46 protein-coding genes and 1 pseudogene (2 of these 47 running past the window's edge) are annotated in these 57,671 nt (G+C 68.9%); 24 read left to right on the top strand and 23 right to left on the bottom strand.

Annotated elements, in window-relative coordinates:
• The 5 genes from ilvD to HWX62_RS12450 form a co-directional block, all read right to left on the bottom strand.
• Nucleotides 1–661, bottom strand: the 5' end (the start) of a protein-coding gene (gene ilvD / locus HWX62_RS12470; RefSeq protein WP_175928281.1) for a dihydroxy-acid dehydratase. It extends 1,199 nt beyond the left edge of the window; the window shows 661 of its 1,860 coding nt (coding positions 1–661); it begins with the start codon at nucleotides 659–661; its stop codon lies off the left edge, out of view.
• Nucleotides 662–945: 284 nt separating this feature from the next.
• A complete protein-coding gene (locus tag HWX62_RS12465) occupies nucleotides 946–1,968 on the bottom strand; it encodes an Ldh family oxidoreductase (RefSeq protein ID WP_175928282.1) in 1,023 nt (340 codons plus the stop codon).
• A complete protein-coding gene (locus HWX62_RS12460) occupies nucleotides 1,961–3,553 on the bottom strand; it encodes an aldehyde dehydrogenase (NADP(+)) (protein ID WP_175928283.1) in 1,593 nt (530 codons plus the stop codon). Before HWX62_RS12460 ends, HWX62_RS12465 begins: the two co-directional genes overlap by 8 nt.
• Nucleotides 3,554–3,635: 82 nt before the next feature.
• Nucleotides 3,636–5,261: an APC family permease gene (locus HWX62_RS12455; protein WP_175928284.1), complete on the bottom strand. Its 1,626-nt coding sequence runs from the start codon at nucleotides 5,259–5,261 to the stop codon at nucleotides 3,636–3,638.
• 226 nt (nucleotides 5,262–5,487) lie between these two features.
• On the bottom strand, nucleotides 5,488–6,408 hold the full coding sequence (locus HWX62_RS12450; RefSeq protein WP_174434635.1) for a dihydrodipicolinate synthase family protein: 921 nt from the start codon (nucleotides 6,406–6,408) through the stop codon (nucleotides 5,488–5,490).
• 251 nt (nucleotides 6,409–6,659) lie between these two features.
• Here HWX62_RS12450 and HWX62_RS12445 point away from each other — a divergent pair, with 251 nt between their 5' ends.
• The 5 genes and pseudogenes from HWX62_RS12445 to HWX62_RS33075 all read left to right on the top strand — a co-directional run.
• Complete coding sequence (locus HWX62_RS12445; RefSeq protein WP_175928736.1) at nucleotides 6,660–7,592, top strand: 4-hydroxyproline epimerase; 933 nt, start codon at nucleotides 6,660–6,662, stop codon at nucleotides 7,590–7,592.
• Entirely contained in the window at nucleotides 7,589–8,716 is a 1,128-nt protein-coding gene (locus HWX62_RS12440) for an FAD-dependent oxidoreductase (RefSeq protein WP_175928285.1), read from the top strand. The genes HWX62_RS12445 and HWX62_RS12440 overlap by 4 nt, the downstream gene beginning before the upstream one ends.
• A 127-nt stretch (nucleotides 8,717–8,843) precedes the next feature.
• Nucleotides 8,844–9,077, top strand: coding sequence for a 2Fe-2S iron-sulfur cluster-binding protein (locus HWX62_RS12435; protein ID WP_012338331.1), 234 nt, complete (start codon nucleotides 8,844–8,846; stop codon nucleotides 9,075–9,077).
• Nucleotides 9,074–10,342 carry an FAD/NAD(P)-binding oxidoreductase gene (locus HWX62_RS12430; RefSeq protein ID WP_175928286.1) on the top strand — a complete coding sequence of 423 codons (1,269 nt, stop codon included), beginning with the start codon at nucleotides 9,074–9,076 and terminating at the stop codon, nucleotides 10,340–10,342. Before HWX62_RS12435 ends, HWX62_RS12430 begins: the two co-directional genes overlap by 4 nt.
• Nucleotides 10,343–10,441: 99 nt before the next feature.
• Nucleotides 10,442–10,603: pseudogene (locus tag HWX62_RS33075) on the top strand (PLP-dependent aminotransferase family protein); the annotation flags it as partial.
• Nucleotides 10,604–10,690: 87 nt separating this feature from the next.
• Here HWX62_RS33075 and HWX62_RS12425 read toward each other — a convergent pair.
• From HWX62_RS12425 to HWX62_RS12415, 3 genes are all read right to left on the bottom strand, one after another.
• Nucleotides 10,691–10,969: a hypothetical protein gene (locus HWX62_RS12425; RefSeq protein WP_175928287.1), complete on the bottom strand. Its 279-nt coding sequence runs from the start codon at nucleotides 10,967–10,969 to the stop codon at nucleotides 10,691–10,693.
• A gap of 96 nt (nucleotides 10,970–11,065) precedes the next feature.
• The gene (locus tag HWX62_RS12420) at nucleotides 11,066–12,451 is read right to left on the bottom strand and encodes a cytochrome c peroxidase (RefSeq protein WP_175928288.1); all 1,386 of its coding nucleotides are present in this window, start codon (nucleotides 12,449–12,451) and stop codon (nucleotides 11,066–11,068) included.
• Nucleotides 12,448–13,911 carry a metallophosphoesterase gene (locus HWX62_RS12415; protein ID WP_175928289.1) on the bottom strand — a complete coding sequence of 488 codons (1,464 nt, stop codon included), beginning with the start codon at nucleotides 13,909–13,911 and terminating at the stop codon, nucleotides 12,448–12,450. The genes HWX62_RS12420 and HWX62_RS12415 overlap by 4 nt, the downstream gene beginning before the upstream one ends.
• A 162-nt stretch (nucleotides 13,912–14,073) precedes the next feature.
• Here HWX62_RS12415 and HWX62_RS12410 point away from each other — a divergent pair, with 162 nt between their 5' ends.
• Nucleotides 14,074–14,922: a class I SAM-dependent methyltransferase gene (locus HWX62_RS12410; RefSeq protein ID WP_175928290.1), complete on the top strand. Its 849-nt coding sequence runs from the start codon at nucleotides 14,074–14,076 to the stop codon at nucleotides 14,920–14,922.
• Nucleotides 14,923–15,039: 117 nt separating this feature from the next.
• On the opposite strand, the gene HWX62_RS12405 is transcribed toward HWX62_RS12410, so the two are convergent.
• The 5 genes from HWX62_RS12405 to HWX62_RS12385 form a co-directional block, all read right to left on the bottom strand.
• Entirely contained in the window at nucleotides 15,040–15,351 is a 312-nt protein-coding gene (locus HWX62_RS12405) for a hypothetical protein (RefSeq protein WP_175928291.1), read from the bottom strand.
• Nucleotides 15,348–17,369: a BCCT family transporter gene (locus HWX62_RS12400; RefSeq protein ID WP_175985145.1), complete on the bottom strand. Its 2,022-nt coding sequence runs from the start codon at nucleotides 17,367–17,369 to the stop codon at nucleotides 15,348–15,350. The genes HWX62_RS12405 and HWX62_RS12400 overlap by 4 nt, the downstream gene beginning before the upstream one ends.
• A 310-nt stretch (nucleotides 17,370–17,679) precedes the next feature.
• Nucleotides 17,680–18,867, bottom strand: a complete 1,188-nt coding sequence (locus tag HWX62_RS12395) for a porin (RefSeq protein ID WP_175928293.1) — start codon at nucleotides 18,865–18,867, stop codon at nucleotides 17,680–17,682.
• Between the two features lie 118 nt (nucleotides 18,868–18,985).
• Nucleotides 18,986–21,406 (bottom strand): glycoside hydrolase family 31 protein, encoded by a 2,421-nt coding sequence (locus tag HWX62_RS12390; protein ID WP_175928294.1) that lies wholly within the window; start codon nucleotides 21,404–21,406, stop codon nucleotides 18,986–18,988.
• 27 nt (nucleotides 21,407–21,433) lie between these two features.
• Nucleotides 21,434–22,705, bottom strand: a complete 1,272-nt coding sequence (locus tag HWX62_RS12385) for an MFS transporter (RefSeq protein ID WP_175928295.1) — start codon at nucleotides 22,703–22,705, stop codon at nucleotides 21,434–21,436.
• Nucleotides 22,706–23,176: 471 nt separating this feature from the next.
• On the opposite strand from HWX62_RS12385, the gene HWX62_RS12380 reads away from it, so the two are divergent.
• The 9 genes from HWX62_RS12380 (at nucleotide 23,177) to HWX62_RS12340 (ending at nucleotide 33,693) form a co-directional block, all read left to right on the top strand.
• Nucleotides 23,177–24,121 carry a MurR/RpiR family transcriptional regulator gene (locus HWX62_RS12380; protein WP_175928296.1) on the top strand — a complete coding sequence of 315 codons (945 nt, stop codon included), beginning with the start codon at nucleotides 23,177–23,179 and terminating at the stop codon, nucleotides 24,119–24,121.
• On the top strand, nucleotides 24,118–25,116 hold the full coding sequence (locus HWX62_RS12375) for an isoaspartyl peptidase/L-asparaginase (protein WP_175928297.1): 999 nt from the start codon (nucleotides 24,118–24,120) through the stop codon (nucleotides 25,114–25,116). The genes HWX62_RS12380 and HWX62_RS12375 overlap by 4 nt, the downstream gene beginning before the upstream one ends.
• 26 nt (nucleotides 25,117–25,142) lie before the next feature.
• A complete protein-coding gene (locus HWX62_RS12370) occupies nucleotides 25,143–27,044 on the top strand; it encodes a dipeptide ABC transporter ATP-binding protein (RefSeq protein WP_175928298.1) in 1,902 nt (633 codons plus the stop codon).
• 103 nt (nucleotides 27,045–27,147) lie between these two features.
• Nucleotides 27,148–28,710 (top strand): glutathione ABC transporter substrate-binding protein GsiB, encoded by a 1,563-nt coding sequence (gene gsiB / locus HWX62_RS12365; protein ID WP_175928299.1) that lies wholly within the window; start codon nucleotides 27,148–27,150, stop codon nucleotides 28,708–28,710.
• 67 nt (nucleotides 28,711–28,777) lie between these two features.
• A complete protein-coding gene (gene gsiC / locus HWX62_RS12360; RefSeq protein WP_175928300.1) occupies nucleotides 28,778–29,698 on the top strand; it encodes a glutathione ABC transporter permease GsiC in 921 nt (306 codons plus the stop codon).
• Nucleotides 29,699–29,705: 7 nt separating this feature from the next.
• On the top strand, nucleotides 29,706–30,599 hold the full coding sequence (gene gsiD, locus HWX62_RS12355; protein ID WP_175928301.1) for a glutathione ABC transporter permease GsiD: 894 nt from the start codon (nucleotides 29,706–29,708) through the stop codon (nucleotides 30,597–30,599).
• Entirely contained in the window at nucleotides 30,599–31,681 is a 1,083-nt protein-coding gene (locus tag HWX62_RS12350; protein WP_175928302.1) for a P1 family peptidase, read from the top strand. The genes gsiD and HWX62_RS12350 overlap by 1 nt, the downstream gene beginning before the upstream one ends.
• On the top strand, nucleotides 31,678–32,505 hold the full coding sequence (locus HWX62_RS12345; protein ID WP_175928303.1) for a M55 family metallopeptidase: 828 nt from the start codon (nucleotides 31,678–31,680) through the stop codon (nucleotides 32,503–32,505). Before HWX62_RS12350 ends, HWX62_RS12345 begins: the two co-directional genes overlap by 4 nt.
• A 408-nt stretch (nucleotides 32,506–32,913) precedes the next feature.
• Nucleotides 32,914–33,693 carry a helix-turn-helix transcriptional regulator gene (locus HWX62_RS12340; RefSeq protein ID WP_175928304.1) on the top strand — a complete coding sequence of 260 codons (780 nt, stop codon included), beginning with the start codon at nucleotides 32,914–32,916 and terminating at the stop codon, nucleotides 33,691–33,693.
• Between the two features lie 466 nt (nucleotides 33,694–34,159).
• On the opposite strand, the gene pcaG is transcribed toward HWX62_RS12340, so the two are convergent.
• The 3 genes from pcaG to HWX62_RS12325 all read right to left on the bottom strand — a co-directional run bounded on the left by pcaG (nucleotide 34,160) and on the right by HWX62_RS12325 (nucleotide 36,310).
• The gene (gene pcaG, locus HWX62_RS12335) at nucleotides 34,160–34,753 is read right to left on the bottom strand and encodes a protocatechuate 3,4-dioxygenase subunit alpha (RefSeq protein ID WP_175928305.1); all 594 of its coding nucleotides are present in this window, start codon (nucleotides 34,751–34,753) and stop codon (nucleotides 34,160–34,162) included.
• Between the two features lie 3 nt (nucleotides 34,754–34,756).
• Nucleotides 34,757–35,464: a protocatechuate 3,4-dioxygenase subunit beta gene (gene pcaH, locus HWX62_RS12330; RefSeq protein WP_175928306.1), complete on the bottom strand. Its 708-nt coding sequence runs from the start codon at nucleotides 35,462–35,464 to the stop codon at nucleotides 34,757–34,759.
• Nucleotides 35,465–35,740: 276 nt separating this feature from the next.
• Nucleotides 35,741–36,310, bottom strand: a complete 570-nt coding sequence (locus tag HWX62_RS12325; RefSeq protein WP_175928307.1) for a YiiX/YebB-like N1pC/P60 family cysteine hydrolase — start codon at nucleotides 36,308–36,310, stop codon at nucleotides 35,741–35,743.
• 120 nt (nucleotides 36,311–36,430) lie between these two features.
• Between HWX62_RS12325 and HWX62_RS12320 the strand changes: the two genes are divergently transcribed.
• The 4 genes from HWX62_RS12320 to HWX62_RS12305 all read left to right on the top strand — a co-directional run bounded on the left by HWX62_RS12320 (nucleotide 36,431) and on the right by HWX62_RS12305 (nucleotide 39,094).
• Nucleotides 36,431–37,168, top strand: coding sequence for a helix-turn-helix transcriptional regulator (locus HWX62_RS12320; RefSeq protein ID WP_175928308.1), 738 nt, complete (start codon nucleotides 36,431–36,433; stop codon nucleotides 37,166–37,168).
• Nucleotides 37,169–37,249: 81 nt separating this feature from the next.
• Nucleotides 37,250–38,236, top strand: coding sequence for a pca operon transcription factor PcaQ (pcaQ, locus tag HWX62_RS12315; protein ID WP_175928309.1), 987 nt, complete (start codon nucleotides 37,250–37,252; stop codon nucleotides 38,234–38,236).
• A 128-nt stretch (nucleotides 38,237–38,364) separates the two neighbouring features.
• Nucleotides 38,365–38,724 carry a type II toxin-antitoxin system RelE/ParE family toxin gene (locus HWX62_RS12310; protein WP_175928310.1) on the top strand — a complete coding sequence of 120 codons (360 nt, stop codon included), beginning with the start codon at nucleotides 38,365–38,367 and terminating at the stop codon, nucleotides 38,722–38,724.
• Nucleotides 38,725–38,797: 73 nt separating this feature from the next.
• The gene (locus tag HWX62_RS12305; protein ID WP_012338300.1) at nucleotides 38,798–39,094 is read left to right on the top strand and encodes an XRE family transcriptional regulator; all 297 of its coding nucleotides are present in this window, start codon (nucleotides 38,798–38,800) and stop codon (nucleotides 39,092–39,094) included.
• A gap of 96 nt (nucleotides 39,095–39,190) precedes the next feature.
• On the opposite strand, the gene HWX62_RS12300 is transcribed toward HWX62_RS12305, so the two are convergent.
• The 3 genes from HWX62_RS12300 to HWX62_RS12290 form a co-directional block, all read right to left on the bottom strand.
• The gene (locus HWX62_RS12300; RefSeq protein WP_175928311.1) at nucleotides 39,191–40,465 is read right to left on the bottom strand and encodes an amino acid permease; all 1,275 of its coding nucleotides are present in this window, start codon (nucleotides 40,463–40,465) and stop codon (nucleotides 39,191–39,193) included.
• A 141-nt stretch (nucleotides 40,466–40,606) separates the two neighbouring features.
• The gene (locus tag HWX62_RS12295; protein WP_175928737.1) at nucleotides 40,607–45,115 is read right to left on the bottom strand and encodes a DEAD/DEAH box helicase; all 4,509 of its coding nucleotides are present in this window, start codon (nucleotides 45,113–45,115) and stop codon (nucleotides 40,607–40,609) included.
• Nucleotides 45,116–45,316: 201 nt separating this feature from the next.
• Nucleotides 45,317–45,841: a metal-dependent hydrolase gene (locus tag HWX62_RS12290; protein ID WP_175928312.1), complete on the bottom strand. Its 525-nt coding sequence runs from the start codon at nucleotides 45,839–45,841 to the stop codon at nucleotides 45,317–45,319.
• A gap of 400 nt (nucleotides 45,842–46,241) precedes the next feature.
• Here HWX62_RS12290 and ggt point away from each other — a divergent pair, with 400 nt between their 5' ends.
• Nucleotides 46,242–47,963: a gamma-glutamyltransferase gene (gene ggt / locus HWX62_RS12285; protein WP_175928313.1), complete on the top strand. Its 1,722-nt coding sequence runs from the start codon at nucleotides 46,242–46,244 to the stop codon at nucleotides 47,961–47,963.
• Nucleotides 47,964–48,243: 280 nt separating this feature from the next.
• On the top strand, nucleotides 48,244–49,194 hold the full coding sequence (ppk2, locus tag HWX62_RS12280) for a polyphosphate kinase 2 (RefSeq protein ID WP_175928314.1): 951 nt from the start codon (nucleotides 48,244–48,246) through the stop codon (nucleotides 49,192–49,194).
• A gap of 135 nt (nucleotides 49,195–49,329) precedes the next feature.
• On the opposite strand, the gene HWX62_RS12275 is transcribed toward ppk2, so the two are convergent.
• Both HWX62_RS12275 and HWX62_RS12270 read right to left on the bottom strand, forming a co-directional pair.
• Nucleotides 49,330–49,917 (bottom strand): YigZ family protein, encoded by a 588-nt coding sequence (locus HWX62_RS12275; protein ID WP_175928315.1) that lies wholly within the window; start codon nucleotides 49,915–49,917, stop codon nucleotides 49,330–49,332.
• Nucleotides 49,918–50,184: 267 nt separating this feature from the next.
• Nucleotides 50,185–51,042: a LysR family transcriptional regulator gene (locus HWX62_RS12270; RefSeq protein ID WP_175928316.1), complete on the bottom strand. Its 858-nt coding sequence runs from the start codon at nucleotides 51,040–51,042 to the stop codon at nucleotides 50,185–50,187.
• A gap of 130 nt (nucleotides 51,043–51,172) precedes the next feature.
• Between HWX62_RS12270 and HWX62_RS12265 the strand changes: the two genes are divergently transcribed.
• Entirely contained in the window at nucleotides 51,173–51,751 is a 579-nt protein-coding gene (locus HWX62_RS12265) for a DUF4865 family protein (protein ID WP_175928317.1), read from the top strand.
• Nucleotides 51,751–51,873 carry a hypothetical protein gene (locus tag HWX62_RS33205; RefSeq protein WP_279610463.1) on the top strand — a complete coding sequence of 41 codons (123 nt, stop codon included), beginning with the start codon at nucleotides 51,751–51,753 and terminating at the stop codon, nucleotides 51,871–51,873. Before HWX62_RS12265 ends, HWX62_RS33205 begins: the two co-directional genes overlap by 1 nt.
• A gap of 81 nt (nucleotides 51,874–51,954) precedes the next feature.
• Here HWX62_RS33205 and HWX62_RS12260 read toward each other — a convergent pair whose 3' ends face one another.
• Nucleotides 51,955–54,156: a glycoside hydrolase family 3 C-terminal domain-containing protein gene (locus tag HWX62_RS12260; protein WP_175928318.1), complete on the bottom strand. Its 2,202-nt coding sequence runs from the start codon at nucleotides 54,154–54,156 to the stop codon at nucleotides 51,955–51,957.
• A 503-nt stretch (nucleotides 54,157–54,659) separates the two neighbouring features.
• Complete coding sequence (locus HWX62_RS12255) at nucleotides 54,660–55,919, bottom strand: oligosaccharide flippase family protein (RefSeq protein WP_175928319.1); 1,260 nt, start codon at nucleotides 55,917–55,919, stop codon at nucleotides 54,660–54,662.
• Between the two features lie 570 nt (nucleotides 55,920–56,489).
• On the opposite strand from HWX62_RS12255, the gene HWX62_RS12250 reads away from it, so the two are divergent.
• Nucleotides 56,490–57,671: the 5' portion of an alpha/beta hydrolase gene (locus tag HWX62_RS12250; RefSeq protein ID WP_175928320.1), read on the top strand. The gene runs 675 nt beyond the window's last position; the window shows 1,182 of its 1,857 coding nt (coding positions 1–1,182); the start codon lies at nucleotides 56,490–56,492; its stop codon lies off the right edge, out of view.

Below are 57,671 nucleotides of genomic sequence, written 5' to 3'. Positions count from 1 at the left end.
GCGACAGGCCGAGCGCTTCGGTCAGGCAGTTCATCGAGTTCGCGGTGAACATGCCCGAGCACGAGCCGCAGGTCGGGCAGGCCGAGCGTTCGACTTCGGCGACGTCCGCATCCGAATACGACTGGTCGGCCGCGATCACCATCGCGTCGACGAGGTCGAGCTTCTTCAGTTCGACGGTCTTGGTGACCGGGTTCGCGAGGCGTGTCTTGCCGGCTTCCATCGGGCCGCCCGACACGAAGATCACCGGGATGTTCAGGCGCATCGCGGCCATCAGCATCCCCGGCGTGATCTTGTCGCAGTTCGAGATGCACACCATCGCGTCCGCGCAGTGCGCGTTCACCATGTATTCGACCGAGTCGGCGATGATGTCGCGGCTCGGCAGCGAGTACAGCATGCCGTCGTGGCCCATCGCGATGCCGTCGTCGACCGCGATCGTGTTGAATTCCTTCGCGACGCCGCCGGCGGCTTCGATCTCGCGCGCGACGAGCTGGCCGAGATCCTTCAGGTGCACGTGCCCGGGCACGAACTGGGTGAACGAGTTGACGACCGCGATGATCGGTTTCGAGAAATCGTCGTCTTTCATGCCGGTGGCGCGCCACAGCGAGCGCGCACCTGCCATGTTGCGGCCGGCGGTAGAGGTTTTGGAACGGTAAGTGGGCATGGTGAAGGCTGAAGAAATATCGCGGGAAAAGGGTGGAGGCACGGGAATAAAGGCCTCTCTCGCGCCCGTGCGAACAACCTCTTGAGCTGCGCCCTGGGCAAACTTCGCGATTATCCCACAGCCGCCGTGGGTGTGGCGCCCGCGGCGCCGGACACGGGCGGCGGGCCCGGCGCGCAACGCGGGGCAGTCAGGGCAGTCGCGGCACGTTTGTCCGGACGGGCCGGGGGGCGACGGAATCGCCTCCCGGCCCATGACGAAGGCGTGCCGACCGCCGTACTCCGGCGTCAGTCGAGCAGCGTCAGGATTTCGTCGTACAGCGGCTTCGGAATCCGCACGCCGTTCGCGATGCTGCGCGCGCGGGCGTCGAAGCGCCGTTGCGATGGCAGCCGCGCGCCCTGCGCGACGATCGATTCGAACAGCCGCTCGCCGCGCGCGAGCCCCGCGTCGAGATCGTCGCCGAGAAACACCTTCGGGTCGAATGCGATCACGAGCTCGCCGTGGCACGGCGTCGCGCCGACGCCTTCGTCGAAGTCCATCGATTCCCGGCTCGTCATGTCGCCGATCAGCGCGCCGCCGAGCAGTTCGACCATCGCCGCGAGCGCCGAGCCCTTGTGGCCGCCGAACGTGCGCATCGCGCCTTGCAGCGCGGCCTTCGGGTCGGTGGTCGGCTGGCCGTCGGCGTCGATCGCCCAGTGCGGCGGAATCGCCTTGCCCTGTTTCGCGTGCAGCTCGATGTCGCCGCGCGCGATCGCGCTCGTCGCGAAATCGAACACGAACGGCTCGCCGCCCGGGCGCGGCCACGCGAACGCGATCGGGTTCGTGCCGAACACCGGTTCGCGGCCGCCTTCCGGTGCGACCCAGCTATGGCTCGGGTTCATCGCGATGCCGACCAGCCCTTCGGCGGCGATCGCCTCGACCTCGGGCCACAGCGCGGAGAAGTGATAGCAGTGGTTGATCGCCATCGCGGCGATGCCGTGCTGCTTCGCCATCTCGACCAGCACGGGCAGGCCGGTTTCGAAGCTCAGCAGCGAGAAGCCGCGATGCGCGTCGACCGCGACGATCGACGACGACAGCCGGCGCAGCGTCGGTACGGCTTGCGGATCGACCTTGCCTTTCTTCAGCGACCGCACGCAGACGAGCAGCCGGTACACGCCGTGCGAATGGCATTCGTCGCGCTGGCCCTGCGCGATCACGTTCGCGATGGCGCGCGCATGCGCGTCGGACATTCCGTGGTGCGTCAGCACGCGCAGCGCGAGCGCGTGGACTTCGTCGAGCGACAGGACGACGTCGGCGGTGCGCTCAGCCATGGTTTACCTCGCGCGGGGCGGGCACGCCGTCGATGCGTTGCGGCACGTGCAGCGGATTGCTGTCGCGGATCGCGTCCGGCAGCAGCGCGTCCGGCACGTCCTGGTACGACACGGGGCGCAGGAAGCGCTCGATCGCGCGCGCACCGACCGATGTCGTGCGCGTGTCGGACGTCGCCGGGAACGGGCCGCCATGCACCATCGCGTGGCCGACCTCGACGCCGGTGCCGAAACCGTTGACGAGAATGCGGCCGGCCTTGCGTTCGAGCGTCGGGCGCAGCGCGGCGAACAGCGCCGCGTCGCCGTCGGCGAGGTGCGCGGCGATCGTCAACTGGCCTTCGAGCGATTTCAGCACGCGATGCAGCGTGTCGGCGTCCGGGCAGCGCACGATCAGCGACGCGGGGCCGAATACTTCGTCGCGCAGCTCGGGGCGCGCGACGAACGCGTCGGCGGACGTCGCGAACAGTGCCGCGCGGGCCTGGTGACGGCCGCCTTCCGCACCATCGGCCAGCAGCTCGACCGCCTCGTGATTGCGCAGCGCCGCGACGCCTTGCGCATAGCTCGCGTGGATGGACGGCGTCAGCATCGTCTGCGCCGCGACGGCGCGCACGGCCTCGGCCGCCGCGGCTTCGAACGCGCGCAGTGCGGGGCCGTCGACCGCGAGCACGAGGCCCGGGTTCGTGCAGAACTGGCCGGCGCCGAGCGCGAGCGACGCGACGAACTGCGGTGCGATGGTGCCGTGACGGGCCTCGAGCGCGGCGGGGCACAGCAGCACGGGATTGATCGAACTCATTTCCGCATAGACGGGAATCGGCTCGGCGCGTGCGGCCGCGATATGCATGAGCGCGACGCCGCCGCGGCGCGAGCCGGTGAAACCGACAGCCTTGATGCGCGGATCGGCGACGAGCGCCTGGCCGATCTCGCGCGACGCGTCGAACAGCAGCGAGAACACGCCGGCCGGCATCCCGCATTCGCGCGCGGCCTGCTGGATCGCGCGGCCGACGAGTTCCGACGTGCCCGGATGCGCGGAATGCGCCTTGACGATCACCGGGCAGCCGGCCGCCAGCGCCGATGCCGTGTCGCCGCCGGCCACCGAGAACGCGAGCGGGAAGTTCGACGCGCCGAACACGGCCACCGGCCCGAGCGCGACGTTGCGCAGGCGCAGGTCGACGCGCGGCAGCGGCTTGCGCTCGGGGCGTGCCGGATCGATCCGCGCGTCGAGAAAACCGCCGTCCCGCACGAGCGACGCGAACAGCGCGAGCTGGCCGACGGTGCGGCCGCGTTCGCCTTCGATGCGCGCACGCGGCAGCCCCGTTTCGACGACGCAGCGCTCGATCAGGTCGTCGCCGAGCGCCATGATGTGGCGGCCGATCGCGTCGAGGAATGCGGCGCGCGCGTCGAGCGACGTTTCGCGATAGGCGTCGAACGCGTCGTCGGCGAGCGCGCACGCGGTGTGCAGGTCGTGCAGGCTCGCGCCGCCGAACGCCGGTTCGAGCGGTTCGCCGGTGGCGGCGGCGAGCGCGTGGAGAGTGCCGTTCTGTCCGGCGACGGCCGACCGGCCGATCAGGAGCTGACCTGTGAGTGGCATGGTTTTCCTCGGAAAAAGCCGGGCCGGGCGTGCTGCGCCCGGCCGATGGAAGGGAAAAGAGCAGGAAAAGGGCGCGGGCGCGTCAGTCCTCGTCGTCGTCGAGTTGCAGTTTGTCGGCGCGCACGCCGGTGTTCGCGCCCCAGTAGTAGATGACGAGCGCGACGGCCGCGACGACGACCGTGTCGTACGGATGCGCGAGCTGGCCGGTGCCGCCGAAGCCGCCGAAATACGACAGCACGATCATCGCCGCATAGAACGCGATCAGCCATGCGGACGAACGCACCTGCTCGGCGAGGCTCAGATGCGCGGTCGGCACCCAGCGGCGGCACGCGAGATAGATCGCGAACATCGCGATCTGCAGGCCGAGCAGCCAGGACACCGTGCTCCAGCCCGACCAGTAGACGATCAGCGCGGCGATCACGAACGACGCGGGGCCGGTGAGGCCGAATGCGCTGGCGCGAAACGGCCGCGGCAGATCGGGCGCGGTGCGGCGCAGCGCGGCGACCGACACGGGCGCGACCGCATAGCTGAGCACCAGCGCGGCCGACACGATGTTGATCAGTGCTTCCCACGACGGGAACGGCAGCGTCCAGAAGATCGCGAGGCCGAACGTGAGCCACAGGCCCGCGCGCGGGATGCCCGACGCTTCGTCGACGCGCGTGAACACCTTGAAGAACGTGCCCGTCTTCGCCCAGCCGTAGACGACGCGCGGCGTCGCGTTCATGTAGATGTTGCCGCAGCCGCTCGGCGAGATCATCGCGTCGGCGACCACCATCACCGCGAGCCAGCCGACGCCGAGCGCGAGCGCGATGTCGCGGTACGGCAGCGAGAACGCCTTGCTCACGTCGTGCCACCCGGCGGCGAGCATGGCCGTCGGGATGCTGCCGATGAACGCGAGCTGCAGCAGCACGTAGATCAGCGTCGACAGCAGGATCGACAGGATCAGCGCGATCGGGATCGTGCGTTGCGGATTGCGCACCTCGCTCGCGACCGACACGATCGGCGTGAGTCCGAGATACGCGAAGATGATGCCGCCCGCGGACACGGCCATTTCGATGCCCGGCATGCCGAACGGCGCGAAGCCGTGCACGGTCAGGTTCGCGGGCTTGAAGAACATGAAGAGCACCGCGATCACCGACAGCGGCACGATGAACTTGAAGAGGCTGATGATGTTGTTCGCCTTCGCGAACGTCTTCACGCTCGAATAGTTCAGGTAAAAGAAGAAGCAGAGCAGCGCGGCCTGCACGAGCCAGCCCAGGGTGGTCGGGTCGCTCGATCCTTCGATCGTCAGGCCGGGGAACCACGCGGCCGCGTACTGGCGCGCGGCGACGACCTCGATCGCGATCAGGCTCGAGAAGGCGATCAGCGTGATGAATCCCATCAGATAGCCGAGCAGCGGGCCGTGCGAGAACACCGGGTAGCGCACCACGCCGCCCGCGCGCGGCAGCGCGGCGCCGAGCTCGCAGTAGACGATGCCGAGCAGCAGCACCGCGAAGCCGCCAAGCAGCCACGAGAAGATGCCGGCCGGGCCCGCGATCGTCGAGACATGACTCGCGGCGAACAGCCACCCCGAACCGAAAATGGCGCCGAGACCGATGAACGTGAGATCGGTCAGCGACAGCTGTTTCTTGAACTTGCCGTGACCCGCGCCGGGGTGCGCGGAACGGGAAAGCGGGACAGACGGGTGTGCGTTGCCTTGGCCTGGCATGGGCGTGTCTCCTGGGAAATATCGGTGCGGGCGCGCGTGGCGCGCGCTCCGACGGAGCAGCGCGCACGCGTGCCGGCCGGCGTCGCCCGGTTCGAACGACCGGGGCGGGCCGCGGCCCGTTCGCGCGCGGCGCGCGCTGGCGCCGGGGCGGGCGGGCCCGCGGGCCATGCCGGACCGCGGACGGCGGCGAACAGGGCAAGCCCGCGCGCCGCCGCAGGGGCGTCGATCAGAGACCGACGTCGGGCAGCGCCGGGCGCGTTTCGAGCGCCTTCGCGACGATGGCCTTCACTTCCGCGAGCGTGTCGCCTTGCAGCGCGAGGCGCGGCGGACGCGTGACCGCGCTGCCGCGGCCGACCAGCTCTTCGCACAGCTTGATGCACTGCACGAGGTCGGGGCGCGCGTCGAGGTGCAGCAGCGGCATGAACCAGCGATACAGTGCGAGCGCTTCGTCGAAGCGCTTTTGCTTCGCGAGGCGGAACAGCGTCTCGCCTTCCTTCGGGAACGCGTTCGACATGCCCGACACCCAGCCTTCGGCGCCGACCGCGATGCTCTCGACCACGACGTCGTCGAGGCCCGCGAACAGCACGAAGCGGTCGCCGACCGCGTTGCGCAGGTCGATGAAGCGGCGCGTATCGCCCGACGAATCCTTGAAGCAGACGATGTTCTCGCAATCCTGCAGCGCGATCAGCACGTCGGGCGTCACGTCGTTCTTGTAGATCGGCGGGTTGTTGTAGACCATCACCGGCAGGTCGGTGCTCGTCGCGACCGCACGGAAGTGCGCGGCGGTTTCGTGCGGCTTCGCCGAGTAGACGAGCGCGGGCATCACCATCACGCCGTCGACGCCGACGCGCTGCGCTTCGCGCACCGTGTTGCGTGCGAATTCGGTCGTGAATTCGGCGATGCCGGCGATCACCGGAATCTTGCCGCCGGCCGCGTCGCGCGCGGCTTCGATCACCTGGAGCTTCTCGTTCGTCGACAGCGACGTGTTTTCGCCGACCGTGCCGCAGACCACGAGGCCCGACACGCCGTCGTTCACCAGGTTCTTGACCACGCGGTGCGTGGCGTCGATGTCGAGGGAAAAGTCCGGCTTGAACTGGGTGCTGACGGCCGGGAAAACCCCGGTCCACTGAATGGCTTTGCGGCTCACTGAAATCTCCTACGTTCGTATCGGTCGGCCGACGGGGGTGTCGGTGTGGCAACCAGTATCGCCGCGCAAACGCCCATCACGCTTGAGTCGTATCGCGGAGCAAAATGACGAAATCGGCACAGCGACCGGCGGGGGCGCGACGGGTGCGTCGCACTATGCCGATTTCGTCGCCGTCCTCATCGAAAAGCCACAAGCGGATGGACGCGCGACGGAGGAAGCTATGCTCCTTTCCCCACTTCGGACGGCTCATGATGAAGCGCATCCAGATCATCGATTCGCACACGGGCGGCGAACCCACTCGGCTCGTCGTGTCCGGCTTTCCGTCGCTCGGCAACGGCACGATGGCCGAGCGACGCGACGTGCTCGCGCGCGAGCACGACCGTTACCGCACCGCGTGCATCCTCGAGCCGCGCGGCAGCGACGTGCTGGTCGGCGCGCTGCTGTGCGACCCGGTGTCCGCCGACGCGGCGGCCGGCGTGATCTTCTTCAACAATAGCGGCTATCTCGGGATGTGCGGGCACGGCACGATCGGCGTCGTGCGCACGCTGCATCACATGGGACGCATCGCGCCCGGCGTGCACCGGATCGAGACGCCGGTCGGCACCGTCGAGGCGACGCTGCACGACGACCTGTCGGTCAGCGTGCGCAACGTGCCCGCATATCGCCATGCGAAGGACGTCGCGCTCGACGTGCCGGGATACGGCCCCGTGAAGGGCGACATCGCGTGGGGCGGCAACTGGTTCTTCCTGATCAGCGACCACGGGCAGCGCGTGGCCGGCGACAACGTCGCGGCGCTCACCGCCTATGCGTCGGCCGTGCGCGAAGGGCTCGAACGCGCGGGCCTTACCGGCGCGAACGGCGGCGAGATCGATCACGTCGAGCTGTTCGCCGACGATCCCGCGCACGACAGCCGCAGCTTCGTGCTGTGCCCGGGCCTCGCCTACGACCGTTCGCCGTGCGGCACCGGCACGAGCGCGAAGCTCGCGTGCCTCGCGGCCGACGGCAAGCTCGCGCCGGGCGCCGTGTGGCGGCAGGCGAGCGTGATCGGCAGCGTGTTTCACGCGAGCTACGAGCTGGCCGACGGCGGCATCGTGCCGACGATCCGCGGCAGCGCGCATCTCAGCGCGGAAGCGACGCTGCTGATCGAGGAAGACGATCCGTTCGGCTGGGGCATCGGGTCGTGAGCGAAACGAAGACCGACGTCGTCGTGATCGGCGCCGGCATCGTCGGCGCGGCGTGCGCGCACGAACTCGCGCAGCGCGGGCTGCGCGTGCTCGTCGTCGACGATGCGAGCGGCGGCGCGACCGGCGCGGGCATGGGGCACCTCGTCGCGATGGACGACAACGCGGCCGAGCTCGCGCTGAGTCATTACTCGATCGAACTGTGGCGCGCGTTGAGCGGCGAGATGCCCGACGGCTGCGCTTACCGCAACTGCGGCACGCTGTGGCTCGCGGCCGATGCGCACGAGATGGATCTCGCACGCGCGAAGCAGGCGACGCTCGCCGCGTACGGCGTGGCCGGCGAGTTGATCGACGCCGCGGCGCTCGCGCAACTGGAGCCGATGTTGCGCGCGGGTCTTGGCGGCGCGCTGAAGATTCCCGGCGACGCGATCCTCTACGCGCCCGTCGCCGCGAACTGGCTGCTGCAGCGCGCGCCGCGCGTCACGTTGCGCCGCGAGCGGGCGGTCGCGATCGACGGCCCGAGCGTGACGCTCGCGGGCGGCGACGTGCTGCGCGCGGCGCGTGTGGTCGTCGCGAACGGCGTGGCGGCGCGCACGCTGTTGCCCGAACTGCCGCTGCGCCCGAAAAAGGGCCATCTGCTGATTACCGATCGCTATCCGGGCCACGTGTCGCACCAGCTCGTCGAGCTCGGCTATGCGGCGAGCGCGCACGCGAGCGACGGCACGTCGGTCGCGTTCAACGTGCAGCCGCGGCCGACGGGCCAGTTGCTGATCGGGTCGTCGCGCCAGTTCGACACCGAGGATGCTCAGGTCGAGCCGCCCGTGCTCGCGCGCATGCTGCGCCGCGCGGTCGGCTACCTGCCGGATCTGGCCGACCTCAACGGCATCCGCGCATGGACGGGCTTCCGCTCCGCGAGCCCCGACGGCCTGCCGCTGCTCGGCGAGCATCCGGCGCGGCCGGGTGTGTGGCTCGCGGTCGGGCACGAAGGGCTCGGCGTGACGACCGCGCCGGGCAGTGCACGGCTCCTTGCCGCGCTGATGGCCGGCGAGGAGCCGCCCATCGATATCGAACCGTATTTGCCGGGACGCTTCTTGACCGCGTCCCCCGTAGCCGGAGCGCTGACATGAAACGACCCCCACGCTCACTTCATTCGCTGTCGACCGGCATTGGCGCTTCAGCGCTTGCGCCGGTCCCGTGCAACGCGCCCCCCGCGGGGGCGGTCAGCCTCCTTGGGGCGGCCCGGCGGAGGCTGACATGATCATCCATCTGGACGGCCGCGCGCTGACGGTGGCCGACGGCGCGACCGTCGCGGCCGCCGTCGCGGCGAGCGGCGACGACACGACGCGCGTGTCGTGCACGGGCGCGGCGCGTGCGCCGTTTTGCGGGATGGGCATCTGCCAGGAATGCCGGATGACGATCGACGGCCGGCGCCGTCTGGCGTGCCAGACGCTGTGCCGCGACGGCATGCAGGTGGAGCGCACGCGATGACACAGGAACGACTGAGCGTCGATATCGCGATCGTCGGCGCGGGCCCGGCCGGGCTGTCGGCCGCACGGGCCGCCGCGCGAAGCGGCGCGACGGTTGCGATCGTCGACGACAACCCGCGCGCGGGCGGGCAGATCTGGCGGCAGCCGGCAGCGGCTGCACCGACGCCGGCCGCCGCCGAACGCCTCGCCGTGCTGCGGCAGCCGAGCGTCACGCATCTCGCGGCAACGCGCATCGTCGCCGAAACGCAGCCGGGCACGCTGCTGCTCGAAGACGACGAACGCGGGCGGCTGCTCGATTTCCGGACGCTGATTCTCTGCTGCGGGGCTCGCGAGCTGCTGCTGCCGTTTCCGGGCTGGACCCTGCCGGGCGTGACCGGCGCGGGCGGCTTGCAGGCACTGATCAAGTACGGCCTCGATGTGCGCGGGCAGCGCACGGTGATCGCGGGCAGCGGGCCGCTGCTGCTGGCGAGCGCGGCGACGGCCCGGCAGGCCGGCGCGCGCGTGTCGCACGTGCTCGAACAGGCTGCATGGGGCGACGTGGCCGGCTTCGGCGCGGGGTTGTGGCGCTGGCCGTCGAAGCTTGCGCAGGCCGCGAAGCTCGTCACGGCCGCTTACCGGCCCGATGCGCACGTCGTCGAGGCATTCGGCGACCAGCGGCTCGAACGTGTGCGGATTCGCCAGGGCGATCGTGAATTCGATGTCGATTGCGACCGGCTCGCGTGCGGCTTCGGCCTCGTGCCGAATACCGTGTTGCCGCGCCATCTCGGCTGCCGGATGGAGCACGGCGCGGTGGCGGTCGACGCGCACCAGCGCACGAGCCGCGACGGATGCTTCGCGGCGGGCGAGTGCACGGGTGTCGGCGGCAGCGAGCTGGCGATGATCGAAGGCGAGATCGCCGGTTATGCGGCGACCGGGCAGACGGCGCCGTTGGCTGCGCTCGTTGCCCGGCGCGCGCACTGGCAGGCTTTCGCGGATGCCGTACGCGAGCGCTTCGAGATCCGGGAGCCGATCCGCCGGCTCGCGCGGCCCGACACGCTGCTGTGTCGTTGCGAAGACGTGCGGTTCGATGCGGTCGCACGCGAACCGGGCTGGACGGCCGCCAAACTGCAGTCGCGTTGCGGGATGGGCGCGTGCCAGGGCCGCGTGTGCGGCGCGGCCGCGCAGACGCTGTTCGGCTGGGCGCCGCCGGCGCCGCGCACGCCGCTCGTGCCCGCGCGGGTCGGTACGCTGATGCTCGACGGTACGCAATCCTGCGACGGCGCGTGATGCGTCCAGCGTCGCGGTGAAGCGGCCCGGTTCGCGCCGGGCCGCACACCTGTCATTCCATCTTCACTTTCGCCCCCCGACCTGTGGCGCTGCACGGGCGCGCTGACGCATGGCGTCAAGATCGCGCCCGGTTCGATCTTCTCGAATTCGGACCGCCTCGACGGCTATATCCGGCTCGCCTGCACGCGGGTATTCGATGCGGCGCACGAGGCAGCGTTCGGCACATTCGGCCGCCTCGTACGGGAAGCCATGGCGGCCGCGCAAGCGCGACGGCGGCAGCGGGCCGGATTTCCGAATACGCGAGTGCGCCGGCCGGACGCGGTACCGAAGCGGCAAGCCGCCGCCATTTCATCGGCCGACCGCGTGCGTGGCGAGGTGCTGGCGAATCAGCGACAGATAGCGATCGCCGACCGAGAAATCGCGTGCCACGCGCGGCCGGACGGCAGCCGGGCGCAGCGTGGCCGGCGCGCTCATGCCCAGATACCGGCACACGGCCGACGGAAAGGGCTTGCGCGTATGCCCGAGCTGACGCGCCGCGCGCTCGACGCGGGCATCGCCGACCTGGGCACGAAGCCACGCCAGCACTTGGCGATCGGTGTCGTTGACGATCCGGACCAGATGTTCCATCGCGCACCTCACTGTTCATAAATACAGTACTGTAAATATAACCAGTGTTTGCGGTAACCGCAAGCGGGCGCGCGTCGGCTGGCCGTTCGGCCAGGGTCAGCGCACCGGCGCGGCGGCGCGCGTGACCCGGGCCGCGGGGACGGCCGGGGCGGCGCTGCCCGTGTAGCGCGCGTCGGTCAGCGTGCCGAGGAACGCGACGATGTCGTCGATTTCCGCGTCCGTCAGCGCGGGCGGCGTCCCGGGCCGGCGGTTCATCGGCGTCGAGTTGACGTTGATGTTGCCGCGATAGGCGGCCGGCACGTCGTCGAACGTCTGGGCGCCGTGATACCAGAAGCCGGGATCGGTCGAGCGCGTGTTGTAGAACGCGACCGCGTCGCGCAGCGTCGTGAACACGCCGTTGTGCATGAACGTCTGCTTGACCGCGACGTTGCGCAGCCCCGGCGTGCGCAGGTAGCCGCACCATTGCGTCGGTTCGGGCCAGCGCAGCCGCCGTGCGGTGTCGCACAGCCCGTTGTCGAAATGGCGCGGATCGCGGTTCGCCGGCAATGCACGGTTGCGCGGCACCGCGATCGCGTCGTAGCCGAAATCGGTGAACAGCGAGCGCTCCGGGCGGCTCGACGTGTCCGACAGCGTATGGCAGGTCATGCAATTGCCCTTGTCCGGATTCCGGAACAGCGCGAGGCCGCGCATCTCGGCCGGCGCGAGCGGCTTGCGCGTGCGCAGGAACGCGTCGAAGCGCGACGTGAACGGTGCCATCTCGTCGCTCTGTAGATAGGCTTCGACGGCCGAGCCCAGCGCGCGCACCAGTTGCTCGGGGTCGCGCCGCACCGGCGCGCCGAAGCGCGCGGCGAGGTCGGTGGCGAGCTCGGTCGCGTCGACCTTGCGCAGCAGCGCGGCCAGCGACCGGTTGTTCATCTCGTTCGGATCGAACAGCGGCCCGCGAATCTGCTCGGCGAGCGTATCCGCGCGGCCGTCGCTGAAGAGTCCGCCGAACGGCGACGGCGCGGGCGCATCGTCATCCTGATAGAAGTGGCGGCGCGGCACGTAGCGTACATACAGCAGCGACGGCGCATTGCGCTGGCTGAAGCGCCCGGGGCGGCTACCTTCCGGCACGCCGGGCCCCGCGAGCGACGCGGCCGACAGCGTCGGCGCGAACGCGCGGCCCGGATCGTGGCAGCCGGCGCACGACATGCCGCGCGGCTCGGACAGCCGCGCGTCGAAGAAGATCCGGCGGCCGAGCGCGACGAGCGTCGGGTCGGGCGCGAAGCGCGCGGCGGCCGCGTCGATCTTGCTCGTCACCTGCGGTGTGCCGTTGCCGATCGTGTCGACGACGCGCGACGGCGGCGCGCCGGGAAGCAGGACCGTTTCGGTCGGCGCGGCATGGGCCGCGAGGGTCAGCGCGGCGAGGGCGACCGGGATTACACGCTGCAGCGTCTGCCGGCCGTGCACGCCGTGGCCGTCACATCGGACTGCGTCACTCACGGCGCGATGAACCCCGTCTTGTCGCAGGCGAGCGTCCTGCCGGACTGATTGCACGACGCCAGCAGCTTGCCGGCCGCCGAATACGCGCGGAACACCCAGCCCGTCGCCGGCGCGGCATTGCGCTCCATGATCAGGAAACCGAAGCTGTTGTTGTGCGACAGACGATCGATCACGGCGCCGGGAGCGGGCGTCAGGCCGGCCGGGAACGGGTCGGGCAGCGCGACGTCGAGGTTGTCGCCGCCGTTGCCGGACACGATCGTCGCCGGGTGTCCGGACGAGAAGTTGATCGCCTGGAAATCGTGCACGTGGCCGTGCAGCGCGACATGCACGCCCGGCGGGTAGTACGCCTGCGCGTTGAGGCTCGACATCACCGACTGCAACGCGAGGTTGCCCGGCGCCGGCGTGCTGCCGGCGATCGGCGCGAATGCAAGGATCGGATGATGGTTCGTGAAGATCGTCGTCGTCATGCCGGCCTTCGACGCGAGCGATGCGACCGTCTGGAACTGCTTCTGGTAGATGCCGAATTGCACGTCGGTCGTCTTGAGCGGCGTGCGGCCGACTTTCGCGGTGTCGAACACGATCACCTGCGAGCCGCCGCCGAGCGACACCGCATAGGGTTCCGAGTAGTTCGCGTTGTTGTCGTTGGCCGGATCGTCGCACGAGCGTGCGGCCGAATACGGGCGCGGGTCGAGGAAGCGGAACCAGCCCTGGCCCGCACGCGCGCATTCCTCGTGGTTGCCGCGCACGACGACCCACGGCGCCTTCGCGAGCAACGGCGCGGCCGGGCGGAACAGGTCGGCTTGCCACGTATCCCAGCCGTAGCCCCACGGGCTGTCCTTGCAGCCGGCGATGTCCGGCGGGCATGCGTTCTCGCGATAGTGGTAGTCGCCGACGTGCAGCACGAGATCGGGCGACAGCTTCGCGACGCTGGCCGCGATCGTGTCGAACGGCCAGACCGTGGCATCGTTGCACGCCTGCCACGCGTTGTCGGCCTTCTTCATCCGGCAGCCCGTGTCGGCGATGATCGCGATGCGCTGCGGCTGCGCTTTCGGCAGCGGCAGCGTGCGGCCCGCGACGCTCGCCGCCTGTGCGCCGGCCGGCAGCGTGGTTTCGCAGACGGACACCGGGAAGCTCGACGGTTTCGAATCGGCCGGGTCGCTGGCGGTCGGCCGCTGCGCGACGGTCGCGGCGCCGGCGCGCAACGCCATGCGCGACAGCTTGCCGTCGACGGCCAGTTGCGGGCACGTCGGATCGCCGGCCGACGCGGGCGTGTAGTTCGTGACGACGCGCGCGATCGCCTGGTTCGCATCGCCGATCTCGACCCATGCGGCCTGGACGTTGGCCGACGCGCTGGCCGGATCGTCCGGCGAATCGATGTGATTCGAGCACGCGGACAGCGCGGCGAGGGCAACCAGGGGAACGCAGCGCACGAGCAGCGCGCGCGAGAGGAATCGTCGCATGGGAGGGGCGGCACCGTAGGAAAGTCGTCAACGATACGCAGCACGAATGTAAGAAATGTGAAAACGGGCGCGGCACGGGCGCGCAGTGGCCGGCCTTGACTTCAAGCCGGCTTGAAGCGGCACAGTCCGGTTCGTCATCAACGAATCGGAAGGGGATCGACGATGGAAGCCAACCGGCCCAACGAAGTGCAATCGGCGCTATGGAACGGTCCGTCGGGGCGCGCGTGGGTCGATGCGCAGGCGCTGCTGGACCGGATGTTCGAGCCGTTCGAAACGCTGCTGGCGGATGCGGCGGCAGCGTCGTCCGCCACGCGCGTGCTCGATGTCGGCTGCGGCACGGGCGCGGTCACGCTCGCGATCGCGCGGCGGCTCGGCGCGAACGCGCAATGCACGGGTATCGACATTTCGGCGCGGATGATCGACGCCGCCCGGGCGCGTGTCGAACGCAGCGGGCTGCACGCCCGGTTCGTCTGCGCGGACGGGCAGACGCATGCGTTCGAGCCGGCGAGCGTCGACCTGATCGTGTCGCGTCTCGGCGTGATGTTCTTCGACGATCCGGTGCGGGCGTTCGCGAACCTGCGGCAGGCGGCGGAGCCGGGCGCGCAGATGCGGTTCGTCGCGTGGCGCGGCGCAGCCGACAACCCGTTCATGACGACGGCCGAGCGGGCGGCCGCGCCGCTGCTGCCGAACCTGCCCGTGCGGAAGCCCGGCGCCCCCGGGCAGTTCGCGTTCGGCGACCGGCAGCGGGTCGCGTCGGTGCTGTCGGACAGCGGCTGGGCCGACGTTGCGATCGAGCCGGTCGACCGGGCGTGCGTGCTGCCGGCGTCCGCGCTGGACGACTACCTTGCCCGGCTGGGCCCGGTCGGTCTGGCGTTGCCGGAGACGGACGAAGCGACGCGGCGGCGCGTGATCGACACGATGCGCGCGGCGTTCGAGCGCTACGTGCACGGTGCCGAGGTGCGTTTCGATGCGGCGTGCTGGCTCGTGACGGCGCGCGCGCCGTCCATATGACGGAGGGGGTGAAAGCCGCGAAAGCCGCGGAAGCGGATCTGCGAAGTCGTGGCCGCTCGTTGGCCATGCACGTCATCGTGCCCGCGTGACGAAACGGGGCCGCGCGCCCCGCGTGCGTCAGCGTTTGCGCGCGCGCAGCATCAGCCACGCGCAGCCACCGGCCGCCAGTGCAAGGCCGAGCAGGACGGCCTCGGCGCCGAGCGCGAAACCGGGCGGCATTTCGCCGCTGTTCGGCACCGGCGTCAGGTTGCCGCCCATCGCGACGGCGCCGCCGGCAAGCAGCGCCGCGCAGACGATCCAGTAGGCCTTGCCGCGCGGTGCCGCGGCGCGGATCCGCCACAGCGCGATGGCGGCGCCGCCGAGGTACAGCACGGCGAGCGTACCGAGCGCGATGACGTCGGCGGCGCGGCTTTGCAGCAGCCCGCTCATTCGGCCTCCGTCGCATGCCCCGGCGCCCGGCTCAGCAGGTGCGTGCGGGTGTCTGCCGCGAGCGACACGTAGCGCTCGTACTGGCGCAGCACGTCGGCGATCACTTCGTCGCCGCGCAGGTATTCGATGTCGTAGCCGAGCCGGCCGTCCTCGAAGAACGTGACGACGCCATGGACGTGCGCACGCGCCTCGTCCGGCCCGGCCGCCTCGCGCACGAGGAACGCGGCCGCGGATTTCGCGGTGACGCGCACGCCGTACACGAAATCGCGGTGTTCGGCGGTCGGCACGGTGAGCCGCACCGCATCGTCGCTGTCGCGCTGCACGTGCGCATCGACGCCGCTCGCGCGCAGCTCGTCGGCGACCTTGCGCAGCGCCGGTTCGACCGTTTCCGCGACGAACTGGCGCGCCTCGGCCTCGGTCGTCTGCCGCAGGATGTGCGTCAGGCGATGGCGCCAGTGCTGGCCGGTCCAGAAGCTCGTTGCGGGCGCAACGTCCTGCGAATAGTGCGCACGGTCGGCGGCGAGCCCGCGCCACAGCCCGTAGCAGAGCGCGAGCATGATGACGGCGACCGGCAGCGCGGCGATCAGCGTCATCGCCTGCAGCGCGCCGAGCCCGCCCGCGACGAGCAGCACCGCGGCCGTCACGCCGAGCAGCGCGGCCCAGAACAGCCGCTGCCAGACCGGCGAATGCGCGTTGCCGCGCGTCGCGATCTGGTCGATCACGAACGCGCCCGAATCGGCGGACGTGACGAAGAACACCGCGATCAGCACGATCGCGGCGATCGACAGCAGTTGCGGCAACGGCAGGAAATCGAAGAAGCGGAACAGCAGCGCATCGACGTTGGTCGCCGTCTGCGCGAGCGCGCCGGCCGCGCCGTGCGTATCGAGCCAGATCGCGCTGTTGCCGAACACGGTCATCCAGACGAGGTTGAACGCGGTCGGCACGAGCAGCACGCCGATCACGAACTGGCGGATCGTGCGGCCGCGCGAAATGCGCGCGATGAACATGCCGACGAACGGCGACCACGACACCCACCACGCCCAGTAGAGGATCGTCCAGCCGCCGAACCAGCCTTCCTCGCGCGGCGGCGCATACGCATAGGTGCGGAACGACAGGTCGACGAGGCTCGACAGGTACTGGCCGATGTTGTCGCCCAGCGCGCGCAGCAGGAAAGCCGTCGGCCCCGCGACGACCACGAAGGCGAGCAGCAGGAACGCGAGCAGCAGGTTCAGCTCGGACAGCCGGCGCACGCCCTTGTCGAGGCCGGTGGCGGCCGACACGCCCGCGAGGAGCACGACCAGCGCGACGAGCCCGATGCGGAACAGGTTGCTGCCCGTGTCCCACCCGGCGACCGTATGCAGGCCCGCGCTCAGTTGCATCACGCCGTAGCCGAGCGTCGTCGCGATGCCCGCGACCGTGCCGACCAGCGCGAACGCATCGACCGCGTGGCCGATCCAGCCGTTGATGCGCTCGCGCAGCACCGGATACAGCCCCGAGCGCAGCGTCAGCGGCAGGTTGTAGCGAAAGCCGAAGTACGCGAGCACGAGCCCCATCAACCCGTAGATCGCCCACGCGTGGAAGCCCCAGTGGAAGAAGGTCATCAGCATCGCCTCGCGTGCGGCGGCGGGCGTGCCGGGCGCGACGGTCGGCGGCTTCAGGAAGTGCTGCATCGGCTCGCCGACGCCGAAGTACATCAGGCCGATGCCCATGCCGGCCGCGAACAGCATGGCCGTCCACGACACGAAGCTGAATTCGGGTTCGGCATCGTCGGGGCCGAGCCGGATATTGCCGAAATCGCTCGCGGCAATCAGCACGAGAAACACGAGGAAGCCGGTGACGGCGAGCACGTAGAACCAGTCGAACCGTGCGACGACCCATTGCTGGCCGGCGGAGAACAGCGCGCCGGCTTCGCTCGGGTGCAGCGCGCACACGACGAGTAGCGCACCGATCACGGCGAGCGCGGGCAGGACGACCTGAGGCTTGAATGTCGTGCGGGGCGAGGGACGGGAATCCGGCATGGCGGGCATCCAGTTGTGGGCGCAACGAGGCGCGACGCCGCCCGGCACGCGTGTCGCGCGTCGGACCCTGATACGGCGTGCGTCGAGTGTACCGCGGTGTCAGGACTGCAAGAAGGGGGCATGCAGCAGGAATGAACCTGACGGATTGTAAGGTATCGGGGCGATCGGGAAAACCCGCGCGGTGCACGCGGCGGGCCGGCAAGGCGGGGAAAACGCAGCGACGAACGCGGATCGGGTACCCGGACGGCGCGCACGGCCTGCGCATCGTCCGGGGCCGGAGATGGCGCGCGGAAAGCGCCGTCGGGCGGGTTCAGAACGTGACGGCGATCCCGGCCATGCCGACGAACTGGCCGTGCGTCGTCGACGGCGTGAGCTGCTGCGAATCGCCGACGATCGGCGCCGCGTCGACGATGTGTCCGGCGCCTTGCGCGCCGAGCGTCTGCCCGCTCGAATGCGTGTACGCCTGCAGCGCGTAGAGCGTCGTGCGCTTCGACAGGCTGTACGACTCCTTCAGCGAGTACTGCTGATAGCGGGCCGCGCTCGCGACGCCGTTCGCCTTCGACGCAAGCGTGTACGCGAACGCGCCGGCCACCGAGAACGTCGGCGTGAAGCGATACGCGGCCAGCGCGCCGTAGGTGTTGAACACGGCCGTGTCGGTGAAGGCCGAGCCGTTGCCGGGCAGGTACTTCACGTTCGAATAGTTGAGCCCCATCGTCAGGTCGCCGAGCGTGTAGTTGCCGGCCGCCGCGACCTGCTCGACGGCCTTCGCGCTCAGGTAGCCCTGGTTCAGCACGGACACGGCGAAGCTGCCCGACGACGCGATGGCCGGGTTCTGGAAGCCCGCGGACGAGCCCGAGCTGTTGATCCGCAGGTAGCCGGCCGCGATCCCGATCGGCCCGTTCGCGTAGCGCAGCGCGGCGCTGAACGTGTTGCCCTTGCCGGTCGCGCCGGCAATGCCGCCGAATGCGTACATCGCGCTCGCGGTCAGCCCCGCGTAGGTCGGCGACGTGTAGGTGACCGAGTTGTTCACGCGGATCGTCGTGTCGAGGCCGTCGATGTCGCCCGGATGCGCGCCGGTGGCGCCGGTCAGCCAGCTGCTCGACGCGTACGGGCCGACGAACAGGAAGTAGGGCGTGTACTGGCGGCCGGCTGTCACCGTGCCGTAGCCGGCGTTGCGCAGGCCGACGAAAGCCTGGCGATTGAACAGCGTGCCGGCGGCGGCCTGCGCGCCCGTATTCAGGTTGAAGCCGGCCTGCAGGTCGAAGATCGCGTGCGTGCCGCCGCCGAGATCCTCGTCGCCGCGCAACCCGAACTTCGACGCGTACAGGTTGCCGTCGCGCATGTAGACGTTCGAGTGGCCCTGCTGGTTGTTCACGTACGCGAGCGAATCGTCGACGACGCCGTACAGCGTGACGCTGCTCTGCGCGTGCGCTGCGGTCGTGCCGAACGACGCGGCCGATAAAATCAGGATTGCATAGCGGTTGACGGGTGCTTTCATTGTCGATCTCCGGGTCTCTTCATCTTTTCAAGGGGGCGGGAGGTGGGCTGCCTCCTCTGTGGCAGGCGGCGGGCCGCGCGAACGGCCCGCCTGATCGGTCTGCTTCAGTCGCAGCGGTTCAGCGGTCGAACGCGACGACGAGGCGGCGCCATGCGCCGTCCTGCGCGTCCTGCTCGACACGCGCGCCGCGCACGGCAATCGCGCCTTGCAGCGACGCGGGCAGCAGGATCTCGACGCGCTCGGCCGGGCGTGCCGGGCGGCCGTCCCAGCGGATCGACACGCCGAGCACGCCCGACGCCTCGCGGCCGGTCTCGATGCGCCAGAGTCCGTATTCGCCGTCGCGCCATGCTTCCGTCTCGCCGTCGTCCTCGATGCATTCGCCGTACGCGACGCCATCCTCGAGGCGCGGTGCGACCAGGAAGCCGCGGGTATCGGCGCGCGCACCGAAATGCTGTTCGGCGACGTTCAGCGGCAGCACGCGGCCTTCGCGCAGCAGCATCACCGGCGTGTCGAGCGGCGCGGGCAGCGTCACGCTCGCGCTGCCGTCGAACGATTGCGCGCTCGCGCAGCACGTCCAGCGCGCGCCCGACGGCAGGTACACCGTGCGCGCCGTCTGGCCGGGCTCGACGACCGGCGCGACCAGCAGCGCGTCGCCGAGCATCATGTCGTCGCATGCGTCGTAGCAGCGCGCATCGCCGGGGAAATCGGCCAGGGTCGGTCGCAGCACGGGCTCGTAGCGCGTCGTCGACAGCCACAGCAGGTGATAGAGGTACGGCAGCAGCCGATAGCGCTGCTTGATCAGCGACGCGATCTGCGCGGTGATCTCCGGGTACATCCACGGCTCGTTGACGGTGCCGTCGTCGTTCCACGAATGGATGCTGAAGCGCGGCATGAAGATGCCGAACTGCACCCAGCGCAGCAGCAATTCGGGCGACGGCGCGGGGCCGGAGAAGCCGCCGATGTCGTGGCCGATGTTCGACACGCCCGACAGCGCGAGCCCGAGGCCCATCTTCAGGTTGTAGCGCAGCGTTTCCCACGACGTGGTGTTGTCGCCCGACCACGTCTGCACGTAGCGCTGCATGCCCGCGCCGCCGGAGCGCGACACGAGAAACGGCCGCCGAGCCGGCGCATGCGCGCGCTGCGCGTCGCGCGACGCGCGCATCATCAGCATCGTCTGCAGCACCTTCGCCTCGCGCGCCGGGAACGGCTGGCCGAAGCCGTGCGCGATCGCGTCGGGCGACCAGATCTCGTATTCGTTGTTGTCGTTCCAGGTCGACTCGATCCCGTATTCCAGCAGCGCCGACGTGACCTGCTCGCGCCACCAGCGGTACGCGTCCGGCTGCGTGAAGTCGATGTACGCGCCGACTTCGTCCCAGAACTGCACCCATGCGGGCTCGCCCGACGCGGCACGGATCAGCAGCCCGCGCCGCGCGGCCTCGTCGAAGGCCGGATGGTCGCGCAGCAGGCACGGCTTGATGTTCGCGCACAGGCGGATGCCGTGGGCGCGGTAGTGCCGCACGAAGCCCTTCGCATCGGGAAACTTGTCGCGGTTCCAGTTGAACACGTAGCGCTTCGCGCCGATCGACGTATAGCCCGACGACAGATGGAACGAATCGCACAGGATGTCGTGCGCGTCGCACTGCTCGACGAACCGGTTCATCTGCCGCTGCGCGTCCGGCGCATCGGTGTAGCTCATCGTCGAGCCCGAATAGCCGAGCCCCCATTTCGGCGTGCGCGCGGGGCGCCCGGTCAGCCACGTGAAGCGCCGTGCGGCCGCGAGCGGCGTATCGGGCGACGCGATGAAGTAGTAGTCGAGATCGCCGTGCTCGGCGACGAAATAGCGATAGAGCCCGTGGTAGTTGTCGAGCTCGCGGCCCATGTCGAATGAGCAGTCCGACAGCGTGTCGTAGAACAGCCCGAACCCCTGGCACGCATCGGGCGACCACGTGATGTAGAACGGGATGTGCTTGTACAGCGGGTCGGTGTGCTTCGCGCTGTAGCCCATCGCGTCGATGTTGCGCATCTCGAAGCGCGCGCCCGTGCGGTCGAGTTCGCCTGCGCGTTCGCCGAGGCCGAACACCTTGTCGCCGCGCTCGCGGGCGACGTAGTGATACGCGCGATCGTCCCACCAGCCGAAGTTGTACGCCTGCGTCGCGCGGTCGGCGAGCGCGACGCGCCATGTGCCGTCCGCGCCGCGCATCGACCACGTGCAATGGCCGCCTTGCCGGCGCACCGTGAGCCGGATCCGCGCGGTTTCGATGCGCACGCCGCCGTCGTCCTCGGCGAATGCGTAGTGGGGGAGCGCGAAGCCGCTCAGGTCGAGGCGGTCGCGCCCGTCGAGCGGCACGTCGTCGAGACCGGGCGCGATCGTCCACGTGCGCGGGTTGCGCGCCGTCGCGTCGGGCAGCACGCGCACCCGCACGATGTCGTCCTCGAGCACGAAGATTTCCAGAGTGGCGCCCGTATCGGACGCGAGCAGCACGCGGTTCGCGTGGTGGCTGGCGACGCGGAACACGGGCGGATGAAGGAGCGAAGTCATGAATGCGATTCCTGGTGAAAACGGATGTCAGGCGTGCTGCGCGAGCAGGCGTTCCTGCTTCGACTGGCCGCGGATCAGCACCGCGAGCAGCGTGACGCCGACGATGTCGAACAGGCCGAGGCACGCGAACAGCGGCGCATAGCCGATCTTGTCGGCAAGCGCGCCGACCAGCAGCGAGAAGCCGAGGCCGCCGATCCACGCGGCCATCCCGGCGAAGCCGCTGGCGGTGCCGACTTCCTCGGGATCGAACACGTCGGCCGACAGCGTGTTGACGAGCGCGGAGATCATCTGGTGCGCGAAGCCGCCGACGCAGAACAGTGCGATCGCGGCGTACGGCGACGACACGAGCCCGATCATCGCGGGGCCGAGCATCAGCACCGCGCCGAGCGCGACGCCGGCGACGCGCGACCACACGAGCGGCAGTTTGAAACGATTCGCGAGATACGGCGACAGGTAGCCGCCCGCGATGCCGCCGAGGTCGGCCGCGAGAAACGGCATCCACGCGAATACCGCGATCTGCGTGAGCGGCATGTGGCGCTCCGTCGCGAGGTACAGCGGAATCCAGAAGCTGAAGGTCTGCCATGCGGGTTCCGCGAAAAAGCGCGGCAGCGCGATCGCCCAGAAGCGCCGCGCGGTGACGACGTCGCGAATGCGGCGCTTCGACACGGGCGGCATCGTGGCCTGGCCTTCGCGGATCAGCGTGCGCTCCCGCGGCGTGATGCGCGGATGGTCGGCCGGCGAGCGGTACTGCGTGTACCAGAGCGCGGCCCAGACGAAGCCGAGCGCGCCGGTGACCATGAACGCGGCCTGCCAGCCGAATCGCATCGAGATGAACACGACGAGCGGCGGCGCGATCGCGGCGCCGAGCGACGTGCCCGCGTTGAAGTAGCCGACCGCGACGGATTTCTCGCGATCGGGAAACCATTCGGCGACGGCCTTCATCCCCGACGGAATCGCGGCCGCCTCGAACAGGCCGAGCAAGCCGCGCAGGATGCCGAGCGACAGCCAGCCCGACGCGAAGCCGTGCGCGACGCCGACCACCGACCACAGCATCGCGAACAGCGCGAACCCGAGCCGCAGCCCGATCAGGTCGACGATGAACCCGCATACCGGCTGCATGATCGTGTAGCCGATCTGGAACGCGCCGACGATGTACGAGTATTGCTGCGTCGAGATCGCGAATACCTGCTTGAGCTCGGGCGCGAGCACCGCGAGGGAATTCCGTGCGAGGTAGTTGAGGATCGTGCCGAGACACACGAGCACGATGATCCACCAGCGCAACGCCTTGACTGTCTTCACTGCTGTCTCCTGTCAGGGAGGGCGGGCGCACGGCGCCTGCCCGGTCCGTGAAGGCCATCCGTCCGGGATGGCTCGTTTCGTTTTATTCGTACGATGTCCGATCTTGATATGCGCCGGTTTGGCCACGCGATATCGAAATGACGGTGTTCGAGCGAACATTTCGTCGTCATCGAGCTGCAATGTTATCTGACGACTGATCATTTTCGAACATCCTATGTTCGAATGCGAATCCGGTCAACGGGAATCTGCATTCGAACGAACGTACTCGGGGTTTTCCCGGTGAACGGGTGCCGGCGCGCGAGCGGTCGCGCAGGGCGGTCGCCCGGCAAAGGCCCGCGGGAAGGGCCGGGTGCTCGTCCGGGCGGTCGGCGGACGCCGGATCGGGCGTGACAACCCTGATGAAAATTTATTTCTTTTCGGAAAGCGGATTGTGTAAATTCATTTTCATCGAACCTTGCAACGACCCTTCGCATGACGCCTCTCGTTCCGCACGATGCCAGCCACGACGAACCCGCGATCGCCGAGCGGATCGCGTCGGCAATGCCGTTGCTGACGCCGATTCACCGGCGCATGGGCGAATTCGTGCTGGCGAACCCGTTTCGCGCGGCGACGATGCGGATCGACGAGCTCGCGCAGGCCGTGAATGCGTCGATCGCGACCGCGAACCGCTTCGCGAAGGCGCTCGGTTTCGACGGCTATCCGGCGATGCGCGCGGCGCTCGTGCGCGGCTTCGAGGCCACGCTTGGGCCGGTCGAACGGCTGCGTTCCGCGCAGGAGCACGAGTCCGGCGTACGCGGCGCGGCCTGGATCGACGCGGTGTTCGACCAGGCTGCCGCCAACATCGAGAACACGCGTGCGCAACTGGATGCGGCCGACGTCGAGGCGGCGGTCGAGGCGATCGTCGGCGCGCGGCGCGTGCTGATTCTCGGCGCCGGGTCGAGCGCGTTCCTCGCCGGGCTGATGGAGCACGGGCTGTCGGTGTGCCACGACAACGTGCAATCGCTCGCGCTGCTGGGCGGCCCGTCGCATGCGGCACGGCGCCTGTACACGGCCGACGCGCGCGATCTCGTGATCGCGCTCGCGTGTCCGCGCTACGTGAAGGACACGATCGAACTGGCCCGTCGCGCGGCGGCGCGCGGCGCGCGCGTGCTCGGCATCACCGACGGCCCGCAATCGCCGCTCGCGCCGATCGCGTGGATGAACCTGTACGTGAAGGCCGAGCGGCGTTTCGCGGCCACCTCGGAAGCCGCCGTGCTCACGATGATCGAGGCGCTGATCGATGCGGTCGCGCTGCGCACGCACCGGTCCGCGAAATCCGCCGCCGAGATGACCGAATTCCTGCTGCCGTGGCTCGTGCAGCCGCAAGCGGCTTTGCCGGCCGCCAACCCTTCTTCCCCTCGTCCGAAAAAATCATGACCTCACCCGCGATCGTCGCGATTCACGGCGGCGCAGGCACGATCCTGCGCGAAGCGATGGATACCGACACCGAACGCCGGTACCGCGCCGAACTCACCGCGATCCTGCAGGCCGCGCAACAGGTGCTGACCGATGGCGGCAGCGCGCTCGACGCCGTCACCGTCGCGGTGCGGATGCTCGAGGATTGCCCGCTGTTCAACGCCGGGCGCGGCGCCGTCTATACGGCCGAAGGCACGCACGAACTCGACGCGGCGGTCATGGACGGCGCGACGCTCGGCGCCGGCGCGATCTGCTGCGCGACCCGCGTGCGCAATCCGGTGCTCGCCGCGCGACGCGTGATGGAGGCGAGCGAGCACGTGCTGTTCGCCGGCGCGGGCGCCGATGCGTTCGCGGCCGCGCAGGGGCTCGAGCTCGCGGAGCCCGGCTACTTCGACACCGAATCGCGGCATGCGCAGTGGCTGAAGGCGCGCGCGGCGGCCGGCGCGATGCTCGATCACGATGCGGCGACGTTCGTGTTCGGCCAGTCGCAGCCGCAGCCGCAGCCGGCAGAGCCGCTCGATCCGGACCGCAAGCACGGCACGGTGGGCGCGGTCGCGTGCGACCTGAACGGCCACATCGCGGCGGCGACGTCGACGGGCGGCATCACGAACAAGCAGCCGGGGCGCGTCGGCGATTCGCCGATCATCGGCGCCGGCTGCTATGCGGACGACGCGACCTGCGCGGTCTCGTCGACGGGCACCGGCGAGATGTTCATCCGGCTCGCGACGGCCTACGACGTCGCCGCGCAGATCGCGTATCGCGGCGCGTCGCTCGCCGACGCCGCGCACGACGTCGTGATGAACAAGCTGCCGCGCCTGGCGGGCCGCGGCGGGATCATCGCGGTCGACGCGCAGGGCAACGTCGCGATGCCGTTCAACACCGAAGGGATGTACCGCGGCTACGCGCGCGTCGGTGAAGCGCCGGTCGTCGGCATCTACCGCGACGACGCGGCCTGATTCCGGATCGCACGAGGAGATACGTCATGACTTCGAGCCGTAACCCGTCGACCCTGGTGCTGCCCGAGCAGCGCGTGGTCGCCGTCGACGACCTGTCGGTCACGTTCCGCCGCGAAAACGCGACGTTCGACGCGGTGCGCAACGTGTCGTTTCACGTCGATCGCGGCGAGACGCTCGCGATCGTCGGCGAATCGGGCTCCGGAAAATCGATCACGTCGCTTGCGTTGATGCGGCTCGTCGAGCACGGCGGCGGCGAGATCACGAGCGGCCGGATCGCGTTCCGGCGCCGCGGCGGCGCGCTCGTCGATCTCGCGCAGGCCAGTGCCGCGACGATGCGCGGCATCCGCGGCGCGGACATCGCGATGATCTTCCAGGAGCCGATGACGTCGCTGAACCCGGTGTTCACCGTCGGCGACCAGATCAGCGAGGCGATCGCGCTGCACCAGTCGAAGAGTGCGGCCGACGCGCGCGCGGAAGCGCTGCGGCTGCTCGACCTCGTGCGCATCCCGGAAGCGCGCCGCGTGTTCGCCCGCTATCCGCACCAGCTGTCGGGCGGGATGCGGCAGCGCGTGATGATCGCGATGGCGCTGTCGTGCCGGCCCGCGCTGCTGATCGCCGACGAGCCGACGACCGCGCTCGACGTGACGATCCAGGCGCAGATCCTGCAACTCGTGCGCGGGCTGCAGGACGAAATGAACATGGGCGTGATCTTCATCACGCACGACATGGGCGTGGTGGCCGAAGTCGCCGACCGCGTGCTCGTGATGTATCGCGGCGAGAAGGTCGAGGAGGGCGAATCGGACCGCATCTTCGCGACGCCCGCGCATCGCTACACGCGGGCGCTGCTCGCGGCCGTGCCGCGGCTCGGCTCGATGCAGGGCACCGACGTACCCGAGAAATTCCCGCTGCTGAAGGTGGACGGCACGAGCGCGGCGGCGCCGACCACGGCATCCGTCGCGAACGACGCGTCGCAGCCGGCCATCGATCACGCCGCGCCGCCGATCCTGCGCGTGCGCGATCTCGTCACGCGCTTTCCGGTGAAGACCGGCGTGTTCGGCCGCGTGTCGCAATACGTGCATGCGGTGGAGCGCGTGAGCTTCGAGTTGCGCGCGGGCGAGACGCTCGCGCTCGTCGGCGAATCGGGCTGCGGCAAGTCGACCACCGGCCGCTCGCTGTTGCGCCTCGTCGAATCGCAAAGCGGTTCGATCGAATTCGACGGCCGCGACATCAGCGCGCTGAAGGGCGCGGACCTGCAGGCGCTGCGCCGCAACATCCAGTTCATCTTCCAGGACCCGTTCGCGTCGCTGAACCCGCGCCTGACCGTCGGTTTCTCGATCATGGAGCCGCTGCTCGTGCACGGCGTCGCGAGCGGCAGCGACGCGCAGGCGCGCGTCGACTGGCTGCTCGACAAGGTTGGCCTGCCGCCGGAGGCCGCACGCCGCTATCCGCACGAGTTCTCCGGCGGCCAGCGCCAGCGGATCGCGATCGCGCGTGCGCTCGCGCTGAACCCGAAGGTCGTGATCGCCGACGAATCGGTGTCGGCGCTCGACGTGTCGGTGCAGGCGCAGATCGTCAACCTGATGCTCGACCTGCAGCGCGAGCTGGGCGTCGCATACCTGTTCATCTCGCACGACATGGCGGTGGTCGAGCGCGTGAGCCATCGCGTCGCGGTGATGTATCTCGGCCAGATCGTCGAGATCGGCCCGCGCCGCGCGGTGTTCGAGGCGCCGCAGCATCCGTACACGAAGAAGCTGATGAGCGCGGTGCCGGTGGCCGACCCGGCGCGCCGGCACGCGCCGCGTCAACTCGCGGCGGACGAGATTCCGAGCCCGATCCGCGCGGTCGGCGACGAGCCGGTCGTCGCGCCGCTCGTCGCGGTCGGCCCTGATCATTACGTCGCGACGCATCGCGTCGGCGGCGCGTATTGAGTAGTGGGAGTCGCGCGCCGTGATGACGGCATGCGAACCAGCAGGCAGTCGAAACCGAAACGCCCGTGAGGCGTCACCGATTCACCGATAGGAGCCCAGCAAAATGATCCAGCAGCATCCGTTTCCGATGTTTCGTCCGCGCGCATGCCTCGTCGCGCTCGCCGGCGCGTTCGCGCTGTCGGCCGCGCTGCCCGCGTACGCGCAGCAGACCGCGGTGATGGCGGTGGATTCGACCTTCACGACGATGGACCCGTACGACGCGAACGACACGGTGTCGCAGGCCGTCGTCAAGTCGTTCTACCAGGGGCTGTTCGGCTTCGACAAGGACATGAAGCTCGTCAACGTGCTCGCGACCGGCTATGAAGCCAGCCCCGACGCGAAGACGTACACGATCAAGCTGCGCTCGGGCGTGAAGTTCCACGACGGCACCGATTTCAACGCGGCGGCCGTGAAGGCGAACTTCGACCGCGTGACCGATCCCGCGAACCACCTGAAGCGCTACAACATGTTCCGCGTGATCGAGAAGACCGAGGCCGTCGATCCGACCACGGTGAAGGTCACGCTGCGCGAGCCGTTCTCGGCGTTCATCAACACGCTCGCGCACCCGTCGGCCGTGATGATCTCGCCGGCCGCGCTGAAGAAGTGGGGCCGCGACATCGCGCTGCATCCGGTCGGCACCGGGCCGTTCGAGTTCGTCGAGTGGAAGCAGACCGACGACCTGAAGGTGAAGAAGTTCGCCGGCTACTGGAAGAAGGGCTACCCGAAGATCGACGCGATCGACTGGAAGCCGGTGGTCGACAACAACACGCGCGCGGCGCTGATGAAGACGGGCGAGGCCGATTTCGCGTTCCGCATTCCGTTCGAGCAGGCGGCCGACCTGAAGAGCAATCCTAAGGTCGACGTCGTCGAGCGCCCGTCGATCGTGCAGCGCTACGTGTCGCTGAACATGCTGCAGAAACCGTTCGACAACCCGAAGGTGCGCCAGGCGCTGAACTACGCGGTGAACAAGGAAGCGCTCGCGAAGGTCGCGTTCTCCGGCTTTGCGACGCCGTCGACCGGCGTGGTGCCGCAGGGCGTCGACTACGCGACGAAGCTCGGGCCCTGGCCGTACGACCCGGCGAAGGCGCGGGCGCTGCTGAAGGAAGCCGGCTATCCGAACGGCTTCGAGACGACGCTGTGGTCCGCCTATAACAACTCGACGTCGCAGAAGGCGATCCAGTTCGTGCAGCAGCAGCTCGCGCAGGTCGGCGTGAAGGTGCAGGTGCAGGCGCTGGAAGCCGGCGAGCGCGTCGCGAAGGTCGAGAGCGCGCCGGATCCGGCGAAGGCGCCGGTGCGGATGTACTACATCGGCTGGTCGTCGTCGACGGGCGAGGCGAACTGGGCGATCACGCCGCTGCTGGCCGGCGCGTCGGCGCCGCCGAAGCTCGTCAACACCGCGTACTACAAGAACGACACGGTGGACGGCGACCTGACGAAGGCGCTCGAGACGGTCGACCGCACGCAGAAGGCCGAGCTGTACGCCGATGCGCAGAAGCAGATCTGGGCCGACGCGCCGTGGATCTTCCTCGTGCAGGAGAAGATCGTGTATGCGCGCAGCAAGCGGCTGCAGGGCGCGTACGTGATGCCGGACGGCTCGTTCAACTTCGACGAGATCTCGCTGAAATGACGGCGGTTCGCCCGCCATGCGGCGCCGGCGGCGCGAGCTGCCGGTGCGCTGATTCGATCGGTGTCCCATGCTGAATTTCCTCGTCAAACGCCTGTTCGGCCTGCTGCCCACGCTCGCGATCGTCGCGGTGCTGGTGTTCCTGTTCGTGCACCTGCTGCCGGGCGACCCGGCGCGGCTCGCGGCCGGCCCCGAAGCCGACGACGCGACGGTCGCGCTCGTGCGCGCCGATCTCGGGCTCGACCGGCCGCTGCCCGCGCAGTTCGCGAACTTCTTCGCGAAGATCGCGCACGGCGATTTCGGCATCTCGACGCGCAGCAAGCGGCCGGTGTCGACCGAGATCGGCGAACGCTTCATGCCGACGCTGCTGCTCACGCTCGTCAGCATGGTGTGGTCGACGCTGTTCGGCATGGCGATCGGGATCGCGTCGGCGGTCTGGCGCAATCGCTGGCCCGACCGTCTCGGGATGACGCTCGCGGTATCGGGCATCTCGTTTCCCGCGTTCGCGCTCGGCATGCTGCTGATGGAAGTCTTCTCGGTGAAGCTCGGCTGGCTGCCGGTCGTCCCGGACGGCTCGTGGAAGAGCTACGTGCTGCCGTCGCTGACGCTCGGCGCCGCGGTCGCGGCCGTGATGGCGCGCTTCACGCGTGCGTCGTTCGTCGAGGTGCTGAACGAGGACTTCGTGCGCACCGCGCGCGCGAAGGGCGTGCACGAGCCGATGGTCGTGCTCAAGCACTGCCTGCGCAACGCGATGATCCCGGTCGTCACGATGATGGGGCTGCAGTTCGGCTTCCTGCTCGGCGGCTCGATCGTCGTCGAGGTCGTGTTCAACTGGCCGGGGCTCGGGCGCCTGCTCGTCGATGCGGTGACGATGCGCGACTACCCGGTGATCCAGGCGATCGTGCTGCTGTTCTCGCTGGAATTCATCCTGATCAACCTGACCGTCGACGTGCTGTACGCGGTCATCAACCCGACCATCCGGTTCAAGTGAGGCGCGCATGAACGCGACTGTCCAGCCCGCGGCGCCGGCCGCACCGACCGCGATCCGCACGCCGTGGCGCGAATTCTGGCGCAAGTTCCGCAAGCAGACCGTCGCGCTCGTCGCGGGCGGCTTCGTGCTCGCGCTCGTCGTGCTGGCGTTCGTCGGCCCGCACGTCGTGCCGTTCGATCCGGAGAACTATTTCGACTACGACGCGCTGAACGCGGGGCCGTCGGCCGTGCACTGGTTCGGCGTCGATTCGCTCGGCCGCGACATCTTCAGCCGGATCGTCGCGGGCACGCGCATCTCGCTCGCGGCCGGCTTCTTCTCGGTGGCGCTCGGCGCGGTGGTCGGCACCTTCTTCGGGCTGCTCGCCGGCTATTACGAAGGCTGGTGGGACCGCATCACGATGCGCATCGCCGACGTGCTGTTCGCGTTCCCCGGCATCCTGCTCGCGATCGGCGTGGTCGCGATCCTCGGCAACGGGATGGTGAACGTGATCTGCGCGGTCGCGATCTTCAGCATCCCGGCTTTCGCGCGGCTCGTGCGCGGTAACACATTGATGCTCAAGCACATGACCTACGTCGAGGCCGCGCGCAGCATCGGCGCGTCCGACTGGACGATCATCATGCGGCACATCCTGCCGGGCACCGTGTCGTCGGTCGTCGTCTACTTCACGATGCGCATCGGCACGTCGATCATCACCGCCGCGAGCCTGTCGTTCCTCGGGCTCGGCGCGCAGCCGCCGACGCCGGAGTGGGGCGCGATGCTCAACGAGGCGCGTGCGGACATGGTGACGGCGCCGCACATCGCGGTGTTCCCGAGTCTCGCGATCTTCCTGACCGTGCTCGCGTTCAATCTGCTCGGCGACGGGCTGCGCGACGCGCTCGACCCGAAACTGGAGCGTCGTTGATGCGGGCTGCACCGATGTGGACGGCGACGCTGCCGGCCGGGCCGCGCGGCACGATCGCCGACGTGCCGGGCGTGACGGTCGGCCATTGCACGCTCGATGCCGGCGGGGTGCAGACGGGCGTGACCGTCGTGAAGCCGCATCCGGGCGACGTGTACCGCAGCAAGGTGCCGGCGGGCGCGGCCGTGATCAACGGTTTCGGCAAGAGCGTCGGGCTCGTGCAGGTCGACGAACTCGGCACGCTCGATACGCCGATCGCGCTGACCAATACGTTCGGCGTCGGCGCGGTCGCACAGGCGCAGATCCGCGCGGCGATCGCGGCGAATCCGCGGATCGGCCGCGACTGGTCGACCGTCAATCCACTCGTGTTCGAGTGCAACGACGGTTACCTGAACGATATCCAGGCGTTCGCGGTCACCGCCGCGCACTATGAAGACGCGTGCCGGACGGCGTCGCGCGACGTCGTGCGCGGCGCGGTGGGCGCCGGGCGCGGGATGTCGTGCTTCGACCTGAAGGGCGGGATCGGTTCCGCGTCGCGCGTGGCCGTCGCGGCCGGCCGGCCCTATACGGTCGGCGCGCTCGTGCTCGCGAATTTCGGCCGGCTGCCGATGCTCACGCTCGGCGGCGTGCCGCTCGGGCGCATCGTCGCGCAACGGCGCGCGGCCGAAGCGGCCCACGCGGCGCCGCCCGAGCAGGGTTCGATCATCCTGCTGCTGGCCACCGATGCGCCGCTCGACGCACGGCAGTTGTCGCGGCTCGCGCGCCGCGCGGGGGCGGGGCTCGCCCGCACGGGTTCCGTCTACGGGCACGGCAGCGGCGACATCGCGCTCGCTTTTTCGACCGCCTATACGATCGCGCACGATGCATCGACGATCGCGCTGCCGGCCCTCGTGGCCGATGCGGCGCTCGATCCGCTGTTCATGGCCGCGGCCGAAAGCGTCGAGCACGCGATCGCCGATGCATTGCTGCAGGCGGTGACGGTGGCCGGCCGCGACGGACACGTGCGGCAATCGCTGCGCGACGCGGTGCCCGATCTCGACCGGCTGTTCCACGAAAACAACGAAGGACGTTCGACCCAGTCATGAAGATCCTGATCTCGACCGACATCGAGGGTGTCGCCGGCGTATTCGCGACCGAGCAGACGCGCGCCGGCAATCCGGAATACGAACGCGCGCGCCGCTGGATGACCGCCGAGGCGAACGCGGCGATCGAAGGCGCGTTCGCGGGCGGTGCGCAGGCCGTCTGGGTCAACGATTCGCATGGCGGCTATCGCAACCTGCTGCCCGACGGGCTCGATGCGCGGACGCGCGTCGTGCTCGGCAAGCCGCGCACGCTCGGGATGATGGCGGGCCTCGAACAGCGGCCCGATCTCGTGTTCATGATCGGCTATCACGCGAAATCGCAGACGCGCGGCGTGCTCGCGCACACGATCAACAGCTTTGCGTTCACGCAGGTCTGGCTGAACGGCGTCGAGCTCGGCGAAGCCGGGCTGTACGGTGCGCTGGCGCGCGAATACGGCGCGCATGTCGCGCTCGCGACCGGCGACGACGTATTCGCCGAGGAAACGCAGCCGCTGTTTCCGGACGCGCGTTTCGAGACGGTCAAGACGGCCGGCGGAGCATCGAGCGGCGACACGCTCACGCCGTCCGCGTCGTGCGCGCGGATCGCGACCGCGGCGCGCGAAACGGTTGCACGGGCGCTGTCGTCCGGCCGGCGCGCGCTCGCCCATCGGCCCGCGCCGGCCGCTTGCACGCTGCGTGTGCAGACCGCCGCGCTCGCCGACCTGTTCTGCGTGCTGCCGTCGCTCGAGCGCGTCGATGCGGTGACGCTGCGTTTCGACGGGCCGTCGGTCGAGCACGTGGTGCGCACGCTGAACAGCCTGTCGGCGATGGCGTTCATGCTGCGGTGATGCGTGCCGCGACGATACCGCCGGCGCGCGCATACGGTCGGGCGCGATGGCGGCGGCCTCGTCGATCGTGTAGGGGCCGCGTGCGACGCGCATACGGCCGTAACGTCGGCAGTCCATGAATACATCGCTGACGTGCTCGCGCGACGGCCACGCTTCGAGCGGTTCGAACGTGCGGGCGTCGCCGAACCGGCCGTGCGACACCAGAACGGGGGTGGGGCGTTCCCCACGCGATGAAACATATTCGGCATGTCCGCTCCGACGAGGTTGCCGATCGGGCAATCTGGCCAATCGGCCGATCTGGCCGGCGGGTGTGGCGGCCGCGAGGTCGCGCAAACGGTGGGGCGGATCGTGGATCGTTCGAAGGCGACCCGCCTTCGATATCGGGTCATTGATGATGGAATTCGGGCCGTGAGAAATACGCTGCTAGATCCCTACGAACACATTCCCCGGAGCGTGGTCGTGCTCGCCAACGACTTTGCGGCGGGCACGACGTTTCCGGATCACGCGCACGTGCGCGGGCAGTTTGCGTTCGCGTCGCGCGGCACGATCAGCGTGTCGACGCCGTACGGACGCTGGCTGGTGCCGCCGCAGCGCGCGTGCTGGGTGCCGGCCGGCGTGCGGCACGAGATGACGATGACCGGGCCGGTCACGATGCTCAACGTGTTCGTGTCCGGCGACGCCGCGCAGGCGGCCGGGCTGCCCGCCCAGTGCGGCGTGTATGGCGTGTCGCCGTTGCTGCGGCAACTGCTCGACGATGCGGTCGACCTGCCGGCGATGTACGACGTCGACGGCCGCGCGGGCAAGCTGATGGATCTGCTGGTCGCGGAAATCGCGACGATGCCGCGTCTGTCGCTGCATGCGCCGCTGCCGGTCGATGCACGGCTGGCGAAGGTGTGCCGGCACCTGTTCGCGGCGCCGTCGATCGACGCCGATCTCGACCGGGTCGCGGCCGACGCAGGCGTGAGCCGCCGCACGTTCACGCGGCAGTTCCGCGCACAGACCGGCGTGAGTTTTGCCGCGTGGCGCCAGCAGGTGTGCATGCTCGCGGCGATTGCCCGCCTGACCGACGGGCAGCCGGTGACGCGCGTGGCGCTCGATCTCGGCTACGCGAGCGCGAGTGCGTTCACGTCGGCGTTTCGCCGCATTCTGGGCGACACGCCGAGCCGCTATCTGGAGATTCGTCGCTAGACGCCGGGATCCGGCGCAGGCTCCGCCCGCTGGACCGGGGCGTCAAAAAATACGCGTCCGCCAACTTCGGCCAGACGCGTTCAAAGGCACTCTGTCGGAAAAAATGCACGGGCCGGCCTGTCGGGCAGCGTCGCGCATGGCGGATGTCATTATTTCTTCATTCGATTCAATTCTGCCGATTCGTCGCAGATAGCCAAGCATACGCCGCATAACGCGCAAACGATATCGTGTCGGCCCGACGATTGATGTGCTGCCGCAGCATGCGTGTCGCCGGCGTGTTCGATATCGGGGCGGGAAGCCGATGACGACGGGCGTCCGCAACCACCGCGCGTCGCGATGCGGCGCACCATCGATTGATCGTGACGGAACGCCCAAAACGCCGTGTGGCGCGATGCCTGTCGGTATCGCGCCACACGGCGATGCGGTTGCACACGGCGCACGGAGCCGGCAAGCGCCGGCGCGTGCGTCAAACGTCGAAGAACACGGTTTCTTCCGGGCCCTGCATGCGGATGTCGAAGCGGTAGACGACCGGGCGGCCCGGCTGCGCGTCGCGTTTTGCGACGAGTGTCGCGCGGCGCTCGGCGGGCACCGCGTTCAGCACGGGGTCGACCGCGTTCGCGGCGGCTTCGTCGTCGAAGTACACGCGCGTGAACGCATGGGTGAGGATGCCGCGCATCATCACGGTCACGTTGATGTGCGGCGCCTCGTCGGCGGCGAGGCGGCCCGGCTTCACCGTCTCGACGACGAAGCGCTGCTGCGGGTCGGTGCCCGTGCCGACCCGCGCGAAGCCCGTGAAGCCGGATTTCGCGATATCGTCGCGCGACGCGGGATAGCGGCCCGCGGCATCCACCTGCGTGAATTCGAGCACTGCGTCGCCGACCACGTTGCCGTCGCCGTCGAACACCTGCCCGACCAGCAGCACGTGCTCGCCGTCGGCGTGCGCGGCGGCGATCGTCGGCGTGAACAGGCTCTTCAGGTCGTAGTCGTATTGCTGCGGGCACAGGCCGTACGCGAAGTACGGGCCGACCGTCTGCGAAGGGGTTTGCTTCAGCGTCGTCATGGTTCAGCGCTCCATCGGGGTGGCGTCGCGGCCGCGCAGCACGATGTCGAATTCGTAGCCGAGCGCATAGCCTTCTTCGGTGATGTCCATCGAGAAGCGCGAGATCAGCCGGTCGCGCGCTTCTTCCGGCGTGCCCTGGAAGATCGGGTCGTACGCGAGCAGCGGATCGCCGGGGAAGTACATCTGCGTGACGAGGCGCGAGCCGAAGTAATCGCCGAACAGCGAGAAGTGGATGTGATTCGGGCGCCACGCGTTCGGATGGTTGCCCCACGGATACGCGCCGGGCTTGATCGTCAGGAAGCGATAGCGGCCTTCGTCGTCGGTCAGGCAGCGGCCCGCGCCGAGGAAGTTCGGGTCGAGCGGTGCATCGTGCTGGTCGACCTTGTGCACGTAGCGGCCGGCCGCGTTGGCCTGCCACACCTCGACGAGCGTGTTGCGCACGGGCTTGCCGCCTTCGTCGAGCACGCGGCCGGTGACGACGATGCGCTCGCCGAGCGGCTCGCCGTTCTTCACGGCGTTCTTCGTCAGGTCGTGGTCGAGCGCGCCGAGATCTTCCGCGCCATAGACGGGCGCGTACTGGTCGCGCAGCTTCTCCTTCAGCGGGATCAGCGGGCGGGTCGGGCCACGCTTCACGGACGAACGGTACTCGGGGTGGATGTAGGCCGGATGCGACGGCCAGTCGCGCGGCGTGAGGATCGTGGGGGAATCCATCGGGCGTCTCCTGATAGGTATTTCGCGAAGTGGATGGCACGACTTTAGCCAATCCGGAAAGTTATGCAAAATGACCTTTTTTCGCGAATCGCATAACCGATCGTTATGCCCGTCGCGACAATGAAAATTCCGCCGGACAGGCAGCCTGTCCGGCGGAAAAAGCGATCGGGCCTCGCGTCGTCGGTGACGACCCCGTGCACGGCCCTCCAGCCGGCCCGTCGCCGTTTTTTGTCGTTTGTTCTCGTTGTTATCCGGTCTCCCCGAGCGTGCCCGTCGTCATGGATGGCGAGGATCGAACACGATCCCGTCGAATTCGAGCGTCAGCATGCCGCTGCGCAGCAGGGCCGACGGGGGCGGCGCGTGGCCGGCGCCGAGCACCTCGGCCACGTACCGCGCGCAGAAGTCGCGCCGCGCCCGCAGGTTGAAGCGGCTACCGAGCAGTGCATCGATTCGCCGTTCGGCTAGCGCATGAACCTGCCGTTGCGCGTCGGCCGACGCGGCCGCGACGCGGCGCGCCAGCGCGATGCGTCCGCCGTCGGTACGGGCGACGAAGCGCGACAGCGGGGTGAGCTTCGTCCACGCGAACGCCGCGGGCGCGGCGATCACCGGTTCGTCGCCCGACGTATCGACGACGATGCCGAAGCGGTTGGCCCACGTGCCGGTCGCGCCAGCCGCGGCATCCGGTGCGCCGGCCGGCTCGCGGATGAACACGAGATCGCCGACATGGGCGCCCGCGGCCAGCGTGCGCACTGTGGCGAGCGGCATCGTGCGATCCGTGTCGCGAGCATCGCGCGGGGCGGCGAGGTGATGCGATTCGCGGTTCGCTGTGTCGATTCGGGCGGTCATTTCGGCTCCGTCGTTACGTGACAGGACGGAGCGGATTATGCAGACAAGTATCCAAAAGTGCTGATGTGGATGCGTGGGTAGCCTAATATCCAACCTCGAGCATCATTTTTCGATACCGACATGACCGAGACAGGCCAACTCATCGAAACGCTGAAGCGCCAGTTGAAGGCGCAGGGCATGACTTACCGCGACGTCGCGCGTGCGCTCGACGTCTCCGAAACGAGTGTGAAGCGGCTGTTCGCGAGCGGCCGCTTCACGCTGGAACGCGTCGCGGAGATCGCGCAGCTGCTCGGCTATACGCTCGCCGAACTCGTGCAGGAAGCGTCGGCGTCCGCGCCGCGCCTGCGCGTGCTGACCGAGCAGCAGGAAGCGTTGCTCGTGTCGGACGAGAAGCTGCTGCTGGTCGCCGTCTGCGCGATCAACTACTGGACCGTGCAGGACATCGTGTCGGCCTATCGCCTCACGCAGGCCGAGTGCGTGAAATACCTGCTGATGCTCGACCGGATGAACGTGATCGCGCTGCTGCCCGGCGACCGGATTCGCGTGCGCGTCGCGCGCGATTTCGACTGGCTGCCGGGCGGGCCGATCCGCCGCTACTTCCATGCGCACGTGCTCGACGACTTTCTCGGCAGCCGCTTCGACGGTCCGGGCGAAACGATGACGTTCCTGCAAGGGATGCTGACGGACGCGGCCGCCGCGGAGCTCGAACAGGAGCTGCGGCGGCTCGCCAGCAAGGCGGCGGCGCTGCACGCGGAGTCGTCGTCCGCGCCGCTCGGGCAGAAGCACGGCACGGCCCTGCTGATCGCGAAACGGATCTGGGAGCCGACCGGATTCCACGCGCTGCGGCGTCATGCATGACACCACGCCCGTCGAACGCTTGGGTCTTTCCGGAAAGTTATGCAAAATGGCGATTCATCGCCATTCGCATAACCGCCCGTTATGAATAACCGTATCGCCGACGGCCGCGTCAAATTCCGGCATCTGCAGTGTTTTCTCGCGGTCGCGCAGTTGGGCGGCGTGCAGAAGGCGGCCGAAAGCCTGTCGATCACGCAACCGGCCGTGTCGAAGACGATCGCCGAGCTGGAGGCGATCCTCGGCGTGAAGCTGTTCGAGCGCGGCCGCCACGGCGCACAGCCTACCCGCGAAGCGCAACTGTTCATGCCGCACGCGAATGCGTGCGTGCTGGCGTTGCGGCAGGGCGTCGGGCTGCTGGCGCGCGAGGGCGGCGCGGCGGCCGCGACACTGGAAATCGGCATGCTGCCGACCGTCGCGGCCTCGCTCGCGCCGGCCTTGATGAAGGCGCTGACCGCGCGCTGGCCGCGCATCGTCGTGCGGATCGCGACGGCCGCGAACGCCGAGCTGCTCGAGCGTCTGAAGGCCGGGGCGATCGAATGCGCGATCGGCCGGCTGTCGGAGCCGGAACGGATGATCGGGCTCGCGTTCGAGCAGTTGTACAACGAGCCGCTCGTCGCGGTCGTGCGCGCCGGGCATCCGCTCCTCGCGAGCGCGGCGCCGGCCGCCGAGCTCGCACACTTTCCGGTCGTGCTGCCGCCGTTCGGCACGTTGATCCGCCAGTCGGCCGAGCAACTGCTCGGCGCATGCGGCGCGCCGCCGCTGGATTCGTTCATCGAGGTGCTGTCGGTGTCGGTCGCGCGTGCGCTCGCGCTCGAGAACGACGCGGTCTGGTTCGTGCCGCTCTACGCAGCCGAATACGACTTGTCGGCCGGCGCGCTCGCGCGCCTGCCGCTGCCGTCGGCGGGCACCGACGAGCCGGTCGGGCTCGTGCTGCGTACCGATGCGCAGCCGTCGCCGATCGCGCGCACGCTGATCGATGCGGTGCGCGACATCGCGCGATCGCGGTTCGGCGATGCGCGCGCGCACCGGGCGCCACGCGCGGCGCGCAAGCCCGGTCGCGGCAAGCGTTGATCGACCAGGCCCGGCGATATGCCGGGCCCGATCTCCCTTTCGTGCCGCAGGATTGGCCATCCGGTCAGTAGCGCTCATCCGGGTGCTTGGCATATCGTACCATTTTTGATACGATTGGCGGCAAGACGATGGCGAGACAGCAGATTCAGGTCACGCTCGGCGTGCGGTTCTTCCGGACGGCCCGCGGCCACGAGCCGGTGCGCGACTGGCTCAATGCGCTCGGGCAAGCGGAGCGAAGGGCGATCGGCGAAGAGATCAAGACCGTTCAACTCGGCTGGCCGCTCGGCATGCCGCTGGTCCGGAAGATGGCGAAGGATCTGTGGGAGATCCGTGTGACGGTGCCGGGGCGAAGCGCGCGCGTGCTGTTCACGGTCGTCGGCGACACGATGGTGCTGCTGCATGGCTTCTTCAAGCAGTCGCGCGCCACGCCGTCGAACGATCTCGACGTCACCGTCGCGCGCCTGAAAGCGCTGACGCACGCCATCTGAATTCCCGGTTGCGCCGGAACGCACCGTCTCCGACGGGCGGGCAGCCGGCAACGCCATGCATCTGGAGTACGACATGACGACCACGAACAATCCGCATATCGGCAGCGATTTCGACGCCTTCCTCGAAGCTGACGGCAATCTCGAAGCGGCCACCGCCACCGCGATCAAGCGCGTGATCGCGTGGCAGATCGGGCAGGAAATGAAGGCGCAGCACATCACGAAAACGGCGATGGCCGCGCGGATGAAAACCAGCCGCGCCGCACTCAACCGTCTGCTCGACGAAACCGATACGAGCCTCACGCTGGCGACGCTCGCGAGCGCGGCCGCCGCGCTCGGCAAGCGGCTCAGCTTCGAGCTGGTGCCGGCTTGAGCGGCGCGAGCCAATGGCGCGCGGCCGGATCGACGTGATCGTTCATGCGATGCGCGCGGCGAGCATGCGGTTGCCGGCCCGCGTGCGCATGCCGGGTCATTGACGCGCGCCGGCGACCTGCAGATAAAGCAACGCACCGCCCGCCAGCAGCAGCGGGCACAGGAAATACCAGCCGGTCGTCACGAACAACCCGGCCACCGCAATCAGCGAAATCCACGCGCAGCGATACGCGATGCCGCCACGCGGCAGCAGCTTCAGCGCAGCCGCCGCGCCGAGCCCGTACACCATCACGAAACATCCGGACGTCACGAGCACGAGCGGCTTCGGCCCGACGTCCGACAGCGTCGTGGCGGCCAGCGCGACGGCCGCGAGCACAGCGATCACGCCGAGGCTGCGGCGCGGCACGCCGCCGACCTGGCTGCCTTGCGCGAGCCAGGCGGGCAACGCGCCGTCGCGTCCGAGCGCCGCGCCGAGCTTGGCCGCGCCCGCGAAATATGCGTTCATCGTGCCGAGCGTGAGCAGCAGCGCTGCTGCGGCGGCCAGCACCTGCGCATGGCCGCCGATGCCGCCCGCGATCAGTTCGGCGAGCGGCGCGCCCAAAGCGCCCGCGGAAGGCCCGAGCACCGTCACGCTCGCGGCGGCAACCGACAGATACAGAAACCCGACGACCACGACCGCGATGCCGGCCGAGCGCGGCATGTCGTGCGCGGGCCGGCGGAATTCGGCGGCGAGATGGGTGATCGCTTCCCAGCCGGCGAAGCTCCACACGAGCAGCGCGGCGGCCTGGCCGACCGCGAGCCAGCCGTGCGGGGCGAACGGATGCAGGTTCGCGGTGCGCGCATGCGGCGCGGAGGCGAGCACCGCAGCCAGCAGCAGCGCGACGAGCAGCGCCGACAACACGAGCTGCATGCGGCCCGATACGGTGACGCCGAATGCGTTCGCGGCCGACACGGTCGCGATCAGCGCGGCGGCCGTGACGATGACCGTCGTGTGTCCGCCACCGGTGACGGCCGCGACGTATGCGCCGCCGAACATCGCGGCGGCCGGCGCGCCGGCCGGCACCGCGAAATAGAAGCACCAGCCGACGACGGCCGCGGCCTTCGGGCCGAATGCGCGCCGTGCGTAGGTCGATACGCCGCCCGCATCGGGATAGCGGGCGCCGAGCGCGGCGAAGGTGGCCGCGAGCGGCCCGGACAGCACGACGAGCGCCGCCCACGCGAGCAGCGAGGCCGGCCCCGCGACTTCGGCGGCGAGCGCGGGCAGCGCGATCACGCCGGTGCCGAGCACCGCGCCGATATAGAGCGCGGCGCCCTGGAAAATGGTCAGCGAACCCGCGTGATGAACAGCGGGCGAATCGGCATGCGAAGGCATGAACGGCAGTCTCCGGAAGTCTTGTTTTAGGGGGGGCGACACGCGGAAGCCCGCGCGGTCGATCGTTCGATGCTACCCGAACGATGGCATCCGCGCGGCCCGGCGATCAGTAGTCTCGTGCCGCGTGCGTGTCAGCCGATGTCAGCAGTAACGCGCGAGCCGCAGGCGCGCGTCCTCGCGCGCGGCGGGTGCCAGGTCGGGCGCATAGCGGAACGTACCCGATACCAGCGAGGCGACGGGCACGCCGTCGCGGAACAGCACGCGATTGCCGGCCAGCGCCGGCACCTTGTCGCCGGGCAGCAGCGTGCCGGCGAGATTCAGCGGGTCGGCGCCCGTCACGCATATGTACTGTCCTTCACCCGGTTGCCGTCGCAGTTCGCGCAGGATCGGGATGGCCTCGGGCAGCGCGAACTGCTCGCCGGCGAGCCCGGCGACGAAGCGTCCGCCGCGGATCTCGCCGCGTGCTTCGAGGCGCTGCAGCACGCGCACGAGTTCGCGCCAGCTCGGCAGCCAGTCGGCTTCGCGTTCGAGCAGCCGCCAGAACACGACGCCGTAGCGGCGCAGCAGCGTCCATACGATGTGTTCGAGCGCGTCGGGATCGATCGTGGCGGGGCCGCGTTTTGCTGCGGGCGCGTCGTCGTGAGAAGGTGCCTGACGCAGCACGAGCGCCCAGCGGCCGGCGTCGTCCATCCCGCCGATCAGCGCGCCGCCGCGTCGCGTGCGTGGCGCATAGGTCGCGCTGCGCTTGACGGCAGGCTTCAGCAGCGCGCGCAGGCCCGCGTAGCTGTCCGCATTCACGAGGCCGGCCGACACGAGCTCGCCGAGTGCCTGTTCGAGTTCGACGGGCAGCATGTGCAGTTCGTCGAGCAGTGCGTCGAAGAACATCGCGCCGTGCGCGGCGAGTGCGTCGCGCACTTGTGTGGCGCGTGCGGACAGCGCCGGTTGCGCGTCGGGATCGCGCAGCGCCTGCCAGGCGGAAAGATGGCGACGCGGCAGCAGCACGATCGGCGTGGTCTTCACGGGCGTGCCGGCCGCGCGCGCCGGCGCGCCGATGCGGGTCCACACCAGCTTGCCCGAGCGGCACAGGTCGTCAAGGCCGCCCGCCGTGTAGTCGGTGAGCCGCGCGGGTAGCAGCGCGTCTTCCCACGCGCTGGCCGCGGCTTCGTAGCCTTCGAGCTGTTCGACCACGGCTGCAAGCGCGTCGCGGCCGGTGCCGCGCGTGTCGGGTGTCAGGTGCTGCCAGTGGAACAGGAAGCGCATGAAATCGGCGCGTTCGACCGGCTCGATCTCGCGGCGCAGCCGCTTCACCGTGTAGCGATGAATGCGTGCGAGCAGGTGGCGTTCGCACCATTCGTCGGTCGTTGTGCCCGGCGTGAAGCGGCCGCGCATCACGTAGCCTTCGCGCTCCAGCGCCGCGAGCGCCGTCGCGATCGACGCGGGCGGCAGGCCGAGCGGCGCGGCGATCGCATCGAGCGTGAGCGGCCCGAAGCCGGTGAGCCGCGCGCGGATCACGTCGACGAGCGCCGCATCGGCTTCCCACGGCTGTGCGCATGCGGCCGGCACCTTCAGCGCCGGTGTCGCGCGGGCGTCCGGATGCAGCGCCCGCAGGCAGACGAGCCGCTCGACCGGCACCCACAGCGCGGCACCGCCCGGCGTCGCGAGTTTTGTCGCGCGCCGGCGTTCCGCGAGTTCCGCGAGTCGTTCGGGCCAGCCCGCGTGGGCCTGCGCCTCGCTGTCGGCCACGCATGCGAGCGTCAGTAGCGCATCGTGCATCTCGTCGGCGTCGCGCACGAGCGGCCACGCTTCGTCGCGTACCGCGTCGATCGCGTCGGCGTCGAGCGCGCCGAGATCGTCGGCCGATTCGGGATCGCTCCAGCGGCGCGACTGCACGGCCTGCGTGCGACGCTCCTCGAGCGGCGCATCGTCGAGGAATGCGTAAGGCTTTGCGTTCAGGATCTCGGCCGCGAGCGGCGATGGCGCGGGCAAGTCGCGCGCGACGAGCTCGATCGCGCCGCTTTCGATTCGGCGCAGCAGCGTGAGCCAGCCGTCGGTGTCCATCGCGTCGTGCAGGCAATCGTCGAGCGTCTGGTCGACGAGCGGGTGGTGTGGAATCTCGCGTTCGCCGACGATGTTCTCGAGGCACGCGACCTGATCGGGGAACACCGTCGCGAGCAGATCGTCGCTCTTCATCCGCTGCAGTTGCGGCGCGGTGCGCCGGCCGCCGGTGAAGCGCGGCAGCGCGAGCGCGGTGGTCGCGTTCCAGCGCCAGCGCACGCCGAACATCGGCGCGTCGAGCAGCGCCTGGATCAGCACGTGCTCGGCGCTGGCCGAACGCAGGTAGCGCCACACTTCGTCGAGCGCGAAGCTGTGCGCGAGCGACAGCGACAGGATGATCGCGTCGTCGGTCGCGGCGGCCTGCAGTTCGAAGTTGAACGTGCGACAGAAGCGCTTGCGCAGCGCGAGCCCCCATGCGCGGTTGATCCGGCTGCCGAACGGCGAATGGATCACGAGCTGCGTGCCGCCGGATTCGTCGAAGAAACGCTCCATCACGAGCGTGTCCTGCGTCGGCAATGCACCGAGCGCCGCACGGGTGCGGGCGAGGTAGTCGGCGATCTGGCGCGCGGCGTCGGGCGACAGGCGGAGATCGTCGACGAGCCAGCGCAAGGCGGGCGCGAGGCGGCTGTCGGTCGGGGCGAGCGCGGTGCCGCCGGGCGCGTTGTCGGGCGAGGCGGGTAGCGCGTCAGTTTCGGCGGCTGCTGTTCGGGGTTTGCCGCGGGTGGCCGTCTTGCCGGGCTCGGTGACGTTCGCGTGCTTCGTCGCGTCGGCTCGCGGATGCCGGTCGCCGTCCGCGAACAGCGCGTCGAGCCGCGCGCGCAGCCGGCCGACCGCTGCCGACAATTCGTCGCTGCGCCCGAGCCCTTCACCGAGCCAGAACGGGATACCGGGCGACTGACCGTGCGCATCCTCGACGCGCACGCGGCCCGTTTCCACGCGAATGATCCGGTACGACTGGTTGCCGAGCTGGAACACGTCGCCGGCCAGGCTCTCGATCGCGAAATCCTCGTTGACGGTGCCGACCTGGATGCCCTGCGGTTCGAGCAGCACCGCGTAGTCGGCCATGTCGGGGATCGTGCCGCCGGAGGTGGTCGCGGTCATCATCGCGTTGCGGCGCCCGCGCACGGTGCCGCCGACCACGTCGCGATGCAGGTACGCACCGCGCACGCCGCGTCGGCTCGTGAACCCTTCGGCGAGCATCTTCATTACTTCGTCGAAGCGCTCGCGCGTCAGTCGCGCGTACGGCGCGGCACGCGTGAAGCTCGCATACAGCGCGTCTTCGTGCCATTCCGTGCACGCGACTTCGGCGACGATCTGCTGCGCGAGCACGTCGAGCGGCGCTTCGGGAATCCGCAGCGCATCGAGTTCGCCGCGCCGCACGCAGTCGAGCAGCGCCGCGCATTCGACCAGCTCGTCGCGCGACAGCGGAAAGAGCCGCCCCTTCGGCACGCCGCCGACATGGTGCCCCGAGCGGCCGACACGCTGCAGGAACGGCGCGATACCGCGCGGCGAACCGACCTGGCACACGAGATCGACGTCGCCGATGTCGATGCCGAGTTCGAGCGATGCGGTTGCGACGAGCAGCTTCAGTTCGCCGCGCTTCAGGCGCTGCTCGGCGTCGAAGCGGTGCTCCTTCGCCAGACTGCCGTGATGCGCGGCGATCGCGTCCTTGCCGAGCCGGTCGGCGAGATGGCGCGCCATGCGCTCGGCGGTGCGGCGCGTGTTGACGAACACGAGCGTCGTGCGATGCGCGGTGGCGAGCCCCGCGATGCGGTCGTACACCTGTTCCCACACGTCGGTCGCCATCACCGGTTCGAGCGGCACGTTCGGCAGTTCGAGCGCGAGATCCCGCTCGCGCGTGTGGCCGGTATCGACGATCGCGCAGTCGCGCGGCGCGTCGGCCGGCCCGCCGACGAGGAAGCGCGCGACCGCATCGATCGGCTTTTGCGTGGCCGACAGACCGATGCGCGGCAGCGCGCGCCCGACCAGCGCGTCGAGGCGTTCGAGCGACAGCGCGAGATGGCTGCCGCGTTTGGACGACGCAAGCGCGTGGATTTCGTCGACGATGACCGAGCGCACGTTCGACAGCATCTGACGCCCCGACGTGGACGACAGCAGCACGTACAGCGATTCGGGTGTCGTGACGAGGATGTGCGGCGCGCGCTTGCGCAGCGCGGCGCGCTCGGCCTGCGTCGTGTCGCCGGTGCGCACCGCGGTGCGGATTGCCGGCACCGGCAGGCCGAGTTGCGCGAGCGATTCGGCGATGCCGGCGAGCGGCGCGTCGAGGTTCACGTGGATGTCGTTCGACAGCGCTTTCAGCGGCGACACGTAGACGACCAGCGTCGCGTCGGGCAACGTGCCGTCGTGCGCGAGCGCATCGCGCACCAGATCGTCGAGCGCGCACAGGAATGCGGTGAGCGTCTTGCCGGAGCCGGTCGGCGCGGCGACGAGCGTCGAGCGGCCGGCCTTGATGTGCGGCCACGCGAGCGCCTGCGCGCCGGTCGGCGCGGCGAACGTGCGCGTGAACCACGCGGCGACGGCCGGGTGGAACACGTCGAGCGCACGGGCGGCAGGGCGGGTAGCTGTGACGTCCATCGGAGCGTTGAAATGGGGTGCGAGCGTGCGGATGTATCGCACGCGAATCGAATCGTCAGTGTGCCAGACGTCGCGCGTGCGTGCCGGGCATGCGTGCCGACGATTCCGATTCAGATGGGGGCCCGCACCGCGCTTTCAATGGACGGAAAGTTGCGTGCGTTTCGGCATGTCGATTGCATGCCGAATTGTGCCGAATTGCAACTAGACGCGATGCAGCCAGCCGAGCCAGTGCTCGATCAGCGGCGCACGCGACCACAGCGACTGCGCGAGCCAGAGCGTGCCGCCCCAGGCGGCGGCCACCACGATCAGGTCGCAATGCCCGCTGTTCCAGAGGTTGAGTGAGTGGCGCCGCCAGATCCACGGTACGCCGAGCGGATTCGGCCAGTCGGCGAGCAGGTGCATCACGCCGCCGCAAGCGAAGCCGAACAGCGGCGCGGCCCACATCGGATGCGGGTGATGGGTGAGCCCGTGCCAGCCGAGCGCGAGCAGCGCGACCCAGCCGATGCCCCAGTGCGTGAGGGTGCGATGCGTGATCCACAGGCGGCGCTTGCGGGTCCACCACGCGACTTCGAGCCAGTCGGGCGCGGTGCCGCCCGCGACACCCGCGGCGAACGCGGCGAGCATGCCCGAATGCCACGGGCCGGTTGCGCCGGTTTGCGCGACGAGGACGGCGGCGGCGACGCCGGCGGCGAAGCCGGACGCGTGATGCGCGTTGTGTGATGCCATAGGGAGCGAGACGAAGAAGCGTGAAGCGGCGCGTGCACGAAACGACGATGCGGCGCGCAAGCGGGGCGCTATCTTCGCAGATCGGGCTGTGCCGCGCGCGGGTCGTTTGCAGATTTTTTTGCATGTGCGGCACGCCCTGCCGCGCGGATCGCAACTTTCGGTTTTTGTGCATTGCGCGAAGGCCTGCGCCGCAGCCGATATCGAACGATCCGTGTGCGTGTCGCGGCGCTGCAACGTGACCGCGCGCACACGATCGACACGTTTTCGTCGCGACGTCGCGTGTTCGACCCTTTTTGTCCCCCTATACTACGAGGCCGGCACAGGGCCGCCGGCGCGCCGGCGGCTCATCCGCGAATCAGGTGCTTTCCTGCCTGAAGGAGATCCACATGGGGGACATGCAATGACTACGCTGAATCGCTTCAAATCATCCGCTGCCGTGCTGGCGACGGTGGCCGGCATCGGCTTCCTGCCGAACGCGCCCGCCTACGCGAAAGGGCCGCAGCCCGCGGTCCTGACGAGCTCCGCGGTGGCGGTGGCCGACAAGTACAGCGCGGATGCCGCGGAGCGGATCTTCAAGGAAGGCGGCAACGCGATCGACGCGGCTGTCGCGATCGCGTTCACGCTCGCCGTCACGTACCCGGAAGCCGGCAACATCGGCGGCGGCGGCTTCATGACGATCTACAAGGACGGCAAGCCGTACTTCATCGATTACCGCGAGCGCGCGCCGCTCGCCGCGACGAAGGACATGTATCTCGACAAGGACGGCAACGTCGTCAAGGGCATGAGCCTGTACGGCCCGCGCGCGGTTGGCGTGCCGGGCACGGTGGCGGGCATGTGGGAAGCGCAGAAGCGCTTCGGCAAGCTGAAGTGGAAGCAGGTGCTCGCGCCGGCGATCCACTACGCGCGCGACGGCTTCGTCGTCGACGAGCAACTCGCGCAGCGCGGCGTCGACGCATCGAAGGAGTTTGGCGGCAAGACCAACTTCGACAAGTACTTTTCCGGGCTGAAGGCCGGCGCGAACTTCAAGCAGCCCGACCTCGCCGACGTGCTGACGCGCATCGCGGACGGCGGTGCGGAAGGCTTCTACAAGGGCAAGACGGCCGAGCTGATCGCCGCGTCGATGAAGACCGGCGACGGCAACGGGCTGATCACGACCGAGGACCTCGCGCAGTACCGTGCGGTGTGGCGCCAGCCGGTGCAGGCGAAGTGGAACGGCTATGACGTGATCACCGCGCCGCCCCCGAGCTCGGGCGGCATCGGCCTCGTGCAGTTGCTGAAGATGAAGGCCGACCTGAAGCAGGACTTCGAGGGCGTGAAGCTCAACTCGCCGCAGTACATCCACCTCGTCGCGGAGATCGAGAAGCGCGTGTTCGCCGACCGGGCGCAGTATCTCGGCGATCCCGACTTCTACAAGGTGCCGGTCGCGCAGCTGACCGACGACGCGTACATCGCGAAGCGTGCGGCCGAGGTCAACCCGAAGGAGCCGTCGGACACGAAGAGCGTGCAGCCGGGCCTCGGCACGACGATGCCGGAGAAGGCCGAAACGACGCACTTCTCGGTGGTCGACAAGTGGGGCAACGCGGTATCGAACACGTACACGGTCAACGGCTATTTCGGCTCGGGCGTGATCGCCGACGGCACGGGCATCGTGCTGAACGACGAGATGGACGACTTCTCCGCGAAGCCGGGCGTCGCGAACATGTTCGGCGTGGTGGGCAGCGACGCGAACGCGATCGAACCGAAGAAGCGTCCGCTGTCGTCGATGTCGCCGACGATCATGACGAAGGACGGCAAGGTGTCGCTGGTGATCGGCACGCCGGGCGGCTCGCGCATCTTCACGTCGATCTTCCAGGTGATCAACAACATCTACGACTTCAAGATGCCGTTGAAGGAAGCGGTCGGCGCGATGCGGTTCCATCACCAGCTGCTGCCGCCGAACACGATCTTCTGGGAGCCGTACCATCCGATCGAAGGCGAACTCGCGAAGCAGATCGAGGCGCGCGGCTATACGCTGAAGGGGCAGGATTTCAGCGGCGACATCCAGGTCATCAAGATCGACGGCAAGACGCCGGAGGCGATGGCCGATCCGCGCGGGCGGGGCGTGACGCGGATCATTCGTTGACGTTGACGTGAAGCGATGCGTGCGCGTTGGCGACAGCCGCCGCGCGTGCCGTTCGGTAGCCGGTGTCTCGACCCGGCTGCCGATTTTTTTCAGCCGGTCGTTCGGATGAAGCCCGCGATCCGCGCGGCAATGGCTTCGGACGCATCCTCGAGGCAGCCGTGCCCGACGCCGGCCCGCTCATTTCGCTTCCGACGGGCTTGGCCGCCCGTTTTCATGAATTTGACGCGCGACGCTGGGATAATGGCCGAGTTTGGCTGCGTCAACGATGGAAGGAGGCCCCATGGGCGACAACGATACCCGCACCGAGACCGACAACCGCACCGATACGAACTCGATGGAAGCGCGCCAGCGCCGTTTCGAGGAGGATCTCGTCGACGCCTACGACGAAGAGCTCGAGATGGAGCTCGACGACCGCCGTTTCGACAATAGTGAGGATCTGCTGTTCTCGCCCGAGCGTCGCGAAGCGCGCAAGGAATATTTCCGCGAGCTGTTCCGCTTGCAGGGCGAGCTCGTGAAGCTGCAGGACTGGGTCGTGGAGACCGGGCACCGGCTCGTCGTCATTTTCGAGGGACGCGACGCGGCCGGCAAGGGCGGGGCGATCAAGCGCATCACGCAGCGCCTGAACCCGCGCGTGTGTCGCGTCGCCGCGCTGCCGGCGCCGAACAACCGCGAGCGCACGCAATGGTACTTCCAGCGCTATGTCGCGCATCTGCCCGCGGGCGGCGAGATCGTGCTGTTCGATCGCAGCTGGTACAACCGTGCGGGCGTCGAGCGCGTGATGAATTTCTGTACCGACGACGAGTACGAGGAATTTTTCCGGTCGGTGCCCGAGTTCGAGAAGATGCTCGTGCGCAGCGGGATCCAGATCGTCAAGTACTGGTTCTCGATCACCGATCACGAGCAGGAGTTGCGCTTCCAGAGCCGGATCGAGGATCCGCTGAAGCAGTGGAAGCTGAGCCCGATGGATCTCGAAAGCCGCCGCCGCTGGGAGGCTTATACGGCCGCGAAGGAAGAGATGCTGCAGCGCACGCATATTCCGGAGGCGCCGTGGTGGGTCGTGCAGGCCGTCGACAAGAAGCGCGCGCGGCTGAACTGCATTCACCATCTGCTCGGCCAGGTGCCGTATCACGAGGTGCCGCGCCCGACGATCGACCTGCCGCAGCGCGAGCATCACGAGGACTACATTCGCCGTCCGGTGCCGGACAACATGATCGTGCCGGAAGTTTATTGACCGGTTCGCGCCGGCCGATCGCGATGTGACGAAGCGCGCCGCATGATGCGGCGCGCTTTTTTTCGGGCTTTCGGTCGAGCGCGGTGATTCGGCGCGTGCGCGCATACGCCGCGCAGCGCCTGTCGCCGCGACGGCTCACATTTCCGGAAACCCCGAGCGCCCTTGCGTCAGGTCGAACAGTTCGGCCCTTGCCGCGGCGTCGGCGGTTTCGGGCAGCTTGATCACGAGCTTCACCGTCATGCCGTACGTGCTGTCCACCAGCTCGTAGCCGGCCTGTTCGATCCAGCGACGCACGCGCGCCTCTTCCGGGTAGCCGATCTCGATCGCGAGCCGCGTGTGCCGAATGCGCTCGACGCGTTCGGCATCAAGCAGCGCCGATGCGATCGCATCCGTGTACGCACGCACCAGCCCGCCCGCGCCGAGTTTCACGCCGCCGTAGTAACGCACGACCGCGCCGAGCACGCCGTCGAGGTCGTGATGGCGCAGCACTTCGAGGATCGGCCGGCCCGCCGTGCCCGACGGCTCGCCGTCGTCCGACATGCCCGACTGGCCGCCCGCCAGCAGCGCCCAGCACACGTGGGTGGCTGCCGGATGCTCGTCGCGCAGGCGCTGCAGCACCTGCATCGCGGCGTCGCGATCCTCGACGGGAACCGCGTGCGCGATGAAACGGCTCTTGCGGATTTCGAGTTCGCGGATATAGGAGGTGGCGAGCGAGTAACTCATGCGTCGCGACGCGGAAAGTGCAGGGAAATCAAGGTGGCGATGGCTGGTCGATGCTTGTGACGTGGGCCCGCGGACGGAGGGATGCCGTCTGCAATCCGCGCGGGGCGAAGACGCGATTTTACCGTGGCGCGCGTCGAGGGTTCCGGGCGGGGCTGGCGACCGGGGTCTGGATGGCGAGGATGGCGAGGATCGCGCGAACCGGGCACGGCGCCGAAGCGAGACATGCGTTGCTTTCGTTTCCTGCGCGCGGTTCGAATCAATGCGGCGTCAACGTGCGCCGACCGACGACCGTAGCGCCGCGCCCAGCGTGCGCAGCGCCTGGCGGGCGCGTGCATCGGTCAGGTTCGAGTAGAGCACCACGTCGCGCGTCGGTAATGGCGGCAGCCCGTAGCGCGTACCCACGTCCACCGTGCCGGCGGGTGCGACGCGATGCCCGAGCGCCGCGACGGCCAGCCCCGCGGACACCGCCGCGCCGATCGTCGCCACGCCGCCGCCGACGAAGACTTCCGTCCACGCGACACCGGCTTCGTCCAGCGCGCCGACCGCCATGCGGCGCACGCTGCACGGTTCGGCCTGCGTGGCGAGCCGCAGCGGTTGTGGCGGACGGTACTCGAAATCGGCCGCCGCCATCCAGCCGAACGATTCCGACAGGAGGGTCTCGCCGTCGAGCCGCCGGCTGTCGTGTTGCAGCGCGACGGCTGCATCGAGCTGGCCGCGATCGAACGCGTCGAGCACGTCGCGCGACGCGGCGACGCGGATCTCCAGCACGAGCGTCGGCTCCGCTTCGCTCATCCGCCGCAGCAGCACCGGGAGATCGGCGCCGACGACATGGTGGCTCACGCCGATCACGAGCCGGCGCTGGCTCGTGCCGAATGCGCTGATTGCGCCATGATGGGCGGCCACCAGTTCGCGCGCCGGTTCCAGGAACGCGGTGCCGTCGGCCGACAGGCGAACCTGCCGCGGCGTGCGTTCCAGCAGGCGGCGGCCGAGCGCGTCTTCCAGCCGCTTGATCTTCAGGCTCACCGCGGATTGTGTCGTATCCAGCGCTTCCGCGGCCCGCGTGAAGCTCTTGAGATCGGCGGTCAGCACGAACGCCTGCACGGCTTCGATGTCGAGCGTTTTCATCGCACCATCATCCATTTCAAAATCGAATCATTGAAATATTCTGCCATCCTGTTTTCAAATGATTCAAGGTATTCTACGCTGCAGTCATGCCGTCCGGAATGCCATCCGTTTCTTTCGCGAGGAGTCGATCATGCTGACCGCGTACTACGTGCACCGTCTGCCGGCGGACTACGACCTCGACATCATCCGCAATCGCGTGCGCGAGCGCGGCCGGTTGTGGGACGACACGCCCGACCTGCGGTTCAAGGCGTTCCTGCTGCGTGAGGCCGGCCGCCACGGCGCGACGGAAAACGGCTACGCGTCGTTTCACCTGTGGCGCAACGAACAGGCGTTCGCGCGCTTCGTGACGGACGGCCGCTATCGGGTCGTGACGGACAGCTTCGGTCGCGCGCCGATCGACACGCAGGTTGCGCTCGACGCGCGCAAGGGCAGTGCGTCGACGGGGCGGTTTGCGCGTCTGGAAACGATCGAGATTCCGGCGGACGCCGATCTCGACGCGGCACTGGCGCGGGAGATCGCGCGCAATCGCGAAGCGGCGGCACGGCAGGGCGTGGTCGCGGCAACCGTCGGTCTCGATCCGCTGCGTTGGCGGCTGACGCGTGCGCTCGTGACGGAACATGAACCGGATGACGGCGGCGCGGGCACGGTGTACCAGGTCCTGCATCTGGCGAGGCCGCTGCTCGACACGCTGGACGCGGGCGGCGCGTGATGGCCGGCATCGCGTCGCGATTGCCGGCCGGCGTGGCGATAGCCGCGCATCTGGCCGGTGTGATGGCGGCCATCGCCGCGATTGCGACGATGGCGACGGTGCTGGCGCTGCTGCTCAGGTAAGGCGCGTCAGCGCAGTGGTGGTCGATGCAGGGGCGCCGCGCATGCGATTCGCGGCGCCCCGGTCGCTTCATCGTCGCTCGCTCAGTGCCCCTGCAAGCGGATATCGCGCGACGATGCGCCGACATACACGGTCCCGCCGGGGACGACCCGCCAGCCGTTGCGCGACGTATCCCAGACGCTCTGCATCCGCGGCGACACGGTCACGCGCACACGCCGCGCCTCGCCCGGATTCAGCCGGATCTTGTCCCAGCCGACCAGCCGCTTCGGCGGCTCGTCCTTGTACGGCACGCCGAGATAGACCTGCGGCGTTTCCGCGCCGGCAACGCGCCCGTCGTTGCGCACGGTGAACGCGACGCTCAGCGAGCCGTCCCATTGCTTCGACACCGACAGATCCGAATACGCGAAGTGCGTATACGACAGGCCGTAGCCGAACTCGAACATCGGCTTGATGTTGTGCGCGTCATACCAGCGGTAGCCCATGTTCAGCTTTTCCGCGTACACCGGGTCGGTGTCGAACGTGCCGTTTTGCCCCCACGTCGGCGAATCCTGATCGCGCGCCGGGAAGGTCACGGGCAGCTTGCCGGACGGATTGACCGCACCGAACAGCACGTTCGCGATCGCCTTGCCGCCGGCCTCGCCCGGATACCACGCCTCGACGATGGCCGACACGTTGTCCTTCCACGGCATCAGCACCGGGTTGCCGCTCTGGACGACGACGATCGTATGCGGATTCGCACGCGCGACGGCTTCGACGAGCGCATCCTGGTTCGACGGGTTCGCGAGGCTCAGGCTCTGCAGATCGCCGAAATCCTCGCCGGCCGGCTGGGCGACCACGACGATCGCGACATCCGAGCGGCCCGCGAGCGCCGCGGCCTGGTCGATCTCCTGCTGCGTGTACGCACGGAACGGCGACTGCTGGTCGCTGTTGCCGGCATACGTGACCTGCGCGGCGGGCGCGAGCGCGCGGATCGCCGCGACGATCGGCACGTCGACCTTGAGCCAGGGATTGCGCCACCAGCTGCACCCGGTCGACGACCCGAACGTCAGGCCGCCGCAGCCGGCGAACGACCCCGAGACGGGATCGCGCGTGTTGCCGGAGCCGCCGCCGGACAGCACGGCCGCATCCGCATGGCCGCCGATCACGGCGATGCGCGACAGCGCCGACGCGACGAGCGGCAACTGGTTGCCGTCGTTCTTCAGCAGAACGATCGACTGCTCGGCGACGCTTTGCGCGAACCGGTTGCCGGCCGCGAAATCGATCGTGCCGCCGCCCTTGGCCGGATCGTCCATCACGCCGACGCGGATCATCACCGCGAGCTTGCGGCGCACCATGTCGTCGAGGCGCGCCGTCGACACCGAGCCGTTCGCGATTGCCTGCTTGACGGCCGCCGGCGTCAGGTACACGCTCGGCCCGACGTCCTCTTCCTCGTCGAGCCCCGCGTTGATCGCGGCGGCGGTGCTGTGCGTGGCGCCCCAGTCGGACTGCACCTGGCCCTGGAAGCCCCATTCGTTCTTCAGCACGTCGTTGAGCAGGTGAGGGTTCTCGCACGCATAGGTGCCGTTCAGGCGGTTGTAGCTGCACATCACGCTGCCGGGCCGGCCGCGCTTCGCGGCGATCTCGAACGGCAACAGGTACAGCTCGCGCAGCGTGCGTTCGTCGATCTGCGTATTGCCGCCCATCCGGCCGTGCTCCTGCTCGTTGCCCGCGTAGTGCTTGATCGTGGCGATGACTTTCTGCCGCTGCGTGGCGAGCGTGCGCTCCGCGAGCAGGTCGCCGGCCAGCAGCGGATCCTCGCCGAGATACTCGAACAGGCGGCCGCCGCGCGGCTCGCGTGCGAGGTTGGTGCCGCCGCCGAGGCCCATGCCGAACCCTTGCGCACGCAATTGGATCGCGACCTGCTTGCCGAAGTCGTACGACAGCCGTCGATCCCAACTGGCGGCGACCGCGATCGTCGCCGGGAACGTCGTGCTGGCCTGCGACGTGCTGCCGGAGCCGGTCGCCGAATCGACCATGTTCAGATCGGGAATGCCGAGTCGCGGTACGCCCTGGATGTAGCCGGCGCCGCCGCCGGGCACCTTGGACATTTCGTATTGCGAATGAATGAACTGGAGTTTCTCGTCGAGCGTCATCTTGCGCACGAGCAGGTCGGCGCGTCGCTGTGCGGCGGCCGATGCGAACGCGTCGGTCGCGTCGCCCTGTGAATTGAAATCGGCGTCGCCGGCGTAGGCGGTGGTGCAGAGGGTCGCTGCCAGCACGACGGCCGGCCAGAGTGTGTCCCGCATGTTGCTCTCCATGATCGTATTGCCGGTTGTTCGGATGATGTCTGGAGCTGCGCATGTCTGGTGGATTCGCACCGGACGGATTCGGCTGGCGATGCGGGATGGTGGCGCGTCGGCATGCCAGGCCAGGCGGGGAATCGTTACGGCCGGTTGGGCCCCGATCGAACCTCGCGGACGGCGACGCGGACCGCCCGGCACTGTCGAATCGGATGTAGCGATTCTCTGCTGCGGCTAATGGTATGAATGTAGTTTGACTACAGCATCGGTGTTTCTACCGAGACGTGCGATCTTTATTTCGTAGGCTTGCGTAGCGGGGCGAAAAACGGTCATCGTTCCCGATCGGGTGTGCGCGGAGAAGTAAGAAGTACCCGTGCGCGAGCGTGCGGAGGGGGTGGGAGATCGGCAGGCGTGTGGTCGGACGGTGCGGTTCGTTGCGCGCGCATCGAACGAAACGCCGTCGGATGCCGGTCACCTCGTGGGGGAAGCCGGTCAGCATCAGCGGTGCGCTAGCCGCGTCGCGCGACCGGACTTCCGGGAAGCGGAATTCCGGCGCGATAGACGACGGTGGCGAGTGCAGCGGCGACCGCGGCCTCGGCCGTCAGCACGGCGGCGGCTGCGCCCAGCTCGGCGAAGTACTTTGCGAGCACGGGTACCAGCACGATGTTCAGAATGCCCGATGACATCAGGATTCGCGTGAATGCCGACTTCATCCCGAGCGGCAGCATCGTCTGCACGCCGAACAGGTCGGTCATGCCGGCCATGAACGGAATGAAGGCCATCCAGCGCAGCACCTGGACCGTAGGTTCGTACGAAGGGCCATACAGGATGCGCACGGCGAGCGGCGCGCCGAAGAAGATCACGAGCGAGATGCCGAGCACCATCGCGACCTGTACGAGGAACAGCTTGCGCAGGAACGAGAACGCATCGTTGCGTGCGTGCCGCATCAGGTAGCTGATGCGCGGATAGGTGGCGGCCTTCAGCGGTTGCAGCATGCTGAGCGCCGCGCGGATCAGCTTGTCTCCGGCGGCGAAGTAGCCTGCGGCGACGTTGCCCGATACGAAGCCGAGCAGCACGGTGTTGGTCGACGCATAGAACGCGATGGACGTCGACGCGAGGAACACCTGCCAGCCGCCTTTCAGCGATTCCGTGATGTCGGTGAAGCCCACGCGAACGAAGTCGATTTCGCGCTGAGCATAAAGGTAGACGGCCAGCACGATCGCGGACAGCGTCGGAACGGCGGCGTTGACGATCATCGCGCGGTCGATGTCCGCCGGGCTGTGCACGAGCGCGAACATCGCGGGCAGGCTCAGGATGCGGCCGACGAACAGGATCACGCTCAGTGCGCGCAGCTTCTCCATGCCCTGGAAATACCAGCCCGGCGTGAACGCCACGCCGGCCACCATTCCGAAACCGATCAGCAGCAGGTCGCGGTCCTCGCCGAAGCGCTTGAACAGGAAAGTCAGCGCGACCAGCACGATGAAACAGATCATGGCGATGCCGATCTGTGCGTACAACGTCGCCCAGAAGATTCGGGAGCGTTCGGCGCGGTCGTCGCGGGCGAGCGCGATGCGCGGCGTGGCGGTCAGGTCGAAGCTGTAGCTCGTGCAGTTGGTCAGGTAGGCGATGACCGCGAGCGAGAACGCGAGCTGGCCGTAGCCTTCCGGCCCCAGCGCGTGCGTCAGCAGCGGTGCGATCAGCAGCGGCACCGCGTACATCGAAATCTGCAACGTCAGCAGCAGCAGGAAGTTCTTCTTGAGGTTAGACATTCGCTCGGTCGGCGCCGTGGGTATCGCGGGGCGGCGGCATGGGGCCGCGGTGCGCATGTGCATCCGGTCGGCGCTGACCCGGTTGCATGGGTGGGTGGCGCGTCCGGCGTCGCCGGGCACGGCCACATCATCGTATGGCGGCCATGATACCGGCCGCGCGGGACGACTGTGTTCGCGAGCCTACCGTTCGCGGATTGCGCGCGCACGGCATGCATGCCGGCACCGCGCGGGCCGTCGCGCGTCGCCGTATCGCGACAGCGACGAATCTATTTGTAAGCTGGCGCACCGAAGGACGCTCCGACCGGGTGCTTTAATCGAGCGCACAGTTTTGGTTCATGGCGCATTGGTTCGCGATGCAAACCGTCCAACGACGCCTCGGACACGCAACGTCATCTCCCGCACGCATGGGAGCAGGGCAACGGACGAAACAGGGCGGGCCGCGCAGGGGCGCGGCTGGGGCGCCGCAGTGTGTTCGTCGAGCAGTGGCACGATCGTGGAATTGCTCGTTCCGGTAGAGCTGCCGGAACGTGCGTCCGCGTCCGATAAAAATACCGATCCGAGGAGTACCGATTGAAGCCGATTATGTTCGGCAGCTGCGTGGGGTGGCTGCACGAAGGACAGACGACACAAGGGGTGGTCCTGTGCGAAGCATTGGGCCACGAGGCAACGTGGACGCACAAGCTCATGCGGGCGATCGCCGAGCGCCTCGCCGGCGACGGCGTCACGGTGTTGCGATTCAACTATCCGTGCAGCGGCGACTCCGCGGGCGACGATCGCGATGCCGATCGATATGCGGCGTCCATCGGCAGCATTCACGATGCGATCGATATGCTTCGCGACCAGGTCGGCGTCACGTCGCTGACGCTCGTGGGCATCCGTGCGGGCGCGATGTTCGCGATGCTGGCCGCCGCGGGCGACGGCCGGCGTCCGTTGCCGCGCGTCGACGCATTGGCGGCGTTGGCGCCCGTCGTGCGGGGGCGCGCGTACCTTCGCGAGCTGTCGTTCGTGCATCGTCAGTGGCTCGATATCACGTCGCCGGCAATTCGTGCCGCACATCGCGACGAGCCGTGCATGAACGTGCTCGGGCACCGCTTTCCCGACGATTTCGTCGATGCGCTGAAGGCGGTCGATCTGTGCGACGTCGTGCGCGATGCACCGACGTTGCCCGGCGCGATGCTGCTGATCGAGCCCGATCAGGGGGACGGGTCTGCGTTGCGCGATGCCCTGCTCGCCCGCGGCGTGGACGTGGCGACCGACTCGTTCCGCGAATGGTCGACGACGATGCTGGACGGTACGCGCTCGCGTCTGCCGCTCGAGGCCATCGACACGCTCGCGAACTGGATCGCCGGACGAGCACCGCGCGTGGTGGCAGGCACCGACCCCGCGTGGCCGCTGACTCCGCCATGGAATGGAGAATCGTCCGTCGCGCTCGACATGACGGACATGACCGAGCAGGTCGTCGCCGTGGGGCCGGACCGGCTGGTCGGCGTGCTGTGCCGCCCCGCCGATACGGGGCCGGCGAATCCCGTCGCGCCGGCGCTCGTGATCGCGAACACGTCGACGAATCCGCGCAGCGGAGAGGGGCGTTTCAGCGTGCGCCTCGCGCGGACGCTCGCACGCGCCGGCGTCACGACGCTGCGGATCGACGTGAACGGGGTGGGCGACAGCGGGGTTGCCGCGCCCGACGACCAGGCGCGGGTCGTGTATTCGCCACAGTCGAGCGACGACGTGGCGGCTGCCGCGGACTGGCTG

The sequence above is a fragment of the Burkholderia sp. BCC0506 genome, from assembly GCF_902833145.1.
GTDB lineage: Bacteria > Pseudomonadota > Gammaproteobacteria > Burkholderiales > Burkholderiaceae > Burkholderia.
Note: the sequence above shows the minus strand (reverse complement) of the source record. Positions and strands in the feature narration are given on the sequence as shown.

Coding starts and splice junctions, on each gene's coding strand:
- HWX62_RS12465 (WP_175928282.1), bottom strand. CDS start 1,968: ATGGCTGAGCGCACCGCCGACGTCGTCCTGTCGCTCGACGAAGTCCAC.
- HWX62_RS12460 (WP_175928283.1), bottom strand. CDS start 3,553: ATGCCACTCACAGGTCAGCTCCTGATCGGCCGGTCGGCCGTCGCCGGA.
- HWX62_RS12455 (WP_175928284.1), bottom strand. CDS start 5,261: ATGCCAGGCCAAGGCAACGCACACCCGTCTGTCCCGCTTTCCCGTTCC.
- HWX62_RS12445 (WP_175928736.1), top strand. CDS start 6,660: ATGAAGCGCATCCAGATCATCGATTCGCACACGGGCGGCGAACCCACT.
- HWX62_RS12435 (WP_012338331.1), top strand. CDS start 8,844: ATGATCATCCATCTGGACGGCCGCGCGCTGACGGTGGCCGACGGCGCG.
- HWX62_RS12430 (WP_175928286.1), top strand. CDS start 9,074: ATGACACAGGAACGACTGAGCGTCGATATCGCGATCGTCGGCGCGGGC.
- HWX62_RS12425 (WP_175928287.1), bottom strand. CDS start 10,969: ATGGAACATCTGGTCCGGATCGTCAACGACACCGATCGCCAAGTGCTG.
- HWX62_RS12415 (WP_175928289.1), bottom strand. CDS start 13,911: ATGCGACGATTCCTCTCGCGCGCGCTGCTCGTGCGCTGCGTTCCCCTG.
- HWX62_RS12410 (WP_175928290.1), top strand. CDS start 14,074: ATGGAAGCCAACCGGCCCAACGAAGTGCAATCGGCGCTATGGAACGGT.
- HWX62_RS12405 (WP_175928291.1), bottom strand. CDS start 15,351: ATGAGCGGGCTGCTGCAAAGCCGCGCCGCCGACGTCATCGCGCTCGGT.
- HWX62_RS12400 (WP_175985145.1), bottom strand. CDS start 17,369: ATGCCGGATTCCCGTCCCTCGCCCCGCACGACATTCAAGCCTCAGGTC.
- HWX62_RS12395 (WP_175928293.1), bottom strand. CDS start 18,867: ATGAAAGCACCCGTCAACCGCTATGCAATCCTGATTTTATCGGCCGCG.
- HWX62_RS12390 (WP_175928294.1), bottom strand. CDS start 21,406: ATGACTTCGCTCCTTCATCCGCCCGTGTTCCGCGTCGCCAGCCACCAC.
- HWX62_RS12380 (WP_175928296.1), top strand. CDS start 23,177: ATGACGCCTCTCGTTCCGCACGATGCCAGCCACGACGAACCCGCGATC.
- HWX62_RS12375 (WP_175928297.1), top strand. CDS start 24,118: ATGACCTCACCCGCGATCGTCGCGATTCACGGCGGCGCAGGCACGATC.
- HWX62_RS12370 (WP_175928298.1), top strand. CDS start 25,143: ATGACTTCGAGCCGTAACCCGTCGACCCTGGTGCTGCCCGAGCAGCGC.
- gsiB (WP_175928299.1), top strand. CDS start 27,148: ATGATCCAGCAGCATCCGTTTCCGATGTTTCGTCCGCGCGCATGCCTC.
- gsiC (WP_175928300.1), top strand. CDS start 28,778: ATGCTGAATTTCCTCGTCAAACGCCTGTTCGGCCTGCTGCCCACGCTC.
- gsiD (WP_175928301.1), top strand. CDS start 29,706: ATGAACGCGACTGTCCAGCCCGCGGCGCCGGCCGCACCGACCGCGATC.
- HWX62_RS12350 (WP_175928302.1), top strand. CDS start 30,599: ATGCGGGCTGCACCGATGTGGACGGCGACGCTGCCGGCCGGGCCGCGC.
- HWX62_RS12345 (WP_175928303.1), top strand. CDS start 31,678: ATGAAGATCCTGATCTCGACCGACATCGAGGGTGTCGCCGGCGTATTC.
- pcaG (WP_175928305.1), bottom strand. CDS start 34,753: ATGACGACGCTGAAGCAAACCCCTTCGCAGACGGTCGGCCCGTACTTC.
- pcaH (WP_175928306.1), bottom strand. CDS start 35,464: ATGGATTCCCCCACGATCCTCACGCCGCGCGACTGGCCGTCGCATCCG.
- HWX62_RS12325 (WP_175928307.1), bottom strand. CDS start 36,310: ATGACCGCCCGAATCGACACAGCGAACCGCGAATCGCATCACCTCGCC.
- HWX62_RS12320 (WP_175928308.1), top strand. CDS start 36,431: ATGACCGAGACAGGCCAACTCATCGAAACGCTGAAGCGCCAGTTGAAG.
- pcaQ (WP_175928309.1), top strand. CDS start 37,250: ATGAATAACCGTATCGCCGACGGCCGCGTCAAATTCCGGCATCTGCAG.
- HWX62_RS12310 (WP_175928310.1), top strand. CDS start 38,365: ATGGCGAGACAGCAGATTCAGGTCACGCTCGGCGTGCGGTTCTTCCGG.
- HWX62_RS12305 (WP_012338300.1), top strand. CDS start 38,798: ATGACGACCACGAACAATCCGCATATCGGCAGCGATTTCGACGCCTTC.
- HWX62_RS12300 (WP_175928311.1), bottom strand. CDS start 40,465: ATGCCTTCGCATGCCGATTCGCCCGCTGTTCATCACGCGGGTTCGCTG.
- HWX62_RS12295 (WP_175928737.1), bottom strand. CDS start 45,115: ATGGACGTCACAGCTACCCGCCCTGCCGCCCGTGCGCTCGACGTGTTC.
- HWX62_RS12290 (WP_175928312.1), bottom strand. CDS start 45,841: ATGGCATCACACAACGCGCATCACGCGTCCGGCTTCGCCGCCGGCGTC.
- ggt (WP_175928313.1), top strand. CDS start 46,242: ATGACTACGCTGAATCGCTTCAAATCATCCGCTGCCGTGCTGGCGACG.
- ppk2 (WP_175928314.1), top strand. CDS start 48,244: ATGGGCGACAACGATACCCGCACCGAGACCGACAACCGCACCGATACG.
- HWX62_RS12275 (WP_175928315.1), bottom strand. CDS start 49,917: ATGAGTTACTCGCTCGCCACCTCCTATATCCGCGAACTCGAAATCCGC.
- HWX62_RS12270 (WP_175928316.1), bottom strand. CDS start 51,042: ATGAAAACGCTCGACATCGAAGCCGTGCAGGCGTTCGTGCTGACCGCC.
- HWX62_RS12265 (WP_175928317.1), top strand. CDS start 51,173: ATGCTGACCGCGTACTACGTGCACCGTCTGCCGGCGGACTACGACCTC.
- HWX62_RS33205 (WP_279610463.1), top strand. CDS start 51,751: ATGGCCGGCATCGCGTCGCGATTGCCGGCCGGCGTGGCGATAGCCGCG.
- HWX62_RS12260 (WP_175928318.1), bottom strand. CDS start 54,156: ATGCGGGACACACTCTGGCCGGCCGTCGTGCTGGCAGCGACCCTCTGC.
- HWX62_RS12255 (WP_175928319.1), bottom strand. CDS start 55,919: ATGTCTAACCTCAAGAAGAACTTCCTGCTGCTGCTGACGTTGCAGATT.